At 70.2% G+C, this 57,146-nt stretch carries 52 protein-coding genes, 1 tRNA gene and 1 other RNA gene; 20 read left to right on the forward strand and 34 right to left on the reverse strand.

Translation table 11 applies throughout. The features are described from left to right. Positions 1-93 precede the first annotated feature (93 nt). The 10 genes from ABD164_RS05295 to ABD164_RS05340 all read right to left on the reverse strand — a co-directional run bounded on the left by ABD164_RS05295 (position 94) and on the right by ABD164_RS05340 (position 12,613). Positions 94-1,899, reverse strand: a complete 1,806-nt coding sequence (locus tag ABD164_RS05295) for an amylo-alpha-1,6-glucosidase (protein WP_344294180.1) — start codon at positions 1,897-1,899, stop codon at positions 94-96. Next, on the reverse strand, positions 1,896-2,846 hold the full coding sequence (locus ABD164_RS05300; RefSeq protein WP_344294182.1) for a carbohydrate ABC transporter permease: 951 nt from the start codon (positions 2,844-2,846) through the stop codon (positions 1,896-1,898). Before ABD164_RS05300 ends, ABD164_RS05295 begins: the two co-directional genes overlap by 4 nt. Next, positions 2,843-3,841, reverse strand: a complete 999-nt coding sequence (locus ABD164_RS05305) for a carbohydrate ABC transporter permease (protein ID WP_344294184.1) — start codon at positions 3,839-3,841, stop codon at positions 2,843-2,845. The genes ABD164_RS05300 and ABD164_RS05305 overlap by 4 nt, the downstream gene beginning before the upstream one ends. Further along, the gene (locus ABD164_RS05310) at positions 3,838-5,136 is read right to left on the reverse strand and encodes an ABC transporter substrate-binding protein (protein WP_344294186.1); all 1,299 of its coding nucleotides are present in this window, start codon (positions 5,134-5,136) and stop codon (positions 3,838-3,840) included. The genes ABD164_RS05305 and ABD164_RS05310 overlap by 4 nt, the downstream gene beginning before the upstream one ends. Before the next feature lie 379 nt (positions 5,137-5,515). Further along, a complete protein-coding gene (locus ABD164_RS05315; protein WP_425545908.1) occupies positions 5,516-6,136 on the reverse strand; it encodes an SGNH/GDSL hydrolase family protein in 621 nt (206 codons plus the stop codon). Between the two features lie 157 nt (positions 6,137-6,293). Next, the gene (locus tag ABD164_RS05320) at positions 6,294-7,349 is read right to left on the reverse strand and encodes an aspartate-semialdehyde dehydrogenase (protein ID WP_344294189.1); all 1,056 of its coding nucleotides are present in this window, start codon (positions 7,347-7,349) and stop codon (positions 6,294-6,296) included. Positions 7,350-7,536: 187 nt separating this feature from the next. Beyond that, positions 7,537-8,811: an aspartate kinase gene (locus ABD164_RS05325; protein ID WP_344294191.1), complete on the reverse strand. Its 1,275-nt coding sequence runs from the start codon at positions 8,809-8,811 to the stop codon at positions 7,537-7,539. 170 nt (positions 8,812-8,981) lie between these two features. Continuing rightward, positions 8,982-9,347 (reverse strand): YybH family protein, encoded by a 366-nt coding sequence (locus ABD164_RS05330; protein ID WP_344294193.1) that lies wholly within the window; start codon positions 9,345-9,347, stop codon positions 8,982-8,984. A gap of 392 nt (positions 9,348-9,739) precedes the next feature. After that, positions 9,740-10,336 carry a recombination mediator RecR gene (gene recR, locus ABD164_RS05335; protein ID WP_344294195.1) on the reverse strand — a complete coding sequence of 199 codons (597 nt, stop codon included), beginning with the start codon at positions 10,334-10,336 and terminating at the stop codon, positions 9,740-9,742. 3 nt (positions 10,337-10,339) lie between these two features. Next, on the reverse strand, positions 10,340-12,613 hold the full coding sequence (locus ABD164_RS05340; RefSeq protein WP_344294197.1) for a DNA polymerase III subunit gamma and tau: 2,274 nt from the start codon (positions 12,611-12,613) through the stop codon (positions 10,340-10,342). Between the two features lie 76 nt (positions 12,614-12,689). On the opposite strand from ABD164_RS05340, the gene ABD164_RS05345 reads away from it, so the two are divergent. Next, positions 12,690-13,064, forward strand: coding sequence for a TraR/DksA family transcriptional regulator (locus ABD164_RS05345; protein ID WP_344294199.1), 375 nt, complete (start codon positions 12,690-12,692; stop codon positions 13,062-13,064). 45 nt (positions 13,065-13,109) lie between these two features. On the opposite strand, the gene ABD164_RS05350 is transcribed toward ABD164_RS05345, so the two are convergent. The 6 genes from ABD164_RS05350 to pta all read right to left on the reverse strand — a co-directional run bounded on the left by ABD164_RS05350 (position 13,110) and on the right by pta (position 20,311). Beyond that, the gene (locus ABD164_RS05350) at positions 13,110-13,607 is read right to left on the reverse strand and encodes a hypothetical protein (protein WP_344294201.1); all 498 of its coding nucleotides are present in this window, start codon (positions 13,605-13,607) and stop codon (positions 13,110-13,112) included. Positions 13,608-13,698: 91 nt separating this feature from the next. Further along, positions 13,699-14,829, reverse strand: a complete 1,131-nt coding sequence (locus ABD164_RS05355; RefSeq protein ID WP_344294203.1) for a fatty acid desaturase family protein — start codon at positions 14,827-14,829, stop codon at positions 13,699-13,701. A gap of 78 nt (positions 14,830-14,907) precedes the next feature. After that, complete coding sequence (locus ABD164_RS05360) at positions 14,908-16,257, reverse strand: MFS transporter (RefSeq protein WP_344294205.1); 1,350 nt, start codon at positions 16,255-16,257, stop codon at positions 14,908-14,910. Continuing rightward, the gene (locus ABD164_RS05365) at positions 16,254-16,832 is read right to left on the reverse strand and encodes an ArsR/SmtB family transcription factor (protein ID WP_344294207.1); all 579 of its coding nucleotides are present in this window, start codon (positions 16,830-16,832) and stop codon (positions 16,254-16,256) included. Before ABD164_RS05365 ends, ABD164_RS05360 begins: the two co-directional genes overlap by 4 nt. A 120-nt stretch (positions 16,833-16,952) precedes the next feature. Next, entirely contained in the window at positions 16,953-18,182 is a 1,230-nt protein-coding gene (locus ABD164_RS05370; protein WP_344294209.1) for an acetate/propionate family kinase, read from the reverse strand. Then, entirely contained in the window at positions 18,179-20,311 is a 2,133-nt protein-coding gene (gene pta / locus ABD164_RS05375; protein WP_344294211.1) for a phosphate acetyltransferase, read from the reverse strand. Before pta ends, ABD164_RS05370 begins: the two co-directional genes overlap by 4 nt. A 188-nt stretch (positions 20,312-20,499) precedes the next feature. On the opposite strand from pta, the gene ffs reads away from it, so the two are divergent. The 4 genes from ffs (at position 20,500) to ABD164_RS05395 (ending at position 22,447) form a co-directional block, all read left to right on the forward strand. After that, positions 20,500-20,596, forward strand: an RNA gene (ffs, locus tag ABD164_RS05380) — signal recognition particle sRNA small type. Beyond that, positions 20,595-20,682 (forward strand) — tRNA-Ser (locus ABD164_RS05385). Before ffs ends, ABD164_RS05385 begins: the two co-directional genes overlap by 2 nt. Before the next feature lie 521 nt (positions 20,683-21,203). Next, entirely contained in the window at positions 21,204-21,725 is a 522-nt protein-coding gene (locus tag ABD164_RS05390) for a hypothetical protein (protein ID WP_344294213.1), read from the forward strand. A gap of 137 nt (positions 21,726-21,862) precedes the next feature. Beyond that, positions 21,863-22,447 (forward strand): hypothetical protein, encoded by a 585-nt coding sequence (locus tag ABD164_RS05395; protein ID WP_344294215.1) that lies wholly within the window; start codon positions 21,863-21,865, stop codon positions 22,445-22,447. Between the two features lie 39 nt (positions 22,448-22,486). Here the strand turns inward: ABD164_RS05395 and ABD164_RS05400 are convergent, their stop codons facing one another. Together ABD164_RS05400 and ABD164_RS05405 are read right to left on the reverse strand one after the other, a co-directional pair. Next, positions 22,487-23,101 (reverse strand): GNAT family N-acetyltransferase, encoded by a 615-nt coding sequence (locus ABD164_RS05400; protein WP_425545909.1) that lies wholly within the window; start codon positions 23,099-23,101, stop codon positions 22,487-22,489. Between the two features lie 142 nt (positions 23,102-23,243). Continuing rightward, positions 23,244-25,139: a helicase HerA-like domain-containing protein gene (locus tag ABD164_RS05405; protein WP_344294219.1), complete on the reverse strand. Its 1,896-nt coding sequence runs from the start codon at positions 25,137-25,139 to the stop codon at positions 23,244-23,246. 89 nt (positions 25,140-25,228) lie between these two features. Between ABD164_RS05405 and ABD164_RS05410 the strand changes: the two genes are divergently transcribed. Next, complete coding sequence (locus tag ABD164_RS05410; protein ID WP_344294221.1) at positions 25,229-25,810, forward strand: TetR/AcrR family transcriptional regulator; 582 nt, start codon at positions 25,229-25,231, stop codon at positions 25,808-25,810. Further along, a complete protein-coding gene (locus ABD164_RS05415; RefSeq protein ID WP_344294223.1) occupies positions 25,807-27,057 on the forward strand; it encodes a nucleotide disphospho-sugar-binding domain-containing protein in 1,251 nt (416 codons plus the stop codon). The genes ABD164_RS05410 and ABD164_RS05415 overlap by 4 nt, the downstream gene beginning before the upstream one ends. A 15-nt stretch (positions 27,058-27,072) precedes the next feature. On the opposite strand, the gene ABD164_RS05420 is transcribed toward ABD164_RS05415, so the two are convergent. Beyond that, on the reverse strand, positions 27,073-27,552 hold the full coding sequence (locus ABD164_RS05420) for a hypothetical protein (protein WP_344294225.1): 480 nt from the start codon (positions 27,550-27,552) through the stop codon (positions 27,073-27,075). 77 nt (positions 27,553-27,629) lie between these two features. On the opposite strand from ABD164_RS05420, the gene ABD164_RS05425 reads away from it, so the two are divergent. Genes ABD164_RS05425 through ABD164_RS05440 form a run of 4 tightly spaced genes read left to right on the forward strand, consistent with a single transcriptional unit; the run spans position 27,630 to position 31,221 of the window. Then, positions 27,630-28,490, forward strand: a complete 861-nt coding sequence (locus tag ABD164_RS05425; RefSeq protein ID WP_344294227.1) for an endonuclease/exonuclease/phosphatase family protein — start codon at positions 27,630-27,632, stop codon at positions 28,488-28,490. Positions 28,491-28,499: 9 nt separating this feature from the next. Next, positions 28,500-29,096, forward strand: coding sequence for a DUF2238 domain-containing protein (locus ABD164_RS05430; RefSeq protein ID WP_344294229.1), 597 nt, complete (start codon positions 28,500-28,502; stop codon positions 29,094-29,096). Next, on the forward strand, positions 29,093-30,349 hold the full coding sequence (gene ligD, locus ABD164_RS05435; RefSeq protein WP_344294231.1) for a non-homologous end-joining DNA ligase: 1,257 nt from the start codon (positions 29,093-29,095) through the stop codon (positions 30,347-30,349). Before ABD164_RS05430 ends, ligD begins: the two co-directional genes overlap by 4 nt. Next, entirely contained in the window at positions 30,346-31,221 is an 876-nt protein-coding gene (locus tag ABD164_RS05440; protein WP_344294233.1) for an aminoglycoside phosphotransferase family protein, read from the forward strand. The genes ligD and ABD164_RS05440 overlap by 4 nt, the downstream gene beginning before the upstream one ends. Here ABD164_RS05440 and menC read toward each other — a convergent pair. The 11 genes from menC to aceB form a co-directional block, all read right to left on the reverse strand. Continuing rightward, the gene (gene menC / locus ABD164_RS05445; protein ID WP_344294234.1) at positions 31,211-32,416 is read right to left on the reverse strand and encodes an o-succinylbenzoate synthase; all 1,206 of its coding nucleotides are present in this window, start codon (positions 32,414-32,416) and stop codon (positions 31,211-31,213) included. The two genes, ABD164_RS05440 and menC, sit on opposite strands and share 11 nt — an antisense overlap. Beyond that, positions 32,413-33,285: a hypothetical protein gene (locus ABD164_RS05450; protein WP_344294236.1), complete on the reverse strand. Its 873-nt coding sequence runs from the start codon at positions 33,283-33,285 to the stop codon at positions 32,413-32,415. The genes menC and ABD164_RS05450 overlap by 4 nt, the downstream gene beginning before the upstream one ends. Further along, the gene (locus ABD164_RS05455) at positions 33,282-34,556 is read right to left on the reverse strand and encodes a saccharopine dehydrogenase family protein (RefSeq protein ID WP_344294238.1); all 1,275 of its coding nucleotides are present in this window, start codon (positions 34,554-34,556) and stop codon (positions 33,282-33,284) included. Before ABD164_RS05455 ends, ABD164_RS05450 begins: the two co-directional genes overlap by 4 nt. A 176-nt stretch (positions 34,557-34,732) precedes the next feature. Beyond that, positions 34,733-35,707: a hypothetical protein gene (locus ABD164_RS05460; RefSeq protein WP_344294240.1), complete on the reverse strand. Its 975-nt coding sequence runs from the start codon at positions 35,705-35,707 to the stop codon at positions 34,733-34,735. 236 nt (positions 35,708-35,943) lie between these two features. Continuing rightward, positions 35,944-36,855: a factor-independent urate hydroxylase gene (gene pucL, locus ABD164_RS05465; RefSeq protein WP_344294242.1), complete on the reverse strand. Its 912-nt coding sequence runs from the start codon at positions 36,853-36,855 to the stop codon at positions 35,944-35,946. A 2-nt stretch (positions 36,856-36,857) separates the two neighbouring features. Further along, on the reverse strand, positions 36,858-37,199 hold the full coding sequence (gene uraH, locus ABD164_RS05470; RefSeq protein ID WP_344294244.1) for a hydroxyisourate hydrolase: 342 nt from the start codon (positions 37,197-37,199) through the stop codon (positions 36,858-36,860). Beyond that, entirely contained in the window at positions 37,196-37,699 is a 504-nt protein-coding gene (gene uraD / locus ABD164_RS05475; RefSeq protein ID WP_344294246.1) for a 2-oxo-4-hydroxy-4-carboxy-5-ureidoimidazoline decarboxylase, read from the reverse strand. The genes uraH and uraD overlap by 4 nt, the downstream gene beginning before the upstream one ends. Next, a complete protein-coding gene (gene allB / locus ABD164_RS05480) occupies positions 37,696-39,093 on the reverse strand; it encodes an allantoinase AllB (RefSeq protein ID WP_344294248.1) in 1,398 nt (465 codons plus the stop codon). Before allB ends, uraD begins: the two co-directional genes overlap by 4 nt. A 25-nt stretch (positions 39,094-39,118) precedes the next feature. Then, a complete protein-coding gene (locus ABD164_RS05485; protein WP_344294250.1) occupies positions 39,119-39,964 on the reverse strand; it encodes a bifunctional allantoicase/(S)-ureidoglycine aminohydrolase in 846 nt (281 codons plus the stop codon). Next, positions 39,961-41,223, reverse strand: coding sequence for a DUF6986 family protein (locus ABD164_RS05490; protein WP_425545915.1), 1,263 nt, complete (start codon positions 41,221-41,223; stop codon positions 39,961-39,963). Before ABD164_RS05490 ends, ABD164_RS05485 begins: the two co-directional genes overlap by 4 nt. A gap of 2 nt (positions 41,224-41,225) precedes the next feature. Continuing rightward, positions 41,226-42,824 carry a malate synthase A gene (gene aceB / locus ABD164_RS05495; RefSeq protein ID WP_344294254.1) on the reverse strand — a complete coding sequence of 533 codons (1,599 nt, stop codon included), beginning with the start codon at positions 42,822-42,824 and terminating at the stop codon, positions 41,226-41,228. A gap of 127 nt (positions 42,825-42,951) precedes the next feature. Here aceB and ABD164_RS05500 point away from each other — a divergent pair, with 127 nt between their 5' ends. The 8 genes from ABD164_RS05500 to moaA all read left to right on the forward strand — a co-directional run bounded on the left by ABD164_RS05500 (position 42,952) and on the right by moaA (position 52,316). After that, positions 42,952-44,424 (forward strand): xanthine dehydrogenase small subunit, encoded by a 1,473-nt coding sequence (locus tag ABD164_RS05500; RefSeq protein ID WP_344294256.1) that lies wholly within the window; start codon positions 42,952-42,954, stop codon positions 44,422-44,424. Next, positions 44,421-46,847 (forward strand): xanthine dehydrogenase molybdopterin binding subunit, encoded by a 2,427-nt coding sequence (gene xdhB / locus ABD164_RS05505; protein WP_344294258.1) that lies wholly within the window; start codon positions 44,421-44,423, stop codon positions 46,845-46,847. Before ABD164_RS05500 ends, xdhB begins: the two co-directional genes overlap by 4 nt. A 14-nt stretch (positions 46,848-46,861) precedes the next feature. Continuing rightward, positions 46,862-47,686, forward strand: coding sequence for a xanthine dehydrogenase accessory protein XdhC (gene xdhC / locus ABD164_RS05510; protein ID WP_344294260.1), 825 nt, complete (start codon positions 46,862-46,864; stop codon positions 47,684-47,686). Between the two features lie 33 nt (positions 47,687-47,719). Next, positions 47,720-48,127 (forward strand): TOBE domain-containing protein, encoded by a 408-nt coding sequence (locus ABD164_RS05515; RefSeq protein ID WP_344294263.1) that lies wholly within the window; start codon positions 47,720-47,722, stop codon positions 48,125-48,127. Further along, positions 48,124-48,954, forward strand: coding sequence for a molybdate ABC transporter substrate-binding protein (gene modA, locus ABD164_RS05520; protein ID WP_344294266.1), 831 nt, complete (start codon positions 48,124-48,126; stop codon positions 48,952-48,954). The genes ABD164_RS05515 and modA overlap by 4 nt, the downstream gene beginning before the upstream one ends. Positions 48,955-48,959: 5 nt before the next feature. Continuing rightward, a complete protein-coding gene (locus ABD164_RS05525) occupies positions 48,960-49,808 on the forward strand; it encodes an ABC transporter permease (protein ID WP_344295061.1) in 849 nt (282 codons plus the stop codon). After that, positions 49,805-50,995, forward strand: coding sequence for an ABC transporter ATP-binding protein (locus ABD164_RS05530; protein WP_344294268.1), 1,191 nt, complete (start codon positions 49,805-49,807; stop codon positions 50,993-50,995). Before ABD164_RS05525 ends, ABD164_RS05530 begins: the two co-directional genes overlap by 4 nt. A 214-nt stretch (positions 50,996-51,209) precedes the next feature. Continuing rightward, positions 51,210-52,316 (forward strand): GTP 3',8-cyclase MoaA, encoded by a 1,107-nt coding sequence (moaA, locus tag ABD164_RS05535; RefSeq protein ID WP_344294270.1) that lies wholly within the window; start codon positions 51,210-51,212, stop codon positions 52,314-52,316. A 7-nt stretch (positions 52,317-52,323) separates the two neighbouring features. On the opposite strand, the gene ABD164_RS05540 is transcribed toward moaA, so the two are convergent. Beyond that, positions 52,324-52,875 (reverse strand): TetR/AcrR family transcriptional regulator, encoded by a 552-nt coding sequence (locus ABD164_RS05540; protein WP_344294272.1) that lies wholly within the window; start codon positions 52,873-52,875, stop codon positions 52,324-52,326. Between the two features lie 63 nt (positions 52,876-52,938). Here ABD164_RS05540 and ABD164_RS05545 point away from each other — a divergent pair, with 63 nt between their 5' ends. Next, positions 52,939-53,874, forward strand: a complete 936-nt coding sequence (locus tag ABD164_RS05545) for an alpha/beta fold hydrolase (RefSeq protein ID WP_344294274.1) — start codon at positions 52,939-52,941, stop codon at positions 53,872-53,874. Positions 53,875-53,919: 45 nt separating this feature from the next. Here the strand turns inward: ABD164_RS05545 and ABD164_RS05550 are convergent, their stop codons facing one another. From ABD164_RS05550 to ABD164_RS05560, 3 genes are read right to left on the reverse strand one after another with little or no spacing between them, the layout of a single operon-like run. After that, positions 53,920-54,333: a molybdenum cofactor biosynthesis protein MoaE gene (locus tag ABD164_RS05550; protein WP_344294276.1), complete on the reverse strand. Its 414-nt coding sequence runs from the start codon at positions 54,331-54,333 to the stop codon at positions 53,920-53,922. A 45-nt stretch (positions 54,334-54,378) separates the two neighbouring features. Beyond that, positions 54,379-55,542, reverse strand: a complete 1,164-nt coding sequence (locus tag ABD164_RS05555) for a ThiF family adenylyltransferase (RefSeq protein ID WP_344294278.1) — start codon at positions 55,540-55,542, stop codon at positions 54,379-54,381. A gap of 44 nt (positions 55,543-55,586) precedes the next feature. Beyond that, positions 55,587-56,987, reverse strand: coding sequence for an HNH endonuclease signature motif containing protein (locus tag ABD164_RS05560; protein ID WP_344294280.1), 1,401 nt, complete (start codon positions 56,985-56,987; stop codon positions 55,587-55,589). Between the last annotated feature and the right edge of the window lie 159 nt (positions 56,988-57,146).

A 57,146-nucleotide genomic window follows, 5' to 3' on the forward strand; every position in this document is an offset into this window, starting at 1 on the left:
CGAAGCGCCTCCCACGCTCGATACGCGCCCTCCTCCGTCGGGCGCTACTCGACCGACACGGGGGTCTCGATACGCGCGCTCCTTCGTCGGGCGCTACTCGACCGACGTAGTCTCGGACGAGAGCTCCACCGCGAGGTCGACGAACAGCGCCGCCGACCACCCGAAGGCCGTCGTCGCGGTCGCCGCCTTCTCGCCCGTGAGGGGGTTGAAGTACTCGTGCGGTCCGCCGCCGTGCATGACGAGGGCGACGGTGCGCTCGGCGAGGTCGCGCGCAAGCCCGATACGCCCCGACGCTCGCAGCCCTTCGACGACGAGCGCGTTCGTATTCACCCACACCGGCCCGCGCCACATGCGCTCAGGTGAGAAGTCGGGGTCATCGAGCGCCACGGTCGGCACCGCCCAGGCAGCCGCGAACCTGCGCTCGTCGGCGAGCGCGGCGACCAGCCGGTCGACGATCGCTTCGGGAAGGCTCCCAGTCAGGAGCGGCATCAAACCCACAACCGTGTCGCTCACGACCTCGGCGCCCGCGGCCCGCGCTGCGAACAGCCCGAGTTCGTCATCCCAGAGTTCCATCAACAGCCCGAACGTGCGCTCGGCGCGCAAGCGATGTGCTGCGGCATCCGCATCGCCGAAACAGTCGGCGAATCGCGCCAGCTCCAAGTCCTGCAACACCAGATACGCGCCGAGGTCGGGCGACGTCGTCGGCAGCGGGCCGTCGAAGATCGGACTGTCATCGAGCCCCGACGAATACGGATGTCCGTACTCGGGCAGACCGTCGCCGTCGAGGTCCGACGCCGCGAACCACCAGTCCTGCGAGCGGCGGATCGTCGCGAGCTGCCGGCGCCCCCACTCGTCGGCCGCCTCGACGTCGAGCACCTTCGCGAGCGCCCAAGCCGCGAGCGGCGGCTTGGTCAGCGGCACGGGCGCCGACGGATCGGCCACCGCCGAGCCGGCGCGGCGCAGGTTCTCGCGATCACCGGGAGGCAGGTCGTCACTCGTCGCGAGCACCCCGTGCTCGTGCACGACGTCGGGTAGTTGCCCGTCGCCGCTCGGGAACCGGAACGCGATCTCGAGTTGCTCGCGCGCGAGGGCGGGGTCGCCGTGCCGCAGGCCGACCGCGATGAAGTAGGCGTCCCACTGCCACAACCCGACATACCCGATCTTCGAGGGCACCACGGCGCGGGCGTTTCCGAGCGCCGGCAATTCGACGATGTTGGCTCCGAGCACCCACCAGCAGAAGGCGGTCATGGACTGCAGGTCGCTGCGCACAACGGGGCAGCGCGCGAACCAGTCGAGCCAGATCGCCTCGGTTGCCGCGAGGTCGGCGAGATGGGTGCCGGATGCCTCGTGCCGCACCATGCGGTCGGCGCCGATGTCGAGTCGCACCGCAGCGGTGTCGTCGTCGAGCTCGACCCGGGTGAGCACGCCGTCGGGCGTCGTCCACTCGACGGTCACGCCGGTCGACCCAGATCCGCCGGTCGAGGAGCGAGCGCCGGCGTGCGTATCGAGACCCTCGTCGCTGGTCTCGATACGCATCGCCTCCGGCGCCGCAACTCGACCGACGGTCAGCGCACCGGGTCCGGCGAACGTCAGGTCCACACCGCCGCCGAACTCGATCACGTGCGGGAGCACCCGGGTGATCGCGAGGGGTCCGCCCGACGCATCGCGAACGACGAGCGAGTCGAGCACGCGGCACTCTGCGAGCGTGCGCTCGTACTCCGAGGTGTGCACCCGCACGCCGTCGCCCTCGCGGAAGACGAGCACCCGCGAACGCGGCAGGGTGAACGGCGCCCGCACCAGGTCGAGGTGCTCGCCCGCGAGCGCCGCCAGAGTTGTGGCATCCGGGGTCTCGATACGGCGCTGCGCGCCTACTCGACCGACGGATTCGGCGGCGGTCATCGCCCGCCCAGGCCCGACGCGGCCATGCTGTTGAGGATCCGGCGCTGGCCGATGACGAACGCGATGAGCATCGGGATCGTCGCCACTGCCGACGCCGCCATGACCAACCCGTAGTTGATCGAGCCGAACTGTCCGCGGAAGCTCGACAGCAGCAGCGGCACCGTGAACAGGTCGGGCGAGTTCAGCAGCACGAGCGGGAACAGGAAGCTGTTCCACACATCGAGGGCGACGATGATGCTGAGCGCACCGAGGCCGGGTTTCAGGTTCGGCAGGATGACGCTCCAGAAGATGCGCCACCGCCCCGCACCGTCGACGATCGCGGCCTCCTCGAGCTCTTTCGGCAGCGACATCACGAACTGGCGCATCAGGAACACCGCGAAAGGGTTGACGAGCATCGCCGGCACGATCAGCGAGAGGTGCGAGTCGACCCATCCGAACTGCGCCATGAGCAGGTAGAACGGGATCAGTGTCACCTGCTTCGGAATCATCTGCGTCGCGAGGAAGACGACGAAGATCACCCGGCCGCCGCGGAACTTGATGCGCGCGAACGCGTAGCCCGCCATCGACGCCGTGAGCAGCGTGCCGACGATGGCCAGCACGGCGATGTAGATGCTGTTGAAGTACGCCTGTGCGAACGGCACGGCGTTCCACGCCTCGACGTAGTTGTCGAGCGTCCATGGGTCGGGCCAGAAGCTGAGCGGGTCCTGCAGCAGCTGCGGCAGGGTCTTCAGCGAGGTGAGGATCATCCAGAGGAACGGAAACACCATCGCGACGCCAGCCACGATGAGCGCGAGGTGCAGCACCGTGGCGTTCAGCCGCCGGCGGCCGCGGCCGGCACGGGTGCCGCCCGGAGTGCGCTCGAGGTCGGGCGCGACGATGGCGATCGTCGAGTCGGTCGGTGCTGAGGCCGCGTCGCGGGTCAGCGATGCGATCGGTTGGTTGGTCATGCTGCGTCGTCCTCGTAGTGCACGAACTTCTTCTGGGCGCCGAACTGCACAGCGGTGATCACGAGCGTGAGCAGCAACAGGATGACGGATGCCGCGCTGGCGGGCCCGAACTCGAACCGTCCGAAGCCGAGATCGTAGATGTGGTACACGATCGTGCGGGTCGCATTGTCGGGCCCGGCGTCGGCCGTGAGGATGAACACGACGTCGAACGTCTGCAGCGACGAGATGAACGCGACGATCGATGAGAAGAAGATGATCGGTGAGAGCAGGGGCATGCGGATGCTCCAGAACAGGCGTACGGCGCCGGCTCCGTCGATGCGTGCCGCCTCGATGACCGACGGCGATATGTTCTGCAGGCCCGCCAGGAAGATGATGACATTGAGGCCGAGTGCCGCCCAGATCGACACGATGCACACCGCGAGCAACGCGAGGCTCGGATCGCCGAGCCAGTCGGGCGGCGCGATGCCGAAGACGTTCGCGATCGTCTGGCTGAGCACGCCGTCGACACGGAACATCTGCTGCCAGATCATCGCAACTGCGACGGTGCTCGTCACCACGGGGGCGAAGAAGAGGATGAGGTACAGCGTGCGCGTCTTCAGCTTCTCGAGGGCCACCGCGATGACCACCGCGAGACCGAGGCCGATCGGCACGGTGATGAGTGCGATGAGCAGGGTGTTCACGATCGAGCGCAGCAGCAGCTCGTCTTGCAACTGCGCGGTGAAGTTCTCGAAGCCGACCCAAGTGAGCTCGGTGAGCCCGTTCCACGAGGCGAACGCCAGCACCATGCTCGCGACGAAGGGAAGCAGCACGAAGAGCGCCATGCCGACCACCTGCGGGGCGATGAAGATGTAGCCCCATCGGCGGTCGCGCCGCCGCCAGGCGGACTCCTTGCGGAGCCCGCCCGGCGTGGAAGGCGCGGGGGTCGCGGGCGACACGATCGACGCGACCGGGGCCGCAGTCGTGTCGCCCGACGTGTGCGTCATCTCCCCGCTCACTTACCTGTCTTCTCGGCCACGAGATCGGCGACCGCGTCGAGCGTGCCCTGCGCGTCGGCCTTGCCCTGGTAGAGCGCGAGGAACAGGTCGCTGATGTCGGTCGACAGGCCGGGCACGGCAGCCTCGCCCGGGTGGTTCGCGAACCCGATGTCCCGCATGTCGAGGAACGTCTGGGCGTGAGGCGGGACGCCGCCTTCGAGCACGACGTCGTCTGCGCCCTGGATCGACGGCACTGCATTGCCGCCGCCCTCGAGACGGAAGGTCTGACCCTCGGCGCTCAGGAACTCCGTCCAGAACGTGAAAGCGGCATCGCTTGCGTCGGTACGACCGTTGATCGCGAGGTACGAGGCAGCGACACCCGTGGGAGCCTCGGCGCCGTCGGGAGTGGGCCAGCGCACGATGTCGTAGGAATCCGTCACGCCGGCCGCTTCGATCGTGCCGATCGTGTAGCGGCCCTGTGAGAAGAATCCGGCCTTGTGGGTCACGAAGACGCTGTCGGCGCCGGCGCCCTCGGGCATCGTGTCGGCAACCACGAAAGTGCCGTCTTGGAAGTACTGGCCGAGCTCGTCGACAGCGGCGACCGTGGTCGGATCCTCGTTGCCGACGAAGGCGCCGGACTCGTCGTACGCGGTGCCGCCCTGCGACGAGACCCAGCTCCAATGGGTCGCCCAGTAGTTCCAGTACATGCTGCCGATGAGTCCGGCCGCGGCGAGCTTGTCGTTCATCTCGAGGAACTTCTCGGTCGTCCACTCGCCGCTCTCGGCGAGGGTGGCCGGATCCTCGGTGATGCCGGCGGCAGCGAGCGCCTCCTTGTCATACCAGAGCACGTCGGGATTCGAGTCGTTCGGGGCGGCATAGGTCTCGCCGTCCTTCTGGGCTGCGCCGAACAGACCGGGGAAGAAGTCGTCGGGCTTCGTCTGGCTCGCCTCGGACTCCATGAGCTCGTTCAGAGGCTGCAGAACGCCCGCGTCGACGAACTCGCCGATCTTGTCGTCGCCGACGTAGAAGACGTCGGGCGCGGTGTTGCTCGTGAGCTGCGCGAGCAGCTTCGAGTGGTAGTCGGAGTAGCTCGCGACGGGCTGCAGCTCGACCTTGATGTCGGGGTGGCGCTTCATGAACTCGTCGTTGAACTCCTCGAATCGCGTGAGCTCTTCGGGAGTTCCCCAGGTCGACCAGACGACGGTGCCACTGTCGGATGCACCTCCTCCCGCGCTGCATGCTGCCAGGCCGATCATCACGGCGCTCGCGGCTCCAACCGCGAGTAGGCGCCTCATCTTCGAGTTCGCGCGGGGCATTCCGCCACCTCTTTCGTCATTGCAGGGGCCCGGCCCAGGGACGGGAACGGGGGAATTCACTCGCTCGTATTCTGTATACAAAACTCAGAATCGTCAAGCCCGTACGGACACTTCGGCCGCCGGTCGAGTAGCGCGAGGCGCGTCCACGGCCGCCGGTCGAGTAGCGCGAAGCGCGTCCACGGCCGCCGGTCGAGTAGCGCGAAGCGCGTATCGAGACCCACCTCGAGGTCTCGATACGGCGCTGGCGCGCCTACTCGACCGGCGTGGCCTCACAGCGCGAAGCGCGTCTTCGGCCGCCGGACGAGTAGCGCGAAGCGCGTATCGAGACCCACCTCGAGGTCTCGATACGGCGCTGACGCGCCTACTCGACCGGCGGGCCTCACAGCCCCAACCGCGCGAGCTCCTCATCCATGCGACGGGCGATCTCCGCGTAGCCGTCGTCGTTCGGATGAATCATGTCGGCGGCCATCCACTCGGGATGCCCCTCGATCCACCTCGACGCGCCGTTGATGTAGTCGGCCCCGACGCGGTCGGCACCTGCCGCGACCCACCCGATGATCTGCTCGACCGACTCGGGCCGATCGTCCTGGTGCCAGAACGGTTCGACGACGACGAGCCGGGCATCGGGCAACTCGTCTCTGAAGCGGGCCAGGTCGGCGTCGATCGCAGCCTCGATGTCGCCGGCGGCATCAGGCGGCGCGAAGTTGTCGTTGAGCCCCATCGTCACGATCACGATGTCGGGCGCCGGGTCGTGCTCGACGATCTGGTCGACGAGGTCGCCTCCGGCGCCGGCGACGAACTCGCGGTTGATCACGAACCCGAGCCCGTCGACGCTCGGATTGAACTCGAACCAATCGCGGTCGACGCTCACGATCGACGACCAGCGCCGCTCCGGCGAGGTCGCCCCGGTGCCCCGCGTGTACGAGTCGCCGTAGAAGGCGACGACGGTCTGGCCCGTCGAGGGCGACGTCGCCTGCCCCGGCACGGAGGTCACCGGCATCGTGCATGCGGCGAACGCGAGGCATCCGATCGCGACCCATCCGATCGCGACGACAATCGCTGCCGTTCGCCGGATACCGCGAGAACGCACCGGTCACCTCCCGGTCTTGATACGCGTCCGGCTTCGCCGGCGCGACTCGACCAGCGAAAGCCCGCCGTTACACCCGCGCGGGCAACTTGGCCGCCACGAGCTCGGCGATCTGCACGGCGTTGAGCGCCGCGCCCTTGCGCAGGTTGTCGTTCGAGACGAAGAGCACGAGACCCGTTCCGTCGGGCGCCGACTGGTCTTGGCGGATGCGGCCGACGTAGCTCGGGTCGTTGCCCGCGGCCTGCAACGGCGTGGGCACATCGGAGAGCGCGACGCCCGGGGCATCCGACAGCAGTTCGGTGGCACGCTCGGGCGTGATCGGGTTCGCGAACTCGGCGTGGATCGACAGCGAGTGCCCCGTGAACACCGGCACGCGCACGCACGTGCCCGCGACCCGCAGGCCCGGCAGCTCGAGGATCTTGCGGCTCTCGTTGCGCAGCTTCTTCTCTTCGTCGGTCTCGAGGTCGCCGTCGTCGACGATCGAACCGGCGAGCGGGATCACGTCGAACGCGATCGGCCGCGGGAACTTCACCGGGTCGGGGAAGGTGACGGATGACCCGTCGTGCAGCAGGCCGATGGTGTCTTGCGCGATGGCGGCTCGCGCCTGCTCGAGCAGCTCTTCACCGCCCGCGAGGCCCGCGCCCGAGACCGCCTGGTATGTCGAGACCATGAGGCGCTCGAGGCCGGCCTCGTCGTGCAGCACCTTCAGCACGGGCATGGCCGCCATCGTGGTGCAGTTCGGGTTGGCGATGATGCCCTTGCGAGCCTCATCGATGGCGTGCGGGTTGACCTCGCTGACCACGAGCGGCACGTCGGGGTCCATGCGCCAGCCGCTGGAGTTGTCGATGACGGTGACGCCCGCGGCGGCGAAACGCGGCGCCTGCGCCTTCGAGGTCGTGGCGCCGGCCGAGAAGATCGCGATGTCGAGGCCCGTGGGGTCGGCCGTCGCGGCGTCTTCGACGACGACGTCATGGCCCTTCCACGGCAGCGTCGATCCGGCCGACCGGGCGCTCGCGAAGTAGCGGATGCTCGCCACCGGAAAGTCGCGCTCTTCGAGCAGCTTGCGCACGACCGCGCCGACCTGTCCGGTCGCGCCGACCACGCCGATGTTCACTCCGTCAACCATGGTGTTCCTCACTCTCCAGGCGGCTGCCGCGGCGTGCGGTTCGCCTGTACGTCTCTTCCAGTTTGCAGGACATCCGTCGGTTCGCAGGACGTTGCAAGGCCTCAGCATCCTGCAAAGGCAGGAATGTCCTGCAAACCGGCGGGTATTGGCGGGGCCTCGCGCCGGGGCATCCGCCCGTCTGCTGGACTCAGCGGCCGGTGCCGCCGTGCACGACCGCGTCGTCGTCGCCGTCGAGGTCGAACGCCGCGTGCACCGCGCGTGCGGCAGCGTGCACGCTGTCGGCGCGCGTGACGACCGAGATGCGGATCTCGCTCGTCGAGATCATCTCGATGTTGATGCCCGCGTCGTAGAGCGCCTCGAACAGGCCGGCCGACACGCCCGTCGCCGAGCGCATGGCGTTGCCGACGAGTGACAGCTTGCCGATCTGGTCGTCGTATTGCAGCGACAGGAAGCCGATCGCCTCCTGCTCGTGAGACAGCGCCGTGAGCGCTCGCTCACCGTCGGCCATCGGCAGCGTGAACGAGATGTCGGTGCGACCGGTCGACGCGGCCGACACGTTCTGCACGATCATGTCGACGTTGGCATTGGTCTTGGCGACGATCTTGAAGATCGCCGCGGCCACACCCGGCTTGTCGGGCACGCCGACGACCGTGATCTTGGCTTCGGAGAGGTCGACCGCGACTCCGGCGATGACGGACTCTTCCACAGTTGCTCCTTCGGGAAGACGCGAGGGGTCGTAGACGATCGTCCCCTCACTGTTGTTGAACGACGACCGCACGTGCAGGGTGACGCCGTGCCGGCGCGCGTACTCGACCGCGCGGATGTGCAGCACCTTGGCACCGGATGACGCGAGCTCGAGCATCTCTTCGGACGTGATGCGATCGAGCTTGCGGGCCCGCTTGACCACGCGAGGGTCGGCGGTGAACACGCCGTCGACGTCGGTGTAGATTTCGCAGACATCGGCCTCGAGCGCAGCGGCGAGCGCGACCGCCGTGGTGTCGCTGCCGCCGCGGCCGAGGGTGGTGATGTCGCGGGACTCGCGGCTGAAGCCCTGGAACCCCGCGACGATCACGACGGCGCCGTCGTCGAGCGCCTCACGGAGGCGCACCGGGGTGACCTCGACGATGCGGGCTGCGCCATGCGTGGCGTCGGTGATCATGCCGGCCTGGCTGCCGGTGAAGCTGCGGGCGTCGTGACCCATGCTCTTGATCGCCATCGCGAGCAGCGCCATCGAGATGCGCTCACCCGAGGTGAGCAGCATGTCGAGCTCGCGGGGCGCCGGAATCGGGGTGACCTCATGCGCGAGGTCGAGCAGTTCGTCGGTCGTGTCGCCCATGGCCGACACCGCGACGACCACGTCGTTGCCTGCCTTGCGGGTCTCGACGATGCGCTTGGCGACCCGCTTGATGCTCTCGGCGTCTGAGACGGACGACCCGCCGAACTTCTGCACGATCAAGCTCACATGGTCTCCTGGGGTGTACTGCCGGCGTCGGTTCCGAGCCCGGCGCCGGAAGTCCAATCATACGGCGGGGTGCATGTGGCGCCCTTCATGTGACGGCGGGCGACGGTGCGGGCGGGCGAGACTCGGTGCGACCCGGTTCCAGTGCGGGCGGGACTCGTTCGGGCCGGGTGTCAGTGGGGCCGGGGCATGTACCACTCGGTGTACTCGGTGGCGCGGCCGCTGGGGTCGAGGCGGATGATCCAGAGGTTCACGTAATCCCTGGTCGCCGGATACTCGGTGCGGCCCTGCACGACGACGAAGTTGCCGTCGGATGACTCGTCTTCGTGCAGCAGCTTCCAGTCGAACGCCCACGTGCCCGGGTCATCGAGGTCTTCGAGCCACCCCGCGACGATGGCTTCGCGCCCACGCCGCGGCTGCGCGTCGGGAGCCGTCAGGTACACCGCGTCATCGGTGAAGAGGGCCCCGATCTGCTTGGGATCGTTCGACTCCCACGCGGCCACGTATCCGGCCACCCATTTCGCGCCCGCGCTCACCATCTCCCCGTTCTAGTGCCGCCGCCCCGGTGCGTCAAGCATGCGGCCCGACACAGCACAGGATGAGAGTCCCCGGGCATCCGCTCAGCGGTATGCAGCGGTCTTTCGCCTGCGCGACTCCTGAAAACAAGGACACCCATATTCTGACACCCCGTTTCGGACACTCATTCTCCGCGTGAGACGGGCGTCCTTGTCCAAGATTGAACGGGCGTCACTGTGCAAGAGTTGAAGGGGCGTCCTTGTTTTCAGGAGTCGCTGGTCGAAGCGAATTCGTGGCGCACTCCATACGGGGTTCGCCCTGCAAAGTCGGTGCCGAAGTGGCGAAGTGGCGAAGTGGCGAAGTGGCGAAGTGCAAAGGTGCCAGGCATCCTCGGCCGACGCCGCCGCGCCCAGCTTCAGCCGACGACGCGGCGGCCCTCGAATGCACGGCCGAGGGTGACCTCGTCGGCGTACTCGAGGTCGCCGCCGACGGGCAGGCCCGAGGCGAGGCGGGTGACGCGGATCTCGAGGGTGGTCAGCAGCCGGCTGAGGTAGGTGGCTGTCGCCTCGCCCTCGAGGTTCGGGTCGGTGGCGATGATGACCTCGGTGACGGTGCCGTCGGCGAGCCGCTGCATGAGTTGGCGGATGCGCAGCTCGTCGGGTCCGATGCCGTCGATGGGGCTGATCGCGCCGCCGAGCACGTGGTAGAGCCCACGGAACTCACGAGTGCGCTCGATGGCCACGACGTCTTTGGCCTCTTCGACGACGCAGATGAGCGCCGGGTCGCGTCGCGGGTCGCGGCAGATCGAGCACGTCGACTGCTCGGAGACGTTGCCGCAGATCTCGCAGAACCGCACCTTGTCGCGGATCTGCAGCAGGATCTCGGCGAGCCGGCTGACATCGAAGTGCTCGGTCTGCACGATGTGGAACGCGATGCGCTGCGCCGACTTCGGCCCGATGCCCGGCAGGCGGCCCAACTCGTCGATGAGCTCCTGAACGATGCCTTCGTACACGGGCTAGCCACGCTCCCCGAAGCCGGTGCGGGCCGGCGGCGTCTCGGTCTCTTCGATGAACGTCGCGCCGAGCACCTCACGCACGACGGCCTCGCCGTAGCGCTGGATGCCACCGTCGGTCGCCGTCGCGGTCGCCCTCGCCGGGGCGCGGCGCGCCTTCGCGGGAGCGGCCTTCGCCGGAGCGGTGTTCGCCGGTGCGGCGTTCGTCGCCGCTGCCGTCGCACTCGGCGGCACGGATGCCTCGACCACGACCCCGGGCTCGGGACCCGGGTCGAACGGCGGCTCGGCATCTTCTGGCGGCGCGTCGCGCTCGTCGATGGGCGGTGCATCGTCGGGTGCCTCGGGCACGACCTGCCGCTCGGCGAGCATGGTCGCAGCGCGCGGACGTGAATCGGCCTCGCGGCCGGCCTCGCCCGCGGGAGCGGGGTCTGTCGGGATCGCGACCGTCGCCCAGGAGTCGACCGGGGCGCCAGGCGCCTCGGGGGCGGCGATCTTCGAAGCCCCGGCCTCGGGGGCGGCGGCCCTCGGGGCAGGGGCGCTCGGGGCAGGGGCGCTCGGCGAGCCGGTCGGCTGCATCGACGGGCTCTCGACTGCAGCGGACCCACTGTCGGCCACGGGCGCACTCCCCTGCGGCGGCGCTGCGCTCTCGCTCGCACCCGGGCTCGGCGCGGCGTTGGCGCCGATGACGCGCGGCAGGAACTTGACCGTGACGCCGAGCACGTCGTGGATCGCGGTGCGCAGCAGTTCGGCCGAGTTCTGGCTGCCGGTGCCCGACCGCAGGCCCTGCACATCGCTCGGGCCGGCGAAGCCGAGCACGAGCACGTCGTCATCGGCGCGATACTCGAGTACCTGGGCCGAGAGCGCCGCCATCCATGCGGTGCGCTTGGTGCGCTGCAGCGACGCGAGCACCTCGGGCCAGGCGTCGCGGATCTGCTGCAGGGTGATCGGGCCAACGGACATCGGCGGTCGAGCGGCGGGAGTATCGGCCACCGTCGGTGGAGTAGTCGGCGCAGCCGGCGTATCGATACCAACCGAAGTTTCGCGATCGACCGGGGGCTCGATACGCTCCTTCGTCGCTACTCGACCGACCGATGGCTCTGTCGCCACTCGACCACCGGCGACCTGCCGCTCGAGCTGCTCGACCCTGGCGAGCGCGCCGCGCTCGGAGTCGTCTGCACCGGGCACGAGCACCCGGGCGAGCATGAGCTCGAGGTGTAGGCGCGGCGAGGTGGCCCCGGTCATCTCGGTGAGGGTCTGGTTGACGAGGTCGGCCACCCGCGACAGCTCGGCCGAGCCGAATGCGCCGGCCTGCACGGCCATGCGGGCGAGCTCGTCTTCGGGCACCCCGCGCAGCACGGCTGCAGCCGCCGCGGGCGAGGAGGCCGCGACGACGATGAGGTCGCGAAGCCGCTCGAGCAGGTCTTCGACGAACCTCCGCGGGTCTTGCCCGGTCTGCACCACACGGTCGGCCGCGGCGAACGCCCCCGCCGCATCGCGTGCGCCGATGGCGTCGACGACCTCGTCGAGCAGCGCGCCGTGGGTGTAGCCGAGCAGCGCCACTGCGCGTTCGTAGTCGATGGTCGTGCCTTCTGACCCGGCGATGAGCTGGTCGAGCAGCGACAGCGTGTCTCGCGGCGAGCCGCCACCCGCCCGCACGACGAGCGCGAGCACCCCGGGCTCGACCGCGATTCCCTCTTCGGCGCACAGCTGCTGCACGTACTCGAGCATCGGCGCGGGCGGCACCAGCCGGAACGGGTAGTGGTGCGTGCGCGAACGGATCGTGCCGAGCACCTTGTCGGGCTCGGTCGTGGCGAAGATGAACTTCACGTGCTCGGGCGGCTCTTCGACGATCTTGAGCAGCGCGTTGAACCCGCCCGACGTGACCATGTGCGCCTCGTCGATGATGAAGATCTTGTAGCGATCGCGTGCCGGCGCGAAGATCGCCCGCTCGCGCAGGTCACGCGCGTCGTCGACGCCACCGTGGCTCGCCGCGTCGATCTCGACCACGTCGAGCGACCCGCCCCCGCCACGCGACAGCTCGACGCAGCTGGGACACACGCCGCACGGGTCATCGGTCGGGCCCTCGACGCAGTTCAGGCAACGCGCGAGAATACGTGCCGACGTGGTCTTTCCACACCCGCGCGGACCACTGAACAGGTACGCGTGATTGACGCGATCGGTACGGAGCGCCGTCATCAGCGGCTCGGTTACCTGGGACTGGCCGATCATCTCGGCGAACGTCTCTGGCCGGTAGCGGCGGTATAGGGCGGTGACCACGCATCAATCGTAGTTGCCGCGTCCGACACTGCATCGGATGCCTCGTGGCGTACGATGCTCGGACGGAAGGAGCGTGATGACGGTGACGAAGATGACTCCGGCACAGCTCGAACGGTTCACGGCGCGATTGCTCGCCGAGCGCGCCGACGCCGAGGAGCGGCACGTCGAGTTCGACGACGCGATGACCGAGGTGCGGGCCGCCCGCGCAGGCGCCACCGCCGACGACGAGCACGACCCAGAGGGCCCGACGATGACGCAGGAGTGGTCGCAGCGCACCGCCGTGCTCGCCGATGTCAACGGCGAGCTCGCCGACATCGACCGCGCGCTTGCTCGCATCGCCGACGGCACATACGGGGTGTGCGCCCGCTGTGGCAAGCGCATCACGGTTGCGCGCCTCGACGCCCGGCCCACCGCGACGCTCTGCATCGACTGCGCGCGCCTCGCGCGCTGAGGGGCTCCGTAGAGTACATACCCGTCGAAGGCATCGCCACTCGGGTCACGCGTCGGCGTGCGTGCGATCCGTCGATTCGACCATGAAGCGCCATGCCAGGGCGTGTGCCAAGGCGATCAGCACGATCAGCAGCAGTGCCTCGACCTGGATCGGCCGAAGGCCGAGCCCCCCGACGAGCTCGGGCGCGAGGCCGAGCACGGCGATCACCGCGTAGACCACGCCGGCGGCCGCCTGGGTGGCCACGACCGACCAGGTCTGCCGGTCGGCGCGAGCCTGGGCGAGCAACACGATCATCGAGACACCGCCCACGAGCGCGATGACGACGAACGATGCCCGCCAGATGACTGGCGACTCCGTGCCGCCCACCTGCGCGAAGAGCCCCATGAGGGCCGGCAGGAAGAACGAGAGGTACACGCCGCCGATCGCGCGGCGCATCGCAGGATTCCGGCCCCAGCCGGGCCGATTGTGCACCACGTTCCACCAGAGGCCGGTGAGCGTGAAGCAGGTCGCCGAGAACAACGCATAGAACGTGTTGATATCCACGCGCCAAACCTACGGGCGACGGCTCGGCGCGCCGCGTCGTTTCGAGCCGTGTCTGCGGTATCCGTGACCAGACGACGCGGCGGCATCGACCTCAGTCGCGGCGGCGGTACGAGTTGATCATGGGGCAGTCGAACGGGTCACGTGCGGCGAGCCCCACTCGGTTGAGATACGCGATGACGATCGCGTACGACTCGATGAGCCCGGTCTCGGTGTAGCGCACATCGTTCTCGCGGCAGTACTCGCGCACGATCTGCTGCGTGCGCGCCAGCGCGGGCCGCGCCATGCTCGGGAACAAGTGGTGCTCGATCTGGTAGTTGAGGCCGCCCATGAGCGAGTCGAAGAACCGTCCGCCGCGGATGTTGCGGCTGGTAAGCACCTGGCGTTCGAGGAAATCGACGCGCTCACCGCGCGGGATGAGCGGCATGCCCTTGTGGTTGGGCGCGAACGAGGCACCCATGTAGACGCCGAACACCGCGAGTTGCACGAACAGGAACACGACGGCCAGCAGTGGGGGGAAGGCCACGAACACGAGCGCCACGACGGCGACGAGGCGAACGGCGATGAGCGTGACCTCGAGCGGGCGGCGCTTGACCGTGCCCTTTCCGAGTACGTGACGGATGCCGTGCACGTGCAGGTTGATGCCTTCGAGCATCAGGAGCGGGAAGAAGAGGTACCCCTGCTTCCGCGTGATCAGCCGGAGGAGACCGCTGCGCTGAGCGGCGTCCTCTTCGAGGAACGAGATCGTGTCCTTCTCGATGTCGGGGTCCCTGCCGATGACGTTGGGATTGCCGTGATGGCGCGTGTGCTTGTTCATCCACCAGCTGTAGCTGATGCCCACCACGAGGTTGGCGAGGAGAAGGCCCGCCCAATCGTTCGCCGGCCCCGATCGGAAGACCTGGCGGTGCGACGCCTCGTGCGCCATGAACGCGAACTGGGTGAAGACGACGCCGAGCACTCCCGCGATGACGAGTTGCCACCACGAGTCGCCGATGAGAACGGATGCCGCAACCGACACGCCGAGCACGACCGCCCAGAGCAGGGCCTTGCGCGCATAGAAGCCCACGTACCGGTCGAGCAGGCCCTCGGCCTTGATCTGACGTGTGAGCTGCGCGAACCCGCTCTGCGCCGGATCGACGGCTTCTCGACGGCGTCCCGCCGTTCGGATCACGGGCGACATGGTGCCCTGGGCACCGTCGGGGCGTTCTACGACCAGCAGGCTCATCGTGCGAGCGTAGGAAGCCGTCGGGGCGTCTCACATCACCCCGCTGAGCCATTTCGACCCCCTACCCCGGTAGGGGTGTCAGTCGGCTCTGGCGCCGCGTGCGGCCGCGAGTCCCCCGAACGAGCGCAGGTACAGCGGGCTCGATCCGAGCGCGATGTACAGCAGTCCGCACGCGACGAGCGTCGGCACGAGCCCGACCTGCTGGGCCGCGAACCCGCCGAGGAACGCGCCGAGCGGCATCGTCGCCGCCACCCCGGCCGTCGTGGCGCCGAACACGCGCGCCCGCATGCCGTTCGGGACGAGGCCGTACATCGCCGTCGAGATCATCGGGTTCAGCGCCCCGGCCGCGAGCCCCGACGCAGCGAGCACCGGCAACAGTACCGCCACCGGCGCGCCGGCTGCCATCGCGAGGTACGGCGGCGCGCCCGCCAGTACGAAGCAGGTCGCGAACATCACCCGCCCCGAGAACCGATGGCCCACGACCCCGAACAGCGCCGAACCTGAGAGGGCGCCCGCGGCGAAGCATCCGACCATGAAACCCAGCAGCGCCGGATCGCCGAGCACCTCGGTCGCGTACAGCGGCTTCAGCACCATCATGCCCGCGGCGTCGATCGCGTTCGTGAGCGTCACGAGCACCACGATCGCGCGCAGCAGCGGCGAGGTCACGACGAACCTGATGCCGGCGACGAAGCCGCGGCCCGGGGCATCCGATTGTTCGTGCGCGCCGTCGATTTCGAGCGAATCGGATGCCGCGACCCGGCGTGGCACGAAACACAGCACCAGCAGCGCAGAGATGAGGAACCCGCCCGCGTCGACCACGAGCGCCGGCATCGGGCCGAGCAGCGCGACCAGGGCACCCGCCGCCCCCGCACCCACCATCATCGCGGTGCGCTGCACGGCCGACTGGGCTCCGGCGGCGCGGGCGATCGGCGTGCGGGCGAGCGCCGCGAGGTCGGGCGTGATCGAGGTCTTCGCGGTATCGCCCGGAGGGTCGAGCAGCCCGCCGAGGAACACGAGCGCGAGCAGGGCGCCGAACGGCAGGCCGATCGTGGCGTGCAGCACCGGGATCGCCAGCACGGTGAGCGCGCTCGCGACGTCGGCGACGATGCTCGACGCGCGGTAGCCGAAGCGGTCGACGAGCACGCCGCCGAAGGCTCCGCCGATGACGAGCGGCACCGTGGCGAAGACGCCGACGACGCCTGCGGCCAGCGCGGATCCGGTCTGGGTCAGGGCGATGATCGGGATCGCCACGAGCGCGATCGCATTGCCGCCGAGCGAGAAGAAGGCCGCGGTGAGGTTCGCGATGAGCGGCAGGCGGCGGCGCGGCCCGGTCGGTCGAGGTGGACGCGCAGCGCCCGTATCGAGACCACCAGCCGCGTCGAGTGCGATGTCGGATGTCGCGGCGTCGGTCTTCGTGGCGCCGGTCACGAGCCGCTCCGCGGGAAGGTGTGCGTGATCCAGCGCACGAGCTTCGTGCCCTCTCGTGGCTCGCGCCCGCGGCCCCACCACTTCTCACGCACCGCTGCGAGGTCGGCGTCGAGCTCGCGGAACTCGTCGAGGGTGAGGTGCGCGGCGCCGTCGCTCGAGTCGGACGCCGCCACCCACTCGGGCTCGAGGTCGATCTCGGCGTTCAGCGCGTCGACGAGCTCGCGGTGATACGAGTCGAGCACGGTTCGGCGCATGGCCTCGGCGGCCTCGCGCCGCTCGGGGTCGCCGATGAACTCCTCGTTGCGCATGGTCGTCATCTCGTGTGCGGCGCGCCACCAGCGCTCGCGGCCGTCGCGCTCGAACTCGGGCGCCGGCACCACGAAGCCGTGCTTCGCGAGGGTCGAGAGGTGGTAGCTCACTGATCCCGAGGCCACTCCGGTGGCTTCGGCCAGCATGCCGACCGACTGGGGGCCGCCGCTGCGGAGCAGTCCCAGCATGCGCAGCCGCAGCGGGTGCGCGAGCGCCCGCATGGGCCCCGCGTCGTGCAGGTCGATGGAGTTTCTGGATTCCGCCATGCGTTCATGCTAGTTCCACAAGGCTTCTTGCACAACTGTTCTTGCGCAATATCTCTTGCCGATATCCGTGCGCCGAGTGCACTCTCGGCCGGGATCAGGCATGGACGAGCCGCGCCGCGGCTACCCGCGGACGACCTCGAGCGTCTGGCGGGCGATCTCGAGCTCCTCGTTCGTGTGCACCACGAGCACCACCACCTCAGAGGCGTCGGTCGAGATCACCCGCGCCTCGTGCGACTGCGCTTCATTCCGCGACGCGTCGATCGCGATGCCGAGCCGCTCGAGTCCGGCGAGCGCGGCGGCGCGCACGGGCGCGGCGTTCTCACCCACCCCCGCGGTGAACGAGATCACGTCGACCCCGCCGAGCTGGGCGTAGTACGCGCCGACGTAGGCCTTGAGCCGGTGCACGTACACGTCGAAGGCGAGGGTCGCCGCGTCGTCGCCGCCCGCCCGCCCCGCGAGCACGTCGCGCACGTCGTTGGTGCCGGCGAGCCCGAGCAGTCCGCTGCGCTTGTTGAGCAGCGTGTCGAGGTCATCGAAGTCGTACCCCGCGCGACGGTGCAGGTGCACGAGCACCGCCGGGTCGATGTCGCCCGAACGCGTGCCCATGACGAGGCCCTCGAGCGGGGTCATCCCCATCGAGGTCTCGACCGACCGGCCGCCGTCGATCGCCGTGATCGACGCGCCGTTGCCGAGGTGCAGCACGAGCTGCTTCAGCTCGGCGAGCGGCCGCCCGACCAGCTGCGCCGCCTGCTCGGAGACGTACTTGTGCGACGTGCCGTGGAACCCGTAGCGCCGCACCCGGTACTGCTCGGCGACGTCGGCGTCGATCGCGTAGGTGTAGGCTGCCGGCGGCAGCGTCTGATGGAACGCCGTGTCGAACACCACGACATGCGGCACGTCGGGGAACACCTGCTGCGCCGCCTCGATGCCCTGCAGGTTCGCGGGGTTGTGCAGGGGTGCGAGCTCGGCGAGGTCGGCGATGTTGATCTTCACGAGCTCGGTGACGACGGTCGGCTCGAAGAACCGCTTGCCGCCGTGCACGACCCGATGACCGACGGCGACCGGTCGGTGCGAGTCGAGCGACGGCCCATGCGCCTCGAATGCCTCGAGCATGACCCCGAACGCGGCGACATGGTCGCGGACCGGCAGCTCGCGCTCGGTGGTCGACGGTGCATCGGTGCGATCGACCGACGGCACCTCGTCCCACGGGAGCGTGTGCACCGCCCGCCCGCCCCCTGCTTCGCCGATGCGCTCGATGAGGCCCGACGCGAGCGTGCGCTCGGTCGTCATCTCGATGAGCTGGTACTTCAGCGACGAAGAGCCCGAATTGACGACGAGGATGTCGCTCACGGGGTATCGGCCGCCTGGATCGCGGTGATCGCCACGGTGTTGACGATGTCCTGCACGGTCGCGCCGCGTGAGAGGTCGTTGATGGGCTTGCGCAGCCCCTGCAGCACCGGGCCGATGGCGACCGCACCCGATGACCGCTGCACCGCCTTGTAGGTGTTGTTGCCCGTATTCAGGTCGGGGAATATGAAGACCGTCGCCCGCCCGGCCACATCGGACTCGGGCAGCTTCGTGCGCGCGACCGCGGCGTCGGCCGCGGCGTCGTACTGGATCGGCCCCTCGACGGCGAGCTCGGGTGCCCGCTCGCGCACGAGGGCCGTGGCCCGGCGCACCTTGTCGACGTCGGCGCCCGAACCCGACTCGCCCGTCGAGTACGACAGCATCGCCACGCGCGAGTCGATGCCGAACTGCGCCGCCGTGGCGGCCGACGAGATCGCGATGTCGGCGAGCTGCTCGGCCGTGGGCTCGGGCACCACTGCGCAGTCGCCGTAGACCAGCACCCGGTCGGCCAGCGCCATGAGGAACACGCTCGACACGACATCGACCTCGGGCACGGTCTTGATGACCTCGAATGCCGGGCGGATGGTGTGCGCTGTGGTGTGCATGGCTCCCGACACCATGCCGTCGGCGAGCCCCATGGCGACCATCATGGTGCCGAAGTACGACACGTCTTGAACGGTGTCGCGTGCCTGCTCGAGCGTGACGCCCTTGTGGGCACGCCGTCGCTGGTACTCGTCGGCGAGGCGGTAGACGAGCACGTGGTCGTGGTTCGAGAGCACGGTCGCCCGCGAGATGTCGAGGCCGAGGCCGATGGCCCTGGCACGGATCTCGATCTCTTCGCCGAGGATCGTGAGGTCGGCGACGTCGCGCGCGAGCAGCGTTGCCGCGGCGCGAAGGATGCGGTCGTCGTAGCCCTCGGGCAGCACGATGTGCTTGCGCACTCGCCGCGCCCGCTCGAGCAGGCCGTACTCGAACATGAGCGGCGTGACCACCTCGGGCCGCGCGATCTCGAGCCGGTCGAGCAGCGCCGCGCCGTCGACGTGCTGCTCGAACAGCGCGAGGGCCGTGTCGCGCTTGCGCTGCGATTCGGCGGCGAGCCGGCCGCGGGTGTTGCGGATCGCGAGCGCGGTGTCGTAGCTGCCCAGCGACGTCTGGATGATCGGCAGGCCGGCCTTGAGCCCCTCGATGAGTCGCTCGATGTGCTCGGAGAGCGGGAACCCGCCGTTGAGCACGATGCCCGAGATCGACGGGAACGTCGCCGACGCGTGCGCCGTGAGCACGCCCAGCAGCACCTCGCTGCGGTCGCCCGGCACGATCACCACCGAGCCCTCGATGAGGCGTGGCAGCACATTCTCCATCGACATCGCCGCGATCACCACGCCGAGCGCCTCACGGTCGAGCAGGTCGGGATCGCCGGCGTACAGTTCGCCGCCGACGGCCTGCATGATCGTGCGCATCGACGGCGCGACGAGGTACGGGTCCTCGGGAATCGCCCAGACGGCGACGGCGGTGCCTGCACGACCTGCCTCGCGTACCGCCTCGACGATCTCGTCGAGTCGCTGGGGGTCGGCGCGGTTGACGACGATGCCGAGCACGCTCGCGTGCTCGCGCTCGAGCTCTTCGGCGGCGAGTTCGGTGAGCTGCGCCAGGTCGCCGGGCGTGCGCGCGTCGCTGTGCCCGAGTCGGTCGGAGTGGCCGAGCACAGCGGCCTCGCCGACGCGACCGCCGAGCACCAGCAGCACGGGCGCCCCGAGGTTCGCCGCGATGCGGGCGTTGTAGGCGAGCTCGGTGGGGCTGCCGACGTCGGTGAAGTCGGAACCGAGGATGACGACCGCGTCGCAGCGGTCTTCGACGGCTTTGAACCGACGCACGATCGTGGCGAGCGCGGCGTCGGGGTCGGCGTGCACGTCGTCGTACCCGACGCCGATCGCATCGTCGTACGACAACTCGACCACCGCGTCGTGGGCGAGCAGCAGCTCGAGCACGTAGTCGCGCTCGTCGGTCGAGCGCGCGACCGGGCGGAACACGCCCACGCGAGTGGCCCGCCGGGTCAGCGTGTCGAGGGTTCCGAGAGCCACGGTCGACTTGCCGGTGTTGCCCTCGGCCGAGCAGATGTAGATGCGGTGCGCCACTCCCCCAGCCTATTCGGCACCACTCACGCCGAAGCGGAATGCCCGATCACCTCTGCTGTTCGAGCGCAGCGCCGCGCCGCGCCGCCTCCCACCGGCGCGACCCCACCCATCAGGATCACCCCGCCGAGGCCTCGCCTCGCTGAATTCGCACGCGGTCAAGACCGCCACTCGCGCTCGGGTAGACTGTGCGAGGCTCCTCACGTGGCGCCATCCAGGCCAACTCCCCCAGGGCGGAAACGCAGCAAGGGTAACCGGGCTCTGGCGGGTGCGTGAGGAGTCCCCGGGAGGATTCGCCTAGTGGCCTATGGCGCACGCTTGGAAAGCGTGTTGGGTGCAAGCCCTCGGGGGTTCGAATCCCCCATCCTCCGCCATACGAATCTCGCGTTGATCTGGTATTTCCAGGTCGGTTGCATTCGCCTTTCCTGCCGCGGCATTGGTGCTCGCGTGACCGTTCGTCGAACCACGGTTGAGCCGAATGGCTCTTCTCGGGGGTTGCACCTATGCTGTCCTGAGCCGGGTCGTGAGGGTCCGGGGTGTCGACGAAGACGAAGGCGTTTCGTAGACCCCACGACGCCGGCATCATCTTCCTCCACCGACCGTTCCCCCGACGCGGAGCGCATGCATGCCCGCCGCCCGGCGAGCGGCAACTCAGGAGAAATGCACCCGGGCGCCGCTCCGCGCGGGTGATGCAGCCCGATCTCCTCGATAGCAGCAGCCCGAGCCGCCCGTGCGGGCCGCGCCAGACACGCGTGTCCTCATTAATGCCGAATGGCGCCCCTCGCTCATGCGCCGCATGATGAATGTGATGTCGGTTGCAGAGGTGGAAACACGGAGTGGGGACGCAGGGGGCTCCTCCACTCGAGCAACGGCAGTAAGGGGCGAGGGCCTCAGGGTGATCACCCTGAGGCCTCGCCGCTCCCTCGGATGGGGATTCGGGCTTCCGGTCGCCGCACTCGCGCTACCGCTGCTTGCGGCCGAGCTGTGGGTGCTCGACCCGAGCGGCGCATGGCCGATCGTCGCCTGGACCGCCGCCGTGATCGCGGTCGTCAGCCTCGCCGCGTGGATCGCGTACCGCCGCACGCAGGTGACGGTCAGCCGCTACGGCATCGTCGAGCGGGGATTCTTCGGCGCGACCACCACTGTCGCCGTACGTGACATCGAAGGCGTGCTGCGGCTGCCGCTCTACCGGCCGAACAGCCTCGAGACGTCGCGGGAGCTCTTCGTGGTCTGTCGTGGCGGCCGCGGGCGGTTCCGCATGCGCGGCAAGTTCTGGGACCAGCGCTCGATGGACCTCGTGGCCCAGACCTTGGGCGTCGAGGAGTCCGTGCGCACCGAACCGGTGACGCTCGCCGAGCTGCGGGCGAGCGACCCGAAGCTGCTCTACTGGTTCGAGCGCCGCACGCTCAGCGCCTGAAGCCGCAAATCCGAACGGTGAGACTACCTCATGAATTACCCCCGGAAGGGGGCGTGCGAGGTCTCGCTCGCCGCGGGATGATTCGAGCGCGGCTGTGCGCCGTCCGGGGCATGGTCACCTTACGGATCGAGGAAAACATGTCTGGATCTCCCCGGCACTCCGGCGCGCGCCGACTTCTCGCCACCGGAATCGTTTTCGGCATCGCCGCGACGGCGCTGATCGCGTCCCCGGCCGCCGCCCGCCCGCTCGAGCACGAGCTCTTCAGCGAAGCCTTCTCGTTCACCGACACGAACTTCTGCGACGTGGGCATATCGGTCGACATCGAGGGAGTTCGTGAGGTGCACTTCCTGTTCAACTCACGTCAACCCGGCACGCCACCGTTCGGCCAGGTCAACTTCACGGTCGACGTGGTCTACGCCAGTGAGAACGGGGTCGTCACCGAGCACGTGCGCGGAATCGAGAAGGATCTCAAGATCACCGACAACGAGGATGGCACTCTGACGATCCTGGTCCTCTCGACCGGCAACGCGACCCTCTACGACGAGACCGGGAAGGCGATCGGGCGAAACCCCGGCCAAGTCCGTTTCGAGCTCCTCATCGACCACAACGGCACGGTCGCCGACCCGTCGGACGATGTGTTCCTCGAGTTCCTCGGCCAGGTGAAGGGATCGACCGGTCGGAACGACGACTTCTGCGAGGCGGTGCTTCCCATCCTCGGCTGAACACCCGACATCCGCACAGGTCGCGGTCGCGACATCCGCTCAGCTCGTCGCGATGCCCAGCAGCGGCGCGTTCGGCGTGCTCGACGGCAGCTCGTGGAAGCCGAGCCGGTCGTAGAACGCACGCGCGCCGGTGTTCGCGGCGTCCATGCCGAGGTGTACGGCGGCGACCCCGCGGGCGGCGAGCGCGGCCCGCAAGGCGTCGATGAGACGACGCCCGAACCCCATGCCCTGCAGCTCGGGCAGCAGGTCGATGTGCAGGTGCGCCGGGTAGTCGGCGAGCTCGGCGATGCGCATGCGCTCGGGATCGAGGCCTGCCCCGACGAGGTCGGCTTCGGTGAACGCCGGGTCGTGCGCGGTCGGCGATGCGACCGACGGATGCCTCGCCGCGAACCCCGGGGTCCACTCGCGCTTCCACCACTCGATGAAGTCGGCGGTGTCGGCCACGCCGAGCACGTAGCCGAGCACCCGCTCTTCATCGGCGACGACGAACGCGAGCTCAGGGGCGTATTCGACGTAGGGCAGGGCGAACACCTCGGGCATGAGCGTGTCGTCGGAGTACACGCCCGTGGCGTCGCCGCCTCCCGCTGCGGTGAGCAGGCAGATGCGGGCGACCGCCTCGCGGTCGGCGGGTCGGTAGCGGCGGATCTCGGGCACGTGGTTCATCTTCGCGCATCGGCCCGCCGGTCGAGTAGGCGCGCCAGCGCCGTATCGAGATCTGGATCCGTGGTCTCGATACGCTCCGCTACTCGACCGACGGGCTGCTCGACTACTCGACCGACGGGCTACTCGACCGAGGTCACTTGCGCTTGGCCATGCCGAAGATGCCGGTGATGACCTGCTTGAGGATGGTCTGCGTGGTGCGCGAACCGAGCACCTCCTCGAGGGCCGACTTCTCGGGAGACTTTCGAGCGCGGCTGCGCGACGAGCTCGACGTCTGCTTCATGAGCCGGTCGTACTCGGCCTGGGCCTTCTTGTCGGCCTTGGCGGCGTCGGCCTGGATCTTCGCCTGCATCTTCGCGTACTCGGCGTCGGCGTCGGCCTTGGCAGCCGCCGCCGCTTCGGCATCGACCTTGGCAGCCGCATCGGCGAGCTTCTTCGTCAGGATCTCGTGCGCCGACTCGCGGTCGAGCCCCGTGCCGTACTTCGCCAGCAACGGCGACGCCGCGACCGAGGCGTCGATCGACGCGTCGGGCGACGGCGACATCGACGCCTGCGGGGCCCGCAGGCGGGTCCAAGCGACGGGCGATGGGGCGCCCTTCTCGTTCATCACCGTGACGATCGCCTCGCCCGTGCCGAGCACCGTGAGCGTCTCTTCGAGGTCGTAGCCCGATTTCGGGTAGGTCGACACCGTCGCGCGCAGGGCCTTCGCGTCGTCGGGCGTGAACGCGCGCAACTGGTGCTGCACGCGCGAACCGAGCTGGGCGAGCACGTCGCCGGGGACGTCTTTCGGGGTCTGCGTGACGAAGAACACACCGACGCCCTTCGAGCGGATGAGCCGCACCGTCTGGGTGATCTGTGCGAGGAAGTCCTTCGAGGCGTCTTTGAACAGCAGGTGCGCCTCGTCGAAGAAGAACACGAGTTTGGGCTTGTCGAGGTCGCCGACTTCGGGCAGGTCGGTGAAGAGGTCGGCGAGCAGCCACATGAGGAACGTCGAGTACAGCGCCGGCTTGTCGGCGACGCCGGGCACCTCGAGCAGGCTGATGATGCCGCGGCCGTCGGGCGCGGTGCGCAGGAACTCGGCCGTGTCGATCTCTGGCTCGCCGAAGAACACGTCGGCGCCCTGGTCGGCGAACGTGATGAGCTCACGAAGAATGACTCCGACGGTCGCCTTCGACAGGCCGCCGAGGCCCTCGAGTTCGCCCTTGCCCTCGTCGCTCACGAGGTAGGCGAGCACGGCGCGCAGGTCTTCGAGGTCGAGCAGCGCGAGGTTGTTCGTGTTGGCGTAGTGGAAGACGAGGCCGAGGCTCGACTCCTGCGTGTCGTTGAGGCCGAGCACCTTGCTCAGCAGCAGCGGGCCGAAGCCCGAGATCGTCGCCCGGATCGGCACGCCCCTGCCGACGCCGCCGAGCGAGAAGAACTCGGTCGGGAACGTCGCGGGCGTCCACTGCTGGCCGATGCCGTCGGTGCGCTTCAGCAGCTTCTCGCTGCTCTCCCCGGGCGTCGCGACGCCCGACAGGTCGCCCTTGATATCGGCGGCGAACACGGCGACCCCGGCGGTCGAGAGCTGCTCGGCGAGCACCTGCAGCGTGCGGGTCTTGCCGGTGCCGGTCGCGCCCGCGACGAGGCCGTGGCGGTTCGTCATGGCGATCGGGATGCGCACGGGCACGTCGGGCATCGCCTCGCCGTTGACGAGCGCGCCCATCTCGAGGGCCGGTCCCTCGAACGCGTAGCCCGCACGGATCGCATCGATGTGCTCGGTGTCGAGCGGGCCGTCGGATGTCGCAGGCGCGGCCTTCTTCGCTTCCGCCCGTCGAGTAGCCGTCTGCGGCGTATCGAGACCCGCATCTGCCGCAGCTGCGGCAGGGACATCCGCCGCCTGCTCGCCGGCCGCCTGCTCGGCCGCCGCCTTCGCGAGCGCCGCAGCCTCTTCTGCCGCCTTGATCGCGGCTTGAGCCTGCGCCTGCAGCTGCTTCGCCGCTTCGGCCGCAACGGCGGCCGCCTCCTGTGCCTGCTTCACCGCGTCATCCGACATGGGCACGATCCTACCGAGGGGACCGATCGAACAGGGGATGCGTTATGAACCCCTTTCGCACCGTCAACTTTCATGTCAATATGATTAACATGAAAACTCGCTCGTACACGATGTCGACCCGTGCGCAGTCCGCTCGGGCGACCGGCGAGCGCATTCTGGGTGCCGCGCTGGCGCGGTTCTCCACCGACTACTACGACGACGTCACCCTCGATGCGATCGCAGCCGACGCGGGCGTGACGGTGCAGACCGTCATCCGCCGGTTCGGATCCAAAGAGGGCCTGGCGAAGACACTCACCGAGACCACCACCGCCGCGGTGACCACCCAACGCGGCGAGGCGACTGCGGGCGATATCGCGGGCGCGATCGACAACCTCGTCGAGCACTACGAGCAGGTCGGGGACCTGGCGATGCTCCTGCTTCGTCAGGAAGAGCGAATTCCGGCGATCGCCGACGCGACGACGATCGGCAAGCGATTCCACGCGGACTGGGTGGCCCGTGTCTTCGCGCCCTGGCTCGACGCGAGGTCCGATGCCGCCCGCCGGCTTCTGCATGCCCAGCTGATCGCCACGTGCGATGTCTTCACCTGGTACCTGTTGCGCCGCCAGTCGGGGCTCTCCCGCGACAGCACGCGGCAGGCGTTGACCGAACTCGTGAAGGGAGTACTGAAATGAAGTTCCTCGCCTACACCTCGCCCGCTCGCGGGCATCTGTACCCCACCATGCCGATCCTGCACGAGTTGCAGCGGCGCGGCCACGTCGTCGCCGTGCGCACGCTCGATGCAGAGGTCGATCACCTGCGGCAGCTGGGCTTCACCGCAGACCGCATCGACCCGCGCATCGCGCGCATCGAGTTCGACGACTACCTCGCGCGCTCGGCCGTCGGGGCGATCAAGCGTTCCATCCGCACCATGTCCGCTCGAGCAGCGTTCGAGGTCGGCGACCTGCAGGCGGCGATCGAGTCGGAGGCGCCCGATGTGCTGCTGATCGACGGCAATGCGGTCGGGGCCGTCGCCGTCGCCGAGGCCTGGGGCGGTCCTTGGGCGCTGCTTCAGCACTTCCCCACGCCACTGCCCGCCGACGAGATCCCCCCGTTCGGACCGGGCTTGCACCCGGCGCGCGGGGCGCTCGGGCGGATGCGCGACCGGTTGTTGCGCCCGCTGATCCTCGGCGGCTTCGAGCGGGTGATGCTGCCGCCCCTCAACGAGGTCCGCGGCGAGCTCGGGCTTCGGCCGCTGCGCGACGCCGCCGACCTGTACACGCGTGCGCCGCTCACCCTGTACGTGACGTCGACGGCCTTCGAATACCCGCGCACGGCGTGGCCGGACTCGTTCTGCCTCACCGGCCCGCTCGCGTGGGATCCCCCCGCCGACCGCCCCGGCTGGCTCGACACCGTACGTCGCCCGTTGGTTCTGGTCACGACGTCGTCCGAGTTCCAAGACGACGGCGTGCTCGTCGAGACGGCGCTGGCCGCGCTCGCCCACGAGGACTGCGGGGTGGTCGCCACGATGCCGGCCGGCTCCATCCCGCACCAGGTGCCTGCGAACGCGAGGGTCGAAGCGTTCGTGCCGCACACGCCGCTGCTGGAGATCGCCGATGTCGCCGTCACCCACGGCGGCATGGGCGCGACCCAGAAGGCGCTCTGCGCGGGCGTGCCCGTCGTCGTCGTTCCATGGGGTCGCGACCAGTCCGAGGTCGGCCGACGCGCCGAGGCGGCCGGGGTGGGAGTCCTGTTGCCCAAGCGCAAGCTCTCGCCGCGCACGCTGCGCGACGCAGTCGCCCGGGCGCGCGCGCTCGGCCCTGCGGCATCCGCGTTCGCCGATGCCATGAAACGCGAGGGCGGCGCACGACTGGCGGCCGAGCGACTCGAACAGCTCGCCGCTCGCGAAAGGCCGGTTCACCACGCGCCGCACGCCGAATGAGCGATCGCCGGTCGTTCAGAACCGCAGTCGTGGCGGCGGCCGCAGTCGCTCGGGCTTCACGATGCCGCGTCGCGTCAGTCGTACCGCGGAGTTCAGGTAGAGGAACGCGAGCACCGCGAACTGCAGCGCGCCGATGCCCGAGTCGACGAGCGAATAGACCTGCACGTCTGACTGGACGACCCGTACGGCAATGAGCACGAACGAGACCGCGACGAATGCGAAGAGAATGCCCAGGTTCTTGCTCAGCGTCGGCCACGCGGTCATGCGCCACCACGGCCGCGGCGGCGCGATCGCCTCGCCATTGCCGCGGAACAGTCTCGCGCCGAGCACGAACGCACCGATCGTCACGAGCGCGTCGACGAGGCCGGGCACGAACGGCGCCGCACCTGCTGCGAACAGCAACGCCCGCACCGGGTATCCGATGCCGAAGGCCGCTGCGACGTAGAGCAGCTTCAGCTCCCAGCGCACGATCCGTACGTCGAGGATGCGCCGCATCGTGGTCCTCTCGCTCTTCGGCAGGTGGCACCACGCTACCGTGCGCGCGTGCGCGCGTACGCGCGTACGCTGAGCAGATGACGGATGCCGCCCTCATCGGACGGGTGACCGCGCCCGAGGTGCACGTGATGACGTACAACATCCGTCGGCGTGTCTCGGGCAATCGACCGGGCAGTCCCGACCGGTGGGCGATGCGCAGGCACCTCGTCGAGCGGATCCTCGTCGCCGAACAGCCCACCCTCGTCGGCGTGCAAGAGGCGCTCGCCGACCAGGCCGACTTCGTCGCCGACGCACTCGGCCCGCGGTATCGCTGGGTCGGCCGGGGTCGGGACCCGTCGGGGCGAGGCGAGAAGTGCCCGATCTACTACGACGCCGAGCGCCTCGAGCTCACCGACTGGCGTCAGCGCGCGCTCTCATCGACACCGGAACAGCACGGGTCGCGATCGTGGGGCAATGTGACGCGGCGGATCCTGGTGACCGCGGAGTACACCGATGTCGAGACGAGCGCCCGCCTGCTCGTCTTCAACACCCATCTCGACCACCTGTCGCGGCGCTCCCGGCTGCGCTCCGCTCGCATGATCGTCGATCTCGCACAGGCCGCGCTTGCCGCCGAGCCCGACGCAGCGATCATCGTCATGGGCGACCTCAACACCGACGAGCAGTCGCCCGCGCACCGTGTGCTCACCGAGGCCGGCACGCTGCGCGATGCGTGGGCGGCGGCGGCAGAACAGGTCACCCCGCTGTTCGGCACCTTCTCGAACTATCGAGCCCGTCGACCTGGCGGGCGGCGCATCGACCACATCCTCGTCGGCGGCAATGTCGAGGTGACCCGCGCCGCCATCAATGCGACGCGGTTCGGCGGCAAGGCGGCATCCGATCACGAACCGGTTCAGGCGGTGCTGCGTGCTGGCGTCGGGAGTGACGGCGGGCGGGTCTAGAGTGCTGGCATGATGCGCGAGGCGTTGCGCGCCCCAGTCGGGCCCGCCGAGGTGTTCGCCGACGTGCTGCGCCTGCTCGCCGTGGTGAGCATCGTGGTCGCGGGAATCGGTTGGGGGCCGCTCTCGGGCCTCAGCTTCCTCGGCGTCCTCGCTGCGATGCTCATCCCGCGCCTGCTGCACCTGCGGGCCGGCTTCGACATCGCGTTCGGCGTCGCCGTGCTGTTCTCGACCTGGAGCAGCGTGCTCGGCATCTATCACACGACGCGCTGGTGGGATGTGCCGATGCACTTCGCGGCGAACGGGCTCTGCGCTGCGCTGCTCTTCGTGGTGCTCGTGCGGTTCGGCGTACTCGCCGACCCCGCGACGTTACGGCGTCCCAGGCTGTCCGCGACGGTGGCGACAACCGCGCTCGGACTCTCGCTGGGCGTGCTCTGGGAGCTCTTCGAGTGGTTCGGCCGCGCGTTCATCGACGAAGCGATCCTCGTCGGGTACGCCGACACGCTCGGCGACCTGCTTGCGGGCGGGCTCGGCTCGCTGGCGGCGGGCCTCTCGATGCGGTTCCTGATGGCTCGACCCCGGGTGCGGCGAGCGGAGGCGACGGCGTGAGCCCGGCGAGAGACAACGCCACGGTGCTCGAGATCGGCGGGCGCGAGGTTCGCGTCTCGAACCCCGACAAGGTCGTGTTCCCCCAGCCCGGCCTCACCAAGATCGACCTTGTGAACTACTACCTCGCGGTCGCCGACGGCGCCTTGCGCGGGGTCGACCGCCGGCCCATGGTGCTCAAGCGGTTCGTGAAGGGCATCTCGCACGAGGCGTTCTTCCAGAAGCGCGCGCCCGAGAAGCGGCCCGAGTGGATCGAGACCGCGACGCTGCGCTACGCGTCGGGCAACTCGGCCGAAGAGGTCGTCGTGACCGATGCCGCGGCCCTCGCCTGGGTCGTCAACCTCGGCTGCCTCGACCTCAATCCTCATCCCGTGCGCGCCGACGACCTCGAGCACCCCGACGAACTGCGCGTCGACCTCGACCCCATGCCCGGTGTCGACTGGAGCCAGATCGTCGACGTCGCCATGGTCGCGCGCGAGGTGCTCACCGACCACGGGCTCGTGGGCTGGCCCAAGACCTCGGGCTCACGGGGCATCCATATCTACGCGCGCATCGAACGACGCTGGAATTTCCGCGAGGTGCGGCACGCGGCCGAGACGCTCGCCCGCGAGGTCGAGCTGCGCGCACCCGGCCTGGCGACCGCGCGCTGGTGGAAGGAGGAGCGCGGCGAGAGCGTGTTCGTCGACTTCAACCAGAACGCGAAAGACCGCACGGTGGCGTCGGCGTACTCGATCCGTCCGTTGCCCGATGCACGGGTGTCGACACCGCTCGACTGGAACGAGGTGCGCGACAGCAGACCCGAGCGCTTCACGGTGGCGACGGTGCTCGAGCGGTTCGCCGAACGCGGCGACCCCGCCGCCGGCATCGACGGGGCCGTCGGCGGACTCGACGGGCTGCTGGCACTCGCCGAGCAGCTCGGGCCCGCCGAGAAGGCGCCGCGCGCGGCCGGCGCCGGCAGCTCGGCGGCGGGCGGGTCGGGCCGGCGGCAGTCGACCATGCCGCTCATCGAGATCGCGCGTGCCAAGACGAAGCCCGAGGCGCTCGAGGGGCTCGAACGGTGGAAGGCACGTCACCCCGACGTGGTCGCCCTGCTGCAGCCCGCCGACGTGCTCGTCGACGGCATGCGCGGCAGCTCGTCGCTGTGGTACCGCATCAGGGTGAACCTGCAGCACGTCCCCGAGTCGCAGCGCCCCGAGCAGGAGGCGCTCGAGGTCGACTACGACCCCTGGGCCGGCAAGCAGTGGAACCGGTCGTGAGCGACCTGGGTCCGGTGAATCCCGGTCACGCCGAAGAGGCCGCCTGGCTGCGGCGCTGGCGCCTGCGACCCGACGCCGACCCCGTCACCACGGCTTCGAGCACGCTCATCCCGGTGCGCACCGAGCACGGTGAACCGGCGATGCTCAAGCTCGCGCAGACCGACGAAGAGGCGCGCGGCGCCGACCTGCTCGTCGCGCTCGACGGGCGCGGCGCAGCCCGCGTGCTCGAGCGCGAGGGGCCGGCGGTGCTCATCGAACGCGCCACCGGCGACCGCGACCTCGTGCGCATGGTCGAGGCCGGCCACGACGACGAGGCCACGCGCATCATCTGCGCCGCGGCCGAGGTCATCCACGCGGCATCCACTGCCGTGCTGGCGCCCGACGACCCGCCCGGTCTGGTGCGCCTTGCGACGTGGTTCCGGCACCTGCGCTCGAACGCCGAGGCGCTCGGCGCATTCCACCGGCGCGGTGCCGACACGGCCGCTCGGCTCCTGGCCGACCCGCGTGACACGGTCGTGCTGCACGGCGACCTGCACCACGGCAACGTGCTCGACTTCGGCGAGCGCGGCTGGCTCGTGATCGACCCCAAGGGCCTCCTCGGTGAGGCCGCGTTCGACTACTGCAACCTGCTGTGCAATCCCTCGCACGAGCGGGCCCTCGCACCCGGTCGACTCCAACGGCAGTTCGGCGTGGTCGTCGACGCGACCGGGGTCGACGCTGCGCGGCTCGCCGACTGGCTCGTCGCGTGGTGCGCCCTGTCGTCGACGTGGTTCGAGATCGACGACGATCCGCGGCTCGCGGCGTCGGCCGCGGCGATCGGCGAGGGTGCGCTCGAGCTGCGTCGCGAGGCGGGGGCGCCGTTCAGCGCGTGAGCGTCACGGGCTGCACTGACGCCCACTCGCGAACCAGCTCGTCGCGCACGGTGACGCCGGTGCCCGGGCCATCGGGAACCCGCAGCTGGCCGTGATGCTCGCCCGTGCCGAGCACGAACGGCTCGGTGAGGTCTTCGGCGTAGTACCGCGACGACGCCGACGTGTCGCCGGGAAGCACGAAGCCCGGCAGCGCGGCGAGGGCGACGTTCGCGGCGCGGCCGACACCGGTCTCGAGCATTCCGCCGCACCAGGCCGGCACGTCGAGGTCGCAGCAGACGTCGTGCACTCGCAGGGCCTCGAGGTAGCCGCCCATGCGGCCGGGCTTGATGTTGATGATGGACGTGGCGCCGCGTTCGACCGCGTCGATCGCCGTCGAGACGCCGAGGATCGATTCGTCGAGGCACACCGGCGTGTCGCACTCTGCGGCGAGGCGTGCGTGCGTCGCGAGGTCCTCTTCGGCGAACGGCTGCTCGATGAGCAGGAGGTCGAAGTCGTCGAGCCGCGCGAGCAGTGGGATGTCATCCGCGGTGTACGCCGTGTTCGCGTCGACCTGCAGCATTCCCGCGGGCCCCATGAGTTCGCGCACGGCGCCGACGGGCACGCGATCCCAGCCCGGCCGGATCTTCAGCTTGATGCGCCGGTACCCCTCCTCGAGATAGCCGGTGACCTCGTCGAGCAGTTCTTCGAGCGTCGGCGCGATTCCGACCGAGACGCCGCAATCGACCCAGTCGCGCTCGGCCCCGAACGCCTCGCCCATCGAACGCCCCTGCGCCCCCAGCTCGGCGTCGAGCACGGCCGCCTCGAGTGCGCCCTTCGCCATGCGATGACCCGCGACGAACGCGAGCGCGGGCGCGACGGCGGCCGCGAGCGGCACCGATGCGCCACGTGGCAGAAGGTCGCGCGGCGCCGGCTGCGTTCCGTGGACTCGCAGTCGGCCGAGCAGCGCCGGCCCGAGATGGCGTTCGATGACGGATGCCGCGCCGTCGACGTACTCTGACGAGTAGAACGGGTCGCGACCGGCCACGCACTCACCCCAGCCGTCGCCCGCATCGGTGCGCACCCGCACCATGAGCACCTCGCGCACCGTCTCTCGGCCGAAGCTCGTCTCGAACGGGCGCACGAGCGGCACCTCGATGCGGTGCAGTTCGATCGCGTCGATGCGGGTCGCGGCTGGCGTGTCGCTTGTGTCGTTCATCGGGCCTCCCGGTCGGGGTCGTCGGTCGTGAAGACGTAGTCGCCTGCGGCGTTGAGCTCGACACGCAGCCCCAACTCGCGGTCGCCCAACGCGGCGAAGGCCGACCGGGACTGCTCGCGCAGGCGCGCGGCCGCAGCCGGGTCATCCGCTCGCAGCCCCTCGAAGTCGGGGACGAGCTCGAGCCCGCCGCGTGACGACCACGCGGGCTGCGGCTCGCCGGCGAGGGCGCGCAATGTGCGCGGCGAGTCGAGGCGCCAGCGCACTTCGAAGCGGTCGCTGCGGTCGCCGCCCGTGATGGCGTCGTCGAGGCGGCCGTAGAAGTCGGGGTGGAACGCGATGACCTCGGCGCCGAGGCGCACGAGGTTCATGCGGGCGTTGCGGCGGATGAGGGGATCGTAGGTCCAGCGCACCTCGGCGATGCCGTGCTCGAGGCAGATCGCGCGTTGGCGCAGCTTGAGTGCGAGTCCGATACCGCGGCCGCGCGCGGCCGGGTCGACGGCGTTCATGTGCGAGTGCAGGTGCAGGCCCCCGCGCCAGCCGAGGAACCCGAGCAGTGCGGCGAGGGCAGGGGCGGGCCGGATCGGATCGGCGGGGTTTCGAGACGCGTCCTCCTGTGTCGGGCGCTCCTCAACCAATCCAGTCGGCACCGCGATGAGCAGCGTGTTGCCCGCGTGATCGAGTGCCTGCAGCATCGAGCGGTCGGGGCCGCGCCCCTCGCCCCATGTAACCGTGAAGCGGGCACGTACGGCATCGAGTTCACCTGCCAGGGCCGGGCGCGTGATGACGCCGGCACGCGCGTCTGCGACATCGGCCGCCTCATGCGCCTCGCGAATGATCGTGGCAGCCCCGTGCGGCGGAGCGGTGGTCACGCGGCCCGATCCTCGATGCGCCAGGCCTGGCCGTAGCCGCCGTCGGTGACGGGACGCGCCATGAGCTCGAGGAACGGCGCGGCATCGAACGCCTCGGGGCCGAGCACGCCGCGTCCCGCCCACACGCCGGTCGCCAGCAGCTCGAGCGCGATGACCGGGTTCAGCGCGGTCTGCCACACGACGCACTGGCTCTCGTACTCGCGCATCGTGTACTCGTTGTCGGTGACGTGGTACAGGTACGTCGACCGCGGCCCGCCGTCGGTGCCCGTGCCGGTGACCCACAGGCCGGCGCAGGTCTTGCCCGTCATGCGCGGGCCGATCGTGGCAGGGTCGGGCAGCGCCGCCGCGACCACATCGCGCGGGGCGACGTGCGCCGGGCCGTCGTCGCTGCGCACCCGCACCGGGCTCGTCGAGTCGAGCCCGAGAAGATGCAGCACCTGCAGCACGTTGATGAACTCGGCCCCGAGACCGTACTTGAACGTCACCCGCTTCGCGTCGACCCAGCGCGGCATGAGCAGCACTTCTTCGTGCTCGACATTCACGCACTCGACCGGCCCGATGCCCTCGGGGAACTCGAACACCTCGGGCTCGCTGAACGGCGCCGTCGTGTACCACCCGGCGTCCTCCTCCCAGATCACGGGCGGATTCAGGCACTCCTCGATCGTCGTCCAGATCGAGAACGACGGGGCGAAGATCTCGTTTCCGTCGTCGTCGGTCACGACGAGGTTCGCGCCGTCGCGCACCCCGAGCTCGTCGATGTCGCTGAAGAGGTGGTCGGCCGCGAACCGGGCGAACACATCGCTCAGCCCCGGCTCGACGCCCATGCCGACGAGGGCGAGCCGCCCCGCGACATCCCAATCGGTGGTCTGCGCGAACTGGTCGTCGCCCAGCTTCACGCCCGTCTTCTCGTAGGGGTCGGTCGGATGCGGCTCGCTGAGGCTCATCGCCATGTCGAGGTAGTCGGCGCCGGCCGCGAGCGCGCCTGCGAAGATCGCCGGCACGAACTTCGGCTCGACCGCGTTCATCACGTGGGTCGCCTGGTGTTCGCGAGCGACGGATGCCACGACCTCGGGATCGGACGCATCGATCTGCGCCGTGGCGAACCGGGCTGCGACCTCATCGCCGTGCCTCGCCCTGATCCAGTCGACCGTGCGCTCGGCGCGGGACTCGTCGTAGTCGCTCACCACCAGCAGCTCGTAGAAGTCGCGGCGGGCCGCGATCTTGGCAATGGCGTCTCCGACGCCTCCGGCGCCGACGAGGAGGATGCGCATGCCTCGACGCTAGCGTGGCAGCGCCCCGCGGTCGAGGGTCGGGCGCGCTCTGCCGGCTGCGCCCGGCCGCTGCGGCGCACCTCGCCGCTCTGTCGTTCGCAGTGCAGGAAGTTCTGCCGCTTTCGTCGGCGTGTCGTGGCCCGACACGCCCTGGTCACGACGCTTCTTCCTGCACTTCACGGAACGGGCATCACCGGAGGCAGGCCGCGATGACGCCGCACGATCTTCGCGTCGGCGACGGTGCGGGCTACCGCAGCGAAGGTCATCGGCCAATGCTCGAGCACGTGGAGCGCACTCGGACGCAGCACAGGAACACCGAACGCGTGACCGATGAGCGATCGGTCACGGTCGGTGAAGAACTCCGAGGCGCTGGAGTGGAAGCCGCGCCCGTCGATCTCGAACAGCACGCAGCCGTCGATGAGGCCGTCATACCGGCCGAACCCCGCCAGATCGACCTGCGCCTCGATATGGAACCCGGCCCGCGACATCCGCCGAATGAACAGGCTCTCGACTCCCGACTCGGGACGTCCGGTGAATCCATCGATGAGCACCGAACTTCGATCGGGCAGCGACGCCAGGATCGCGTCGACCTCTCGGCGTGAGAGCACCCGTTCGTGGAGCACCGAGTCGATCGCAGCGCTCGCGTGTTCCGCGTCGAGGCAACGCACGGCCGCCGCGAGTGCGGTGTGGGGCGAGACTATCCAGTCGAGAGCACGAAGCGGCGCGAGTTCTCGAGCCCAGTGAATCCGGGCGGAGAGGTCGGGTGAGGCAAGGCGAACCTCGCGTGCTCGGCGCTTTCGTCCTGCGACCGACGGATGCCACACGCCCGCGTTTTCGACGTCTTTCCGCGCTGGCGCCTGGGTGAGCCTGGACGCGGTTCGGGGCACGTGCAGGTGCAGACAGTCGTCGGTGCCAGACCACACTCCGAATCGGCGAAGGGCCGACACGCAGCCGATTCGGCCACCGACGGCGACCGCACGCAGTTGGTCGCGATCGACTTCGGGCGCCGCGAGCCAGCCGCGCCGTGGCCGGGTGACCAGACCGGCGGCGAGCGCTGCCGCGAGCGAGGCATCCGTGCATCCGCGACTGCGAAGGGAGACCACGCGCGCGATTCGGCCGAGTTGAGCGAGTACGGAAATGACGTCGGGCATGGCAGCATCGTGCGAGTGCCGCCGGCCCCGGGGCCACGAACGGCGTCCGTCATGGCAGAATCACGCGACCACTGAGGGTGGGGAGGACCAGTCGCCGGCGAGCCGGCGCATCCCCATTCGCGCAGTGCAGGGCTTTCGGGGCTCTGGCGGCGTGTCGCTGCCCCGACACGCCGCCGAGCCGCGGAACTTCCTGCAGAAGTCGGGGAGAACGGGAAGGGGGCCGAGGGAGAACGGCGTCAGCAGAAGCCGGCGATGCCCTCCCACGCGGCGGCGGGGCTCGCGGCGCCGGCGCGGGTCACCGCGGCCTCGATGAGCCCGTATGGGCGGTCGGCGGCGAAGAACACCTCGTTCGGGTTGTCGAGCCCGAACGGCGCGAGGTCGACCACGAAGTGGTGCTTGTTCGGCATCGACAGGCGGATCTCGGCGATCTCGGGACGCCGCTCGAGCACGCGGCTGCCCATGTCGAACAGAGTCGTCTGCAGTGCGGCCGAGTACCGCTCGGCGAACGCCTCGAGCAGCAGCAACCGCACGCTCTCGTAGGCCGCGTCGTAGTCGAAGCCCGCATCAGCCGCGACGCCGTCGTACCGCCACCGCGCCGCGACATCGGTGGCGAGGATGCGGTCGGAGGTCTCCTGCAGCGTGGTGTACCGGTCGCGCGGGAACCCTTCGAACCCCGACTCGGTCGTCTTCAGCACGGTGAGGCTGTGCAGTCCGCCGAGCACGTGCCGGTCGGCACCGTCGGCGACGACGACGGCCGTGCGCACGACCTGCCCCGAGCGCACGAAGGCGTGATCGTGCGGCGAACCGTCGGCGACGATGCGATCCCAGGCGAACCGCTCGGCCTCCCACCGCCCGCCGCTCACCCAGTCGAACGAGCTCGTGAAGTGGTCGGCGAGGCGCAGCAGGAACGCTTCGGGCGACCCGATGCCGTCGCGGGCGAACGCGAAGATCGTGTTCTTCTGCGTGTCGGTTGCGACGACGTGCGCATTGTCGCCGGCGAGGTGCGCGGCCGCGAAGTCGCCCCGCAATTGCGACGTGACGTTGAGGTCGTCGATCTCGTGCCGGGCGGTGTCGCGCGTCACCTTGACGACACGCACCTCGGCCTTGCCGTATTGGTTCGCGCCCAGGACGATGGCGGGCTCGGTCATGCTCAACTCCCTCGATAGGTCGAATAGGCGAACGGGCTCAGCAGCAGAGGGGCGTGCACGTGCCGCCCGTCGTCGACGACGCGCACGGTGAGCACGACCTCGGGATAGAACGTGTCGATCCCCCGCCCGGCGAACCACGTGCCGGTGTCGAACCGCAGCCGGTACTCCCCAGGCTTCAGATCGTCGGGTCCGAGTTGCGAGATGCGACCGTCGTCGTCGGTCACGGATGCCGCGACACGATGCCAGCTGCCGCCCTGGTGTTGCTGCAGCTCGACCGAGATGCCCGGCGCCGGCCGGCCGTTCGTTGCATCGAGCACATGGGTGGTGATGCGCGAGGTACTCATGATTCGAAAAGGCCCTTCAGTCGAAGCACCGCGATCTGGCGCAGTTGCTCGGCGACGACGGGCAGCTCCTCGTCGTCGGTGTGCCCCAGTCGCTCGTAGAGGGCGACCAGGATCTCGGACGCCGATCGGCCGGCGGCGCGGATCAGGAACACCCGTCCGAACCGCTTCTCGTAGGCGATGTTGCCCTCGGAGATCGCCTCGGCGACCGCGGTCTCGGGCGAGCCGATGCCGGCCTGTTCGGCGCGTGAGAACCGGGCCTCGGCGTGCGAGCCGGTGGGCCGTTCGCCGATGCGCGGGTGCTGCGCGAGCGCACCGTCGACCTCGTCGAGGGTGAACGGCGACGCAGCCGACTCGGCCGTCGTGACGAGATCGCCGACCGAGCCGTACGGTCGCCCATCGGCGAGCGCTGCACACCAACGCGGTACGTCGAGGCACGGCCGCAGCATCGCGATCGCCTGCGACCGCGTGGCCGAGTTGAACACCTCGAGTGAGACAGTCACCGCTCCACCCCTCGCCGCAACAGTCGCCCTCGCGGCACCGACCGGTCGACCGGCTCGCCCGCGAGCAGCGTCGTGCGCACCACCCCCGTCAACTCCCGCCCGTCGTAGGGCGTGATGGGGTGCCGGTGCTCGAGCGCCTCGGCGTCGACGGTGAAGCGCTCATCGGGCGCGAACACGACGAGGTCGGCGGCGCGGCCCGGGGCGATCGCGCCCTTCGAGTCCAGACCGACGCGCCGGGCCGGAGCCTGCGACATCCATTCGACGACCCGGGCGAGCGCGACGCCGCGGCGGCGCGCCTCGGTCCATACGAGCGGCAGTCCGAGCTGCACCGATGCGATGCCGCCCCACGCCTCGGCGAAGTCACCGTCGCCGGCGAACTTCATCGACGCCGGTGCGGGCGAGTGGTCGGAGACCACGAAGTCGATCGTTCCCGACGCGAGGCCGCGCCAGAGCGCGTCGCGGTTGCCTGCTTCGCGGATCGGCGGGCAGCACTTGTAGGCCGTCGCTCCCGCGGGAACGTCTTCTGCGCACAGCGTCAGGTAGTGCGGGCAGGTCTCGACCGTGAGCCGCACTCCGTGGCGCTTCGCGGCGGCGATGCGGTCGAGCGCGTCGGCGTCGCTCAGGTGCAGGATGTGCGCGCGCACGCCCGTGCGCCCCGCCCGCTCGATGACCGCCGCAATCGCGGCGCCCTCGGCCGCGCGAGGCCGCGACGCGAGGAAGTCGGCATACGACGTGCTGTGCGGGTGCGGTGCCCCGTCGATGAGCGCCGCGTCTTCGGCGTGCACGATGAGCAGGGAGTCGTCGGCGTCGACGAGCACCCGCATCGCCGCCTCGAGCTCGTCGACCGTGACGGGAGGGAACTCGTCGACGCCCGAGTGCACGAGGAAGCACTTGAACCCGAACACTCCCGCCTCGACGAGCGGTGCGAGGTCGCCCAGGTTGCCGGGCACGACGCCGCCCCAGAACCCCACGTCGACGAAGACCGCCCCTTCGGCCGCCGCGCGCTTCACGGCGAGCGCGTCGACCGTGGTCGTCGGCGGAATGCTGTTGAGCGGCATGTCGACGATCGTCGTGACCCCGCCCGCTGCGGCCGCCCGGGTCGCCGAGGCGAACCCCTCCCACTCGGTGCGCCCGGGCTCGTTGACGTGCACGTGCGTGTCGACGAGTCCGGGGATGAGCACCTCGTCGTCGGCGAGCACGATGGTGCGGGTGGCGGCAGACTCCGACACTGATGCCAGAACAGCATCAGTGCCGGAGTCGGTGGTGACGCTCACGATCACGCCGCCGCGCACGGCGACGGTGGCGGGCACGATTTCGCCGCCGACGAGCACCCGCTCGCCCCTGACCACGAGATCGAACGGTTCGGATGTCGCGACCGCACCCGCACGGGACATCCGCTCGCTCACCGCCATCGCCGGCTCACCCCCATCGGCTCGCCGCCCTCGCGAGATCGGGGCCGGTGAGCCGCACCTGGCGGTTCACGTCCTTGTAGAGCAGGTAGCGGAACGGCCCCGGCCCGCCCGCGTAGCAGGCCTGCGGGCAGAACGCCCGCAGCCACATGAAGTCGCCCGCCTCGACCTCGACCCAGTCGCCGTTGAGCCGGTAGACGCCCTTGCCCTCGAGCACGAACAGGCCGTGCTCCATGACGTGCGTCTCGGCGAACGGGATCACCCCGCCGGGCTGGAACGTGACGATGTTCACGTGCATGTCGTGCGCGAGGTCGTCGGGGTCGACGAACCGGGTGGTCGCCCATGCGCCGTTCGTGCCGGGCATCGGCCGGGGTGCGACATCCTGGTCGCGGGTCACGAACGAGGCGACCTCGTAGCCTTCGAGCGGCTCGTACGCCTTGCGGATCCAGTGGAAGCTCGTGCGCTCGTTGCCCTCGTTCGAGATCGCCCAGTCGGCGCCTGCCGCGATGTACGCGTAGCCGCCGGCTTCGAGCACGAATCGCTCGCCCTCGAGCTCGAGCGTGAGCTGGCCGGTCGTCACGAACACGACGCCCTCGACTCCCTCCTCGCGCTCAGGCCAGTCGGAGCCTCCGCCGGGCGCGATCTCGACGATGAGCTGCGAGAACGTCGTGGCGAACCCGGCGATGGGACGCGCGAGGATCCATGCGCGCGTGCCGGTGAACCCCGGCAGGTTGCTCGTCACGATGTCGCGCAGCACGCCCTTGGGAATGACGGTGTACGCCTCAGTGACGATGGCCCGGTCGGTGAGCAGTTCGCTCTGCGCGGGCAGGCCGCCCGCTGGCGTGTAGTAGCTCATGTCGCCTCCTGGTGACGCTTCGGGTGTGCGAGCTCGGCGAGGGTCGCCTCGTCGATGCCGGTGGCGGTGGCGACCTCGTCGGCCGAGATCGCGCCGCAGCGCACGCCGCGCAGCACGAACCCGGCGAGCGCGCGCACCGTGGCCGGTTCGTCGAGCACCCCGCCGGTGGTGCCGGTGCGAGCGTCGTGAAGCCGTTCGGATGCCTCGGGCCAGCCCTCGCGGTAGAACGCATAGGTCGCGAGGTACCTCGTGACGAGCTGGTTGGGGTGCAGGTCCCAGCCCTGGTAGAAGCCGCGTTCGAGCGACCGGCGCACGAGTCGTGCGTGCAGCCGCCACGCGTCGGCGGTGCGCCCGCCGACCGGCAGGATGTTCGTCGACCCGTCGGAGAGCCGAATGCCCGTGCCGGCCACGGCGAGCTGCATGACGCCCTTCGCGAGGTCGGCGGCGGGATGCTCCATCGACTGGTACTGCGCCGCGATGCCGAGTGCAGCGCTGTAGTCGTAGGTGCCGTAATGCAGCCCGCTGATGCGGCCGGGCACGGCGAGCGCGAGCTGTGCCACCGGCGACGAGCCGTAGACACCGAGCACGAGCTGCGGCGTCTCGACCTGCACCTCGAACCGCAGCCGCCCGTGCGGCAGCCCGTGCGCACGCTCGAGCACGGTCATCACCTCGGCCGCGGCCTCGACCTGGGCGACCGTCGACACCTTCGGCAGGGTGAGCGCGAGTCCGTCGGGCAGGCCGCCGTGCTCCACGAGTGCGCCGATGAAGAGATCGAGCGTGCGGATACCCCGGGCCCGGGTCTCGGCTTCGAACGACTTGAACCTGATGCCGATGAAGGGCGGCGCGAATCCGGCCCCCGCCGCGGCGGCGACGCGCTTGGCGGCGCGCATGGCCTCGGCGTCTTCGGCCGCGTCGCCGTGGTCGCCGTAGCCGTCTTCGAAGTCGATGCGCAGGTCTTCGATGGGTTCGACGGCGAGCTTCTCGCGAACGCGCGGCACGACCTCGTCGGCGAGCGCCGAATCGAGGCCGACGAGCTTCGCGACGGCATCGAGTCCGCCGGCGTCGTCGACGGCGTCGCGCACCATGCGTCGCCATGCGGTCGGCAGCTCGGGGGTGAACCGGTCGGCGGGCACGTACACGGTGTGCACGGGCTGGCGCGACCCGTCGTCGCCAGGATACGCGGTGCGCAGCAGGTCGTCGGTGGTGCTGAGGTGGGCGTCGATCGCGGCGAGATCGGCGGTGCTGAGCGAGGTGGTCACGCTCACTCCAGCAGCTCGTAGGCGGGAAGAGTGAGGAAGTCGACATACTCGTCGGCCAGGCACAGTTCGGCGACGAGTCGCGCTGCCGGCACGGTGTACGCGGCGAACCGATCGGGCGGGGTGTCGGCGCGCAGCAACTCGAGCTCTTCGTCGAAGACCTCGCGCACGAGTCGTGCGGTCATCGTGCGCCCGGTGTCGGCGAGCACGACACCGTGCTGCACGTGCTGCCACACCTGCGAGCGCGAGATCTCGGCGGTCGCGGCATCTTCCATGAGGCTGTGCAGCGCGACGGCGCCGCTTCCGGCGAGCCAGGCCGCCGTATAGGCCACGCCGACCGACAGGTTGGTGCGCAGACCCGCCTCGGTGACCTCGCCGCCCTCCGCCGCGATGTCGAGCAGCTGCGCCGCGGTGACCTCGACCTCGGGGCGCTGCCGGTCGAGCTGGTTCGGCCGGTCGCCGAGCACGGCGTCGAACACCTCACGGCACACCGGCACGAGGTCGGGGTGGGCGACCCACGACCCGTCGAATCCGTCGTTCGCCTCGCGCGTCTTGTCGGCGCGCACCTTCTCGAACGCGACGGCGGTGGCGTCGGGGTCGGCGCGGTTGGGCACGAACGCGGCCATGCCGCCCATGGCGAAGGCACCACGCCGGTGGCAGGTCTTCACGAGCAGCTCGGTGTAGGCGCGCATGAACGGCGCCGTCATCGACACCGACGCCCGGTCGGGCACGATGAACTCGGGGCCGGCGTCGCGGAACACCTTGATGATGCTGAACAGGTAGTCCCAGCGGCCCGCGTTGAGGCCCGACACGTGCTCACGCAGCTCGTAGAGGATCTCGTCCATCTCGAACGCCGCGGTGATCGTCTCGATGAGCACCGTCGCCCGAACGGTGCCGCGCGGAATGCCGAGCGCCTCCTGCGCGACCACGAACACATCGTTCCAGAGGCGCGCCTCGAGGTGGCTCTCGAGCTTCGGCAGGTAGTAGAAGGGGCCGTCGCCAGCGTCGATGAGCAACTTCGCCGTGTGGAAGAAGTGCAGCCCGAAATCGACGAGCGCCCCCGAGGCACGTTCGCCGTCGACGAGCACGTGCTTCTCGGGCAGGTGCCAGCCGCGTGGCCGGGTGACGACGGTGGGCCGGCGCACATCGGTGCGCAGTGCGTAGGCCTTGCCCTCGGGCGACGTGTACGCGAGCGTGCCGCGCGCCGCGTCGCGCAGGTTGCGCACGCTGCCGACGACGTTCGCCCACGTCGGACTCGACGCGTCCTCCATGTCGGCGAGCCATACTCGCGCTCCCGAGTTCAGCGCGTTGATGGCCATCTTCGCGGGCATCGCGGGACCGGTGATCTCGACGCGTCGATCGGTGAGGGCTTCTGGTGCTGGCGGCACGCTCCAGTCGGCGGCCCGTATGTCGGCGGTCTCGGGCAGGAAGCCGAGCTGCTCGCCCGCGGCGATGCGCTCGCGGCGTTCATACCGCGCGGCGAGCAGCTCGCGCCGGCGCGCGTCGAACCGATGGTGCAGTTGCTCGACGAAGGCGAGGGCTTCGTCGGTGAGGATCTCACCCCCGCCTGCGACCTCGACTTCGCTGTCGATCTCGATGCTCATGCGGCTTCCGCTCCCTTCTGGGGATGTCGCTCACACACTCTGCTTCATCTTCGCGCAGAAGCGAGCGCGTGGGTACCGGAACACCGGGATCGGCGCGGCGTAGACTCCCGTCACGAGGAGTTCGAGCATGGATCACATCGTCGTGACGGTCAACGGGCAGGCCCGCCCGCTGCCGGGTGTCGCCGCGCACACGACCCTGCTCGACGCGCTGCGCGGGCTGGGGCTCACAGGCTGCAAAGAGGGCTGTGCCGAGGGCGAGTGCGGGGCGTGTGCAGTGCTGCTCGCCACCGCCGACGAGCACGGCGGCACCGAGTGGACCGCCGTGAACGCGTGCCTCGTGCCCGCCGCCGCGGTCGACGGTCAAGAGGTGGTCACGTCCGAGGGGCTCGGCACCCCGGCGGCACCGCATCCGGTGCAGGCCGGGCTCGCCGCGGGCGGCGGCTCGCAGTGCGGCTACTGCACCCCGGGCTTCGCGTGCAGTATGGCCGCCGAGTTCTACCGCGCCGGGCGAGCGCCGGCCGACGGCGCTTCGCACCACGACCACGACCACGACCACGGCGAACTCGGCCCGAACGGCTTCGATCTGCACGCGCTCAGCGGCAACCTCTGCCGGTGCACGGGCTACCGGCCGATCCGCGACGCCGCCTTCGAGCTCGGCGCGCCCGAAACCGCCGACCCGCTCGCCGAACGCCGTGCCCGTCCGGCGCCCGAGCCCGTCGCCACCCGGCTCGCCGCCGACGGCGCCCGCTTCGTGCGCCCGATGTCGCTCGACGAGGCGCTGCGGCTCGTGCGTGACGAACCCGACGCGGTGGTCGTCGCCGGATGCACCGACTGGGGCGTCGACGTGAACCTGCGCGGTCAGCGGGCGGGGCTCGCTGTCGCGATCGAGCGGCTGCCCGAGTTGCGCGCACTGACCGTCGGCGACGCCTCGATCGAGATCGGCGCCGCGCTCTCGCTCTCCGAGATCGGGCGGCGGCTCGCCGGGCGGGTGCCGCTGCTCGACGAGGTGTTCCCGCAGTTCGCCTCGCCCCTCATCCGCAACCGCGCGACACTCGGCGGCAACCTCGGCACGGGCTCGCCGATCGGCGACACCCCGCCGGCCCTGCTCGCCCTCGAGGCGCGTGTCGTGCTGGCCTCGGCCGACGGCGAGCGCGAGGTCGACCTCGCCGACTACTTCACCGGGTACCGCACTACGGTGCGGCGTCCCGACGAGCTCATCCGGGCGGTGCGCATCCCGCTGCCGCTCGCGCACGTCACGGCGTTCCACAAGATCGCGAAGCGCCGCTACGACGACATCTCGAGTGTCGCGATCGCCTTCGCACTCGACATCGACGACGGCGTCGTCGCCTCGGCGCGCATCGGGCTCGGCGGCGTGGCCGCCTCCCCCATCCGCGCTCGCGCCACCGAGGCGGCCCTGTTCGGGCAACCGTGGAACGACGAGATCGTCCGCAACGCGGCATCCGTGCTCGGATCTGAGGGCACGCCCATGTCAGACCATCGCGCGAGCGCCGAGTATCGCGCGCTGATGCTCGAGGGCGCACTGCTGAAACTGCACCGCACGCACCCGATCGCGGCGGCCGAAGCGGAGGTGCCGGCATGAGCGACCTCGCGGCACGCCCGGCGAACCCCGTGGTCGGCGTTCCCATGCCGCACGAGAGCGCGGCGATGCACTCGACGGGCACGGCCATGTACACCGACGATCTCGCCGCCCGCACGGCAGGCGTGCTCACGGCGTGGCCCGTGCAGTCGGTGCAGGCGCACGCGCACGTGCTGCTCGATGTACGGCCGGCACTCGACGTGCCGGGCGTCGTGCGGGTGCTCACCGCCGCCGACGTTCCGGGCATCAACGACGCGGGCGTCAAGCACGACGAGCCGCTGTTCCCGAGCGAGGCGATGTTCCACGGCCACGCGCTCGCGTGGGTGCTCGGCGAGACCGCCGAGGCCGCGCGCCTCGGCGCCGCCGCGGTGACGGTCGAGTACACGACGCTGCCCTCGATCATCACGGTCGCCGAGGCCATCGCGGCGGGGTCGTTCCAGGGCATCTCGCCGAACGTGCAGCGTGGCGATCCGGCCGCGGCGCTCGCAACTGCGCCGCACGTGTTCGAGGGGGTCACCGAGGTCGGCGGCCAAGAGCACTTCTACCTCGAGACGCACGCGTCGCTCGCGCATGTCGACTCCGAGGGGCAGGTGTTCGTCGAGTGCAGCACGCAGCACCCGAGCGAGACGCAGGAGATCGTCGCGCACGTGCTGGGCGTGCCGAGCCACCGGGTCACCGTGCAGGCGCTGCGCATGGGCGGCGGCTTCGGCGGAAAAGAGATGCAGCCGCACGGCTTCGCGGCCATCGCCTCGCTCGGTGCGACGCTCACCGGCAGGCCCGTGCGGTTGCGCCTCAACCGCACGCAAGACCTCACGATGACCGGCAAGCGGCATCCGTTCCACGTCGAGTGGAAGGCCGGGTTCGACGACGACGGGCGCATCCTCGCGCTCGACGCGACGCTCACCTCCGACGGCGGCTGGAGCCTCGACCTGTCCGAGCCGGTGCTCGGCCGTGCCCTGCTGCACGTCGACAACGCGTACTTCATCCCCGATTTCGCCGCGCACGGTCGCATCGCGAAGACGAACAAGACCTCGCAGACCGCGTTCCGCGGCTTCGGCGGGCCGCAGGGCATGCATGTCATCGAAGACGTGCTCGGTCGGGCGGCACCCGCGCTCGGCATCGACGCCGCGACGCTGCGCGAGCGCAACCTGTACGAGCCGGGTCAGTCGACGCCGTACGGGCAGCCCGTGCGGCACGCCGAGCGGCTGCGGCGCATCTGGAACGAGCTGCGCCAGTTGAGCGACTTCGACGCCCGGCGCGCCGAGATCGCCGCGTTCAACGCGGCGCACCCCGACGAGAAGCGTGCGCTCGCGATCACGCCCGTGAAGTTCGGCATCTCGTTCACCCTGACCGCCTACAACCAGGCCGGCGCGCTCGTGCACGTGTACAAAGACGGCTCGGTGCTCGTGAACCACGGCGGCACCGAGATGGGCCAGGGCCTGCACACGAAGATGCTGCAGGTCGCCGCCACCGCGCTGGGTCTGCCGATCGAGGCCGTGCGCCTCGCCCCGACGCGCACCGACAAGGTGCCGAACACCTCGGCCACGGCCGCGTCGTCGGGTGCTGACCTCAACGGCGGCGCCGTCAAGGCCGCGTGCGAGCAGATCCGCGCGCGCCTGGCCGAGGTTGCGGCCGGGCTGCTCGAGGTCGATGCGCGCGACGTGTCGTTCGCCGGCGGTCGGGTGTCGGGCCCCGGGTCATCCGATCGCTCGTATTCGTTCGCCGAGATCGTGCAGGCGGCCTACCACCAGCGGGTGCAGCTGTGGGCCGCGGGCTTCTATCGCACCGAGGGCCTCGCGTGGGACACGAAGCGCATGCAGGGCACGCCGTTCAAGTACTTCGCCTACGGCGCGGCGGCGAGCGAGGTCGAGGTCGACGGTTTCACCGGGGCCTACCGCACCCGCCGGGTCGACATCGTGCACGACGTCGGCGACTCGCTCTCGCCGCTCGTCGACCTCGGACAGATCGAGGGCGGATTCGTGCAGGGCGCCGGTTGGCTGACCCTCGAAGAACTGCGCTGGGACGAGACCGACGGGCCCGGCCGCGGCCGGCTGCTGACCCAGTCGGCGAGCACCTACAAGCTGCCGAGCTTCGCCGAACTGCCCGACGTGTTCAACGTGCACCTGGTCGAGCACGCCGCCGAAGACGGCGCGGTCTACGGTTCGAAGGCGGTCGGCGAGCCGCCCCTCATGCTCGCGTTCAGCGTGCGCGAGGCGATCCGCGAGGCGGTCGCCGCGTTCGCGCCCGCCGGGCACTGCGTCGACCTGCGCTCGCCGGCGACGCCCGAGGCGGTGTTCATGGCGATCCGCGAGGCGCGGCAGGCCGGGTCGGCGTCTTCGGTTGCCGGCGCGACCGGCGAGACGACCGAATCGGATGCCGCGACCGCGCGGTCGACGCGTGAACCGCTCGTCGCATCCGACACCTGAGCCGGAGGCGTGCCGTGGACTGGGTCGACGCAGTGCAGCGGCTGCGCGCCGCGCGCATGCCGTTCGTGATCGTCACCCTCGCGATGGTGCGCGGCCACGCGCCGCGCAACGGCGGCGCGAAGATGGTCGTCGGCACCGACTCGCTCTTCGGCACCGTCGGCGGCGGCAACCTCGAGGCGACCGCGGTCGACCGGGCACGGGCGATGCTGGCGTCGGGCGCCGCCGAGCCCGACCTGCTGACGCTGACGCTCAGCGACCGGGCCGTCACCGATTACGGCGTGCAATGCTGCGGAGGAGAGGTCACCATGCTCTTGGAACCCGTGCGGGTCGTGCCGTCGGTCGCGATCTTCGGCATCGGCCACGTCGGCCTCGAGCTCGCGCGCGTGCTCAGCCGGCAGCAGCTCGAACTGCACATCGTCGACTCGCGCGCCGAGATGCTCGCGGGCGAGCGGCTCGCGGTGCTCGGCGACGCGGTGGCGACGGTGCACGTGCACCACCTTCCTGTTCCCGAAGCGTCGCTGGCCGACCTGCCCGACGGCGCGCACGTGCTCGTGATGACGCACGACCACGGCGAGGACCTCGCGATCGTCGAGGCCGCGCTGAACACTCCGGGCCTCGGGTCGATCGGGCTCATCGGCTCGCGTTCGAAGTGGGCGAGGTTCCGTGCGCAGCTGACCGAAGCGGGGCACGACGAAGCCGACCTGGCCCGCGTGACGACGCCGATCGGCATCGACGGCATCGCGTCGAAAGACCCGGCCGCGATCGCGGTGAGCGTCGCCGCGCGCATCCTGCAGCTCGTCGAGGAGGACGCGGCACGCCCGATCAGCGGGACCGCTTGAAATCTCCGCACCTGCGGATCTATCGTCGCTTTCATGACGCAGTATCGGATAAGTGAGGCAGCCGCGCTCGTCGGGGTGAGCGATGACACCGTGCGCCGTTGGGTGCGCGACGGCGTGCTCACGGCCGGGCGTGACGACTCGGGTCGACAGGTCGTGCCCGGCGATGAGCTCGCCGCACGCGCTGTGGCCATCGCGACGGCCGCCGACGACCACAGCCCGATGCGGCGCAGCGCCCGCAACCGGTTCGTCGGGCTCGTCACGCGCGTCGAGATCGACGGGCTCATGGCGCAGGTCGAGCTGCAGAGCGGGCCGCACCGCGTCGTCTCGCTGATGTCGGCAGAGGCAGCCCGCGACCTGAATCTCGAGGTCGGCTCGCGCGCCGTGGCCGTCGTCAAGGCGACCATGGTCGTCGTCGAGACCGGCGAGGGGCCTCGCGCATGAGACATCCGCTCGCTCGCACCCTGCTGCCTGCCGCACTGGTCGCGCTCACGCTCACCGCGTGCACCGGCCAGGCCGACGGCGATGCCCGTCCGGGGGCCGGCGAGGCGAGCGAGGCGCGCGGCGAACTCAGCGGCGAGCTCACGGTCTTCGCCGCCGCCTCGCTGACGGCGGCGTTCGACGAGCTCGCGACCGGCTTCGAGGCGCGGCACCCGAGTCTCGACGTGCTGCCCATCACCTACGACGGCTCGTCGGTGCTCGTGACGCAGTTCATCGAGGGCGCGCCGGCCGACGTGTTCGCCTCGGCCGACGAGCGCAACATGCAGAAGGTGATCGAGGCCGACCTCGCCGTCGAACCCGTGGACTTCGCCACGAACCTGCTCGAGATCGCGGTCGCGCCCGGCGATCCGCTCGGCATCGACGGGCTCGACGACCTCGCCGACGGCGCGACCGAGACCGCCGACGGCCTGCCGATCACGGTGGTGCTGTGCGCGCCCGAGGTGCCGTGCGGTGCCGCCGCCCAGGCCCTCATCGCCGACGCCGGCATCATCGTGCGGCCCGCGAGCGAAGAGCAGAACGTGACTGCCGTGCTCACCAAGGTGAAGCGCGGCGAGGCCGATGCCGGGCTCGTGTACGCCACCGACGTCGCGGCGGCCGGCGGCGAGGTCGACGGCGTCGAGATCGAGAACGCGGATGCCGCGACCAACGTCTACCCGATCACCGCGCTCACCGGCGCGGCGAACCCCGAGGCGGCGCGCGCGTTCGTCGAGTTCGTGACGTCTGGCGAAGGCCGAGCGGTGCTCGCGTCGTTCGGATTCGGCTCGCCGTGACGACCATGGCCTCCTCCGACGTCGCGGCCGTCGCCGGCGACACCCGTCGAGACGACCTGGGGGCGGCGAGGCGGTTTCCCCTGTGGCTGTACGTTCCCGCTGCGGTCGCCGTCGCGGTGCTCGTGCTGCCGCTCGTCGCGCTGCTCGTGCGCCTCGACTGGACGCAGGTGCCCGCCGCGGTCGCGTCGCCCGCCGCGTTGCAGGCACTCACCCTCTCGCTCGTGACCGCGGCGATCGCGACCGCGGTGTGCGTCGTGCTCGGCGTTCCGCTCGCGATGGTCATCGCCCGCAGTTCGAGGGGCATCGCCGCCGTGTTGCGCACCCTCACGACGCTGCCGCTCGTGCTGCCGCCGCTCGTGGGCGGCATCGCGCTGCTCGCGCTGCTCGGCCGAAGCGGCCTGTTGGGCGAGACCCTGGGCGTACTCGGCGTGCGAATCCCGTTCACGACCACCGCGGTCGTGATCGCGCAGACGTTCGTCGCCCTCCCGTTCCTCGTGATCACAGTCGAGGGATCGCTGCGCACGGCCGGCACCCGCTACGAGACGGTTGCCGCCGGGCTGGGCGCCCGCCGGTTCACGGTGTTCCGGCGCATCACGCTGCCGCTCGTGGCGCCGGGCGTGCTCGCCGGCACGGTGCTGTGCTTCGCACGCGCACTCGGCGAATTCGGGGCGACCGCGCTGTTCGCGGGCAACTCGGCCGGCACGACCCGCACGATGCCCCTGGCGATCTACACCGCGTTCAACGGGGCGGGCGTCAGCGAAGACATCGCGATCGCACTGTCGCTCATGCTCATCCTCGTGGCGATCGCGGTGCTGGTGCTCATGCGCAGCTGGCGTGAGGACGCCCCACGATGACCCGCGAGGCGGGCGGAGCGCTCGAGGCCCGGGTGGTCGCCCGGGTGGGTGACTTCACGCTCGACGTCGCTGTCGCGGTCGCGGCATCCGAGGTGCTGGCCGTGCTCGGTCCGAACGGCTCGGGCAAATCGACCCTGCTGGCGGCCATCGCCGGCCATCGGGCGCCCACCGCCGGGGTCGTGCGCATCGGCGAGCGCGTGCTCGCGCGCGCCCCTGCGACCGGCGGGGTCGAGCATGACGACGGCGGTGACGTCGCCGTCGACGTCGACGTGGCCGAGCGCTCGGTCGGGCTGCTGGGCCAGCACCCACTGCTGTTCCCGCACCTGAGCGCGCTCGAGAACGTCGCGTTCGGCCCCCGCGCGCACGGCGTGCCGAAGCGTGATGCGCGCGCGGTGGCATCCGACTGGCTCGAACGCGTCGGACTCCCCGGACTCGAACGCCGCCTGCCGTCGGCGCTCTCGGGCGGCCAGCAACAGCGCGTCGCACTCGCCCGCACGCTCGCGGCGCGCCCCGACGTGCTGCTGCTCGACGAACCGTTCGCCGCGCTCGACGTGCAGGCGGCCGCGGCGATGCGCCGCCTCGTCTCAGAGCAGCGGGCGAGCCTCGCGATCCCGACCCTGCTCGTCACCCACGACCCCCTCGACGCGATCGTGCTCGCCGACCGCGCCGCCATTCTGCAGGCCGGGCGCATCGTGCAGCAGGGGCCCACCGCCGAGGTGCTCGGGCATCCGCGCACGCCGTTCGCGGCCGCACTCGCCGGCGTCAACCTGCTCACCGGCGTCGCCGTCGCGCGCGACGCCGTGCGCATCGCCGGGGCGGGCGGCCCGATCGTGCTGCGGGGCACGGGCGACGCGCTGCAGGTCGGCACCCCGGCCTCGGTCGTGTTCAGCCCGGCGTCGGTGCATGCGCGCGCTGCGGCATCCGTCGACCCGGCGCAGGCTGCAGGGCCGTCGCAGCCCGCCGACCCGTCGCGGCCCGTCGACCCGTCGCAGCCCGTCGACAACACCTGGATCGGGGCCGTCGCGTCGCTCGAGCCGGCCCGCGGCGGCGTGCGCATCGTCACCGACCAGCACCCCGACCTCGCGATCGACGTGCCATCGACCGCGGCCGTCGGCCTCGACCTGAGCACCGGCGCGCGCCTTGCATTCCACGTCGCGCCGACGGATGTCTCGGTACGCACGCTGTAGCCGCCCGCTCGAGCCCCGCCGAATGCCAGAGCTCTGGCGAATGCAGGAAGAATCGCGCGACACGCCGGAGCCGGCCGGGAAGACTCCGGCGTGTTCGGCGAAGTTCCTGCAGTTCGGACGACAGCAGCGCGGCCCGAGCGTGGAGCGCCACGCCACGTCACGCCGCGCACGCATGATGCGGTGTTAGCGTAGACGCCACCGAAGGGGGTGACCCGTGACCACCCTGCTACCCGTGCACACCGCCGCAGCCCCGCGAGCGCGTCGCCTGCCGTCCACGGGCGCGCTCCCCGCAGCGCTCACCGACGCGTTCGCCCGCCCGATGCGCGACCTGCGCATCTCGGTGACCGACCGGTGCAACTTCCGCTGCGTGTACTGCATGCCGAAGTCGGTGTTCGGGCGCGGCTACGCGTTCCTCGACCGCGACGAGCTGCTGACCTTCGACGAGATCACCCGCATCGCCGGCGTGGCCGTCGCCCACGGCGTGCACAAGCTGCGACTCACCGGCGGCGAGCCGCTGCTGCGCCGCGGCATCGAAGAGCTCATCGAGCGGTTGGCGGCGTTGCGCACTCCCGACGGCGAGCCCGTCGAGATCGCCCTGACCACCAACGGATCCGCGCTCGCGGTCAAGGCGGCGGCGCTGAAGGCGGCCGGGCTCACCCGGGTCACGGTGTCGCTCGACTCACTCGACGACGCCGTGTTCCAGTCGATGAACGACGTGCGGTTCCCGGTCGACCGCGTGCTCGCCGGCATGCAGGCCGCGCACGACGCCGGGCTCGGCCCGGTCAAGGTCAACATGGTCGTCAAGCGCGGACTCAACGACCACGAGGTGCTGCCCATGGCCCGGCACTTCAAGGACTCCCCCTTCACGCTGCGGTTCATCGAGTACATGGACGTCGGCACCTCGAACGGCTGGCGGCTCGACGAGGTCGTGCCCTCGGCCGAGATCGTCGAGCTCATCGGCGCGGAACTCTCGCTCGAGCCCATCGGCGCTGCGGCACCCGGCGAGACCGCCGCGCGGTGGCGCTACGTCGACGGCGGCGGCGAGATCGGCGTGATCTCGAGCGTCACGAACGCGTTCTGCGGCACCTGCAACCGGGCGCGCATCTCGACCGAGGGAAGGCTCTTCACGTGCCTGTTCGCCTCCGAAGGGCACGACCTGCGCGCACTGCTGCGCGGGGGCGTCGACGACGAGGCACTCGCCGCAGCGATGGGTTCGATCTGGGGCGCCCGAGACGACCGCTACTCCGAGGTGCGTGCGACGCTCACGCCCGAGCTGCGGGCGGCCCGTCCGAAGCCCGAGATGTCGTACCTCGGCGGCTGACTTCGACTCAGTGATTGACGAGCGCGCGGACGGCTCGTTCGATGGGCGGGCGCAGGTCGAGCGTCGGGTCGATCGTGAGGCGGTGGAACACGAGTCCGTCGCTGAGCGCCATGAGCGCCCGCGCCGACGGCACCGGCTCTGGCACGCCGGCAGCGGTGACGAGCTGCTCGGCGAGGCGCTCGACCTCGCGCCGCTGTCGCCGGTGCGGTTCGCCGAGGTCGGGGTCGGCGGCGAGCTCGAGGAAGAGCGCGTAGCGGGCCCGGGTACGCGCGGCGTGCTGGCCGGTCTGCAGCTCGAGCACCGCGGTGAGTACCGCGATGAGGGCTTCGGCGTCGGTCGGCATGGGCATGAGCGCCGGGTCGAACTCGGCCCGTTCGTTCACCGCGATCCATTCGACGATGCCGGCGAGGAGCGACCGCCGGGTGCGGAACCAGTTGGAGGTGGAGCCGGCGGGAAGCCCGGCCCGCGTGTCGACGCGCGCGTGACTGAGCGCTCGGATGCCCTCGGTGCCGAGCAGCTCGACGGCCGCCTCGAGCGCGCGTTCCCTGGTCGCCGCCATGGACACATCCAATCATCGGGAGTACTATAAATATAGTAGTCCGACAATGACGAGGGGGTCATCATGGACACGCCAGAACTCCGGTCCCTCCCCGACGACGACGCGCGGCCACACGTCGCGAGCCGGTCCGCGTGGACCCCACCTCTGCCCGAAGCACCGGGCTTCGCACACCTCGTCGTCGAGACCCGCGGGCTGCGCTCGCACGTCGCAACGCTCGGCGACGTCGACGGCGAGCCCATCGTGCTGTTGCACGGCTTTCCCCTGCACTGGTGGCAGTGGCGAGAGGTGGCACCCCGACTCGCCGCGGCGGGATACCGCGTGATCTGCCCCGACCTGCGCGGCGCCGGCTGGACCGAAGCCGACGACTCCGGCATCGAGCGTGAAACGCGAATGCGCGACCTGCTCGCCATCCTCGACGCGCTCGGCATCGAACGCGCCCACGTCGTCGGCCACGACATGGGCGCGATCACCGCGATGCAGCTCGCGTACACCCATCCCGAACGAGTTCGGCAGGCGGTGCAGCTCTCGGTGCCGCCCGGATTCATCTCGTTCAGCCCGAAGCTCATCTCGGCGTTCCGGCACATGCCGAAGCTGCTCTGGCATCGCCCGGGAGACTCGCTCCGGGGCGTGTGGGCCGATCAATACTGCGCGAGGCGAACGCCCGAGGCGATCATCGACGCCCACCTCGCGCCCATGCAACGTTCCGACATCGATCAGGCGGTGCGCGCGCTCTACCGCGGCATGGTGGTCCCCGAGTCGATGCAGCTGAGCCGAGGCGTGTACAAACGGATGCACCTGACCATTCCGACACTCTTCGCGTTCGGTCGGGTCGACACCCGGTTCAACGAGCCGCTCGTACGCCGCCTGTGCGCACAGCCCGAACGGTTCGCCGACCGCATCGAGTTCGGCTTCGTCGACAACGCAGGGAAACTCCTCCCAGACGACGCACCCGACGAGGTGGCCGACCTGACGCTCGAGTTCTTGAACCGGGCCAGCTGAGTTCGGCGCGAACCGCTCAGTCACCGGCGCGCACGCCGCGCACGCTCAGAGCCCGACCCACTCCGACACGCCGTCGGTGAAGTGCTGTCGCTTCCAGATCGGCACCTGCTGCTTGATCAGGTCGACGAGGCGTTCGCACGCGTCGAACGCCTCGGCACGATGCGGGGCGGATGCCGCGGCCACGAGTGCGGCGTCGCCGATGCGCAACTCGCCCACGCGATGGGCGGCTGCGACCGGGAGCCCGGTGTCGTCGGCGATGCGTCGCACGCACTCTGCGAGGAACCGCTCGGCCTCGGGGTGCGCCTGGTAGTCGAGCGAGAGAACATCGCGTCCGCCGTCGTGGTTGCGCACGACCCCGAGGAACACCACGGTCGCCCCGCTTGCGTCAGCCTCGACGGCCGCGCGCACGGCAGTCTCGTCGATGGGCTCGGCGGTGACGACGGCGTGCTGTGCGTTCATGCGGACCTCTCGCGTGGTGATCGATCAATGATCGGTGATCGTCGGTCAGCGGTGCACGAGTTCGCCCGCGACCGACGAGAATGCGTCGATGCCTCCGGCGAGGTACACGACGTCGGCGTGCCCGCGTTCGCGCAGCAGTCGCGCCGCACGCCGCGACCTGGTGTCTTGCTCGCAGTACACGACGAGCGCGCCGTCGCCCGGCACGGGTTCAGCTCCGGCGGCGAGTTCGCCGAGGGGCACGAGTTCGCTGCCGTCGATGCGTCGCAACGCGGCTTCGATGGGTTCGCGCACGTCGAGCAGCCGCAGCGGCTCACCGCTGCGCATGCGCCGCAGCAGTTCGGCGGCTGAGATCGGGGCACCGGATGTCGCTGCCTGCGCCGCGCTCGCGGCGCCGTCGACGCCGCAGAAGACCTCGTAGTCGATGAGCGACGTGACCGCCGGGGCATCGGCTATCGCTTCGTACGCGATCTCGCGACTGCGACCCGACAGCGCATCGATCGTCATGACCCGGCCGAGCAGCAGCTCGCCGATTCCGGTGACGAGCTTGAGGACCTCATTGGCCATGAGCGCCCCGACCGTGGCGCACAGGCTCGGCAGCACGCCGCCGAGCTCGCACGAGAGCACCTCGTCGGGCGACGGCGGCAGCGGGAACAGGTCGCGATACGTCGGCCCATACGCGTGCCACGCAAGGCCGACCTGGCCGTGGTACCGCAGGATCGCTCCCCAAACGAGCGGCTTGCCCTCGAGCAGGGCGGCGTCGTTCGTGAGGTAGCGAGTGGGGAAGTTGTCGCTGCCGTCGACGACGACGTCGTACCGCGCGAGGATGTCGCGGATGTTCGCCGCGCTCAACCGCTCGGTGTGGCGCACCACCCGGCATTCGGGGTCGATCATGGCGACGGTGTCGGCCAGCGAGTCGACCTTGGGGCGGCCCACGTCGGCGAGGCCGTGGCTCACCTGGCGGTGCAGGTTCGAGAGCTCGACGAGGTCGTCGTCGGCGATGCCGATCGTGCCGACGCCCGCACCGGCGAGGTACGGCACGAGGGCACTGCCGAGCCCGCCCGCGCCGACGACGAGCACCCGTGCCGCGGCGAGGCGGCGCTGCGCGAGCTCGCCGAAGCCGGGCAGCATGATCTGGCGACTGAACCGGGCGATGCGCTCAGGGTTGAGCGGCGCCGACGGCTCGACCAGTGGTGCCGGGCGTGCGCGCATGCGGCAATTGTACGTTCGCGCGGAGGGGAGGCGCCCCGACCTGGTCAGAACGGCGGTGGCCGGTCTGGGATCGGGTTCTCGGGGTGCGTCTCGTGGGTGTTGCCCGCGGGTGAGGTCCACTCGAGCGAGCCTTGGCCGATGTGTCGTACCGACCAGGAGGTCTCGTGTTTGAGATGGTGGTGCGCTGCGCAGACGTGCGCCAGGTTGTGGTGGGCGGTGCGACCGTTGTCGGCGTAGTCGATGGTGTGGTCGATGTCGCTGCGTCGGGCGGGGCGGTTGCAGCCGGGGAATCGGCAGGTGCCGTCGCGGACTTCGAGCCAGCGGGCGAGGTCGGCCGGCGGGCGGTAGCTGCGCCGGTCGACGTCGAGTACGGTACCGGCGACCGCGTGGGTCAGGATGCGGGTGAACGATGGTGCCCGGGCTGCGAGGCGTCGCGCCATCTCGGGTGGGATCGGGCCGTAGCCCTCGAGCAGGCCGGGAGCTTCGGACTCGCCCATCGCGGTGAGCACCGGGACGGTGAGGTGCACGCTCGGCCGTACCCGGGCGACCGCGTCGGCCAGCGCCGACTGATCATCGAGGGTGCCGTAGAGCAGCAGGTCGCGGGCCGTGTCGGCGCGTACCTGATCGGCGGTGAGCTGTTCGTCACGAACCTGGTCGATGCCGGTGGTTTCGGCGCTCGACGAGTGCGTCGCGGGTGCCACCTCTTCAGGCCTGCGCGCGTCGCGGTTCACGCACGCGACCCGGTCGAGGCGGTCGAAGATCAGTTTCGCGTCGTCGATGGGCAGGAACGCGTGCAGCCAGGCCATGCCGTCGGCGGCGGCCTCGAACTCGACCCGCCGCTTCGCACGGGCCTTGCGGTGCCGTTCGGCGATGGTCTCGGAGATGACCTGTTCACGCAGGCGCAGCGCTTTGCGCCGCACGGTGGCCGCGGTGTGCGATGTCGAGAACTCGGCGAGCAGCTCGTCGAGCCGGGCACACGCGTCACGATCGTCGTCGCCGAGATCAGTGGTCTGCTCGACGACGACCCGGGCATGCGCCATCGTGATCGACCCATCGCGCAATGCCCCGAGTGTCGCAGGCAGCCGGGTCGACAGGGCTGTGGCCTCGTCGAGTTGGCGTTGCACCGTGCGCTCGGGCAGGTGCAGCGCGGTCGCGAGCTCGGCGGTCACGGCCCGGCGAGCCATCTCGCGTCGCCGCTCGGGCGAAAGGGATGCCGCGACGAACGCCTCGGCGCTGCGCACCGCATAACTCACCGCGAGGAAGAGCACATCGACCCGCAACGCCGCATGCATCGCCTCGATACGCTGCGCGTGCACCGACGCCCCGACCAGCTCGGAAAGCCCGTCTTGCGCAATCGCATACGGCGAGCGTTCACCAGGGGAGCCGGCCGCGCCATGACCGGTAGAATCACCATCTGATCTGGGATTCGACCGGTCTTCGCTCATGTTCCGAGCATACCAGAAATCGAACACGTGTTCTACCGATCTGCTTAGGTGAAGCTCGACGCTCAATCGTCGTCGCCAGGAGCGGACGCTGTCACGCCCGGCGGCCCATCGCGTCGCATGGGGCGCAATGCTGCTCGGGGTCGTGTTCTGTGCGCACGC

The organism is Agromyces neolithicus, assembly GCF_039529735.1.
Taxonomy (GTDB): Bacteria; Actinomycetota; Actinomycetes; order Actinomycetales; family Microbacteriaceae; genus Agromyces; species Agromyces neolithicus.

Excerpts from the sequence above, each read along its gene's own strand:
- ABD164_RS05295 (WP_344294180.1), bottom strand. The coding sequence starts at position 1,899 with ATGACCGCCGCCGAATCCGTCGGTCGAGTAGGCGCGCAGCGCCGTATC.
- ABD164_RS05300 (WP_344294182.1), bottom strand. The coding sequence starts at position 2,846 with ATGACCAACCAACCGATCGCATCGCTGACCCGCGACGCGGCCTCAGCA.
- ABD164_RS05310 (WP_344294186.1), bottom strand. The coding sequence starts at position 5,136 with ATGCCCCGCGCGAACTCGAAGATGAGGCGCCTACTCGCGGTTGGAGCC.
- ABD164_RS05315 (WP_425545908.1), bottom strand. The coding sequence starts at position 6,136 with ATGCCGGTGACCTCCGTGCCGGGGCAGGCGACGTCGCCCTCGACGGGC.
- ABD164_RS05320 (WP_344294189.1), bottom strand. The coding sequence starts at position 7,349 with ATGGTTGACGGAGTGAACATCGGCGTGGTCGGCGCGACCGGACAGGTC.
- ABD164_RS05330 (WP_344294193.1), bottom strand. The coding sequence starts at position 9,347 with ATGGTGAGCGCGGGCGCGAAATGGGTGGCCGGATACGTGGCCGCGTGG.
- ABD164_RS05345 (WP_344294199.1), top strand. The coding sequence starts at position 12,690 with ATGACGGTGACGAAGATGACTCCGGCACAGCTCGAACGGTTCACGGCG.
- ABD164_RS05355 (WP_344294203.1), bottom strand. The coding sequence starts at position 14,829 with ATGAGCCTGCTGGTCGTAGAACGCCCCGACGGTGCCCAGGGCACCATG.
- ABD164_RS05365 (WP_344294207.1), bottom strand. The coding sequence starts at position 16,832 with ATGGCGGAATCCAGAAACTCCATCGACCTGCACGACGCGGGGCCCATG.
- ABD164_RS05395 (WP_344294215.1), top strand. The coding sequence starts at position 21,863 with ATGTCTGGATCTCCCCGGCACTCCGGCGCGCGCCGACTTCTCGCCACC.
- ABD164_RS05405 (WP_344294219.1), bottom strand. The coding sequence starts at position 25,139 with ATGTCGGATGACGCGGTGAAGCAGGCACAGGAGGCGGCCGCCGTTGCG.
- ABD164_RS05410 (WP_344294221.1), top strand. The coding sequence starts at position 25,229 with ATGAAAACTCGCTCGTACACGATGTCGACCCGTGCGCAGTCCGCTCGG.
- ABD164_RS05415 (WP_344294223.1), top strand. The coding sequence starts at position 25,807 with ATGAAGTTCCTCGCCTACACCTCGCCCGCTCGCGGGCATCTGTACCCC.
- ABD164_RS05420 (WP_344294225.1), bottom strand. The coding sequence starts at position 27,552 with ATGCGGCGCATCCTCGACGTACGGATCGTGCGCTGGGAGCTGAAGCTG.
- ABD164_RS05425 (WP_344294227.1), top strand. The coding sequence starts at position 27,630 with ATGACGGATGCCGCCCTCATCGGACGGGTGACCGCGCCCGAGGTGCAC.
- ABD164_RS05430 (WP_344294229.1), top strand. The coding sequence starts at position 28,500 with ATGATGCGCGAGGCGTTGCGCGCCCCAGTCGGGCCCGCCGAGGTGTTC.
- menC (WP_344294234.1), bottom strand. The coding sequence starts at position 32,416 with ATGAACGACACAAGCGACACGCCAGCCGCGACCCGCATCGACGCGATC.
- ABD164_RS05455 (WP_344294238.1), bottom strand. The coding sequence starts at position 34,556 with ATGCGCATCCTCCTCGTCGGCGCCGGAGGCGTCGGAGACGCCATTGCC.
- ABD164_RS05460 (WP_344294240.1), bottom strand. The coding sequence starts at position 35,707 with ATGCCCGACGTCATTTCCGTACTCGCTCAACTCGGCCGAATCGCGCGC.
- pucL (WP_344294242.1), bottom strand. The coding sequence starts at position 36,855 with ATGACCGAGCCCGCCATCGTCCTGGGCGCGAACCAATACGGCAAGGCC.
- uraH (WP_344294244.1), bottom strand. The coding sequence starts at position 37,199 with ATGAGTACCTCGCGCATCACCACCCATGTGCTCGATGCAACGAACGGC.
- allB (WP_344294248.1), bottom strand. The coding sequence starts at position 39,093 with ATGTCCCGTGCGGGTGCGGTCGCGACATCCGAACCGTTCGATCTCGTG.
- ABD164_RS05485 (WP_344294250.1), bottom strand. The coding sequence starts at position 39,964 with ATGAGCTACTACACGCCAGCGGGCGGCCTGCCCGCGCAGAGCGAACTG.
- aceB (WP_344294254.1), bottom strand. The coding sequence starts at position 42,824 with ATGAGCATCGAGATCGACAGCGAAGTCGAGGTCGCAGGCGGGGGTGAG.
- ABD164_RS05500 (WP_344294256.1), top strand. The coding sequence starts at position 42,952 with ATGGATCACATCGTCGTGACGGTCAACGGGCAGGCCCGCCCGCTGCCG.
- xdhB (WP_344294258.1), top strand. The coding sequence starts at position 44,421 with ATGAGCGACCTCGCGGCACGCCCGGCGAACCCCGTGGTCGGCGTTCCC.
- ABD164_RS05515 (WP_344294263.1), top strand. The coding sequence starts at position 47,720 with ATGACGCAGTATCGGATAAGTGAGGCAGCCGCGCTCGTCGGGGTGAGC.
- modA (WP_344294266.1), top strand. The coding sequence starts at position 48,124 with ATGAGACATCCGCTCGCTCGCACCCTGCTGCCTGCCGCACTGGTCGCG.
- ABD164_RS05525 (WP_344295061.1), top strand. The coding sequence starts at position 48,960 with ATGGCCTCCTCCGACGTCGCGGCCGTCGCCGGCGACACCCGTCGAGAC.
- ABD164_RS05530 (WP_344294268.1), top strand. The coding sequence starts at position 49,805 with ATGACCCGCGAGGCGGGCGGAGCGCTCGAGGCCCGGGTGGTCGCCCGG.
- ABD164_RS05540 (WP_344294272.1), bottom strand. The coding sequence starts at position 52,875 with ATGGCGGCGACCAGGGAACGCGCGCTCGAGGCGGCCGTCGAGCTGCTC.
- ABD164_RS05545 (WP_344294274.1), top strand. The coding sequence starts at position 52,939 with ATGGACACGCCAGAACTCCGGTCCCTCCCCGACGACGACGCGCGGCCA.
- ABD164_RS05550 (WP_344294276.1), bottom strand. The coding sequence starts at position 54,333 with ATGAACGCACAGCACGCCGTCGTCACCGCCGAGCCCATCGACGAGACT.
- ABD164_RS05555 (WP_344294278.1), bottom strand. The coding sequence starts at position 55,542 with ATGCGCGCACGCCCGGCACCACTGGTCGAGCCGTCGGCGCCGCTCAAC.
- ABD164_RS05560 (WP_344294280.1), bottom strand. The coding sequence starts at position 56,987 with ATGAGCGAAGACCGGTCGAATCCCAGATCAGATGGTGATTCTACCGGT.